Annotated in this window: 43 protein-coding genes, 1 tRNA gene and 1 riboswitch (2 of these 45 cut by a window edge); of the genes, 23 read left to right on the top strand and 21 right to left on the bottom strand. The window is 67.7% G+C overall.

The genetic code is table 11. The features are described from left to right. On the bottom strand, positions 1-48 hold the beginning of the coding sequence (locus tag ACFWZ4_RS14315; protein WP_439705343.1) for a right-handed parallel beta-helix repeat-containing protein. 1,104 nt of this gene lie to the left of the window's left edge; the window shows 48 of its 1,152 coding nt (coding positions 1-48); the start codon lies at positions 46-48; its stop codon lies beyond the left edge, outside the window. A gap of 403 nt (positions 49-451) precedes the next feature. Further along, entirely contained in the window at positions 452-1,546 is a 1,095-nt protein-coding gene (locus tag ACFWZ4_RS14310; RefSeq protein ID WP_439705342.1) for a right-handed parallel beta-helix repeat-containing protein, read from the bottom strand. Positions 1,547-2,086: 540 nt separating this feature from the next. On the opposite strand from ACFWZ4_RS14310, the gene ACFWZ4_RS14305 reads away from it, so the two are divergent. The 8 genes from ACFWZ4_RS14305 (at position 2,087) to ACFWZ4_RS14270 (ending at position 11,689) form a co-directional block, all read left to right on the top strand. Further along, entirely contained in the window at positions 2,087-3,538 is a 1,452-nt protein-coding gene (locus tag ACFWZ4_RS14305) for a tyrosinase family protein (RefSeq protein ID WP_439705341.1), read from the top strand. Positions 3,539-3,910: 372 nt separating this feature from the next. Next, entirely contained in the window at positions 3,911-5,095 is a 1,185-nt protein-coding gene (locus tag ACFWZ4_RS14300; RefSeq protein WP_439705340.1) for a right-handed parallel beta-helix repeat-containing protein, read from the top strand. Between the two features lie 226 nt (positions 5,096-5,321). Next, positions 5,322-6,122, top strand: coding sequence for a glycosyltransferase family 2 protein (locus ACFWZ4_RS14295; RefSeq protein WP_439705339.1), 801 nt, complete (start codon positions 5,322-5,324; stop codon positions 6,120-6,122). Positions 6,123-6,359: 237 nt separating this feature from the next. After that, positions 6,360-7,052 (top strand): sulfotransferase family 2 domain-containing protein, encoded by a 693-nt coding sequence (locus ACFWZ4_RS14290; RefSeq protein ID WP_439705338.1) that lies wholly within the window; start codon positions 6,360-6,362, stop codon positions 7,050-7,052. Positions 7,053-7,301: 249 nt separating this feature from the next. Beyond that, the gene (locus ACFWZ4_RS14285) at positions 7,302-8,294 is read left to right on the top strand and encodes a glycosyltransferase family 2 protein (RefSeq protein ID WP_439705337.1); all 993 of its coding nucleotides are present in this window, start codon (positions 7,302-7,304) and stop codon (positions 8,292-8,294) included. Between the two features lie 125 nt (positions 8,295-8,419). Next, entirely contained in the window at positions 8,420-9,931 is a 1,512-nt protein-coding gene (locus ACFWZ4_RS14280) for a lipopolysaccharide biosynthesis protein (protein WP_439705336.1), read from the top strand. A gap of 52 nt (positions 9,932-9,983) precedes the next feature. Continuing rightward, entirely contained in the window at positions 9,984-10,826 is an 843-nt protein-coding gene (locus ACFWZ4_RS14275) for a hypothetical protein (RefSeq protein WP_439705335.1), read from the top strand. A 251-nt stretch (positions 10,827-11,077) separates the two neighbouring features. Further along, positions 11,078-11,689 carry a sulfotransferase family protein gene (locus ACFWZ4_RS14270; protein ID WP_439705334.1) on the top strand — a complete coding sequence of 204 codons (612 nt, stop codon included), beginning with the start codon at positions 11,078-11,080 and terminating at the stop codon, positions 11,687-11,689. Between the two features lie 153 nt (positions 11,690-11,842). Here the strand turns inward: ACFWZ4_RS14270 and ACFWZ4_RS14265 are convergent, their stop codons facing one another. Both ACFWZ4_RS14265 and ACFWZ4_RS14260 read right to left on the bottom strand, forming a co-directional pair. Further along, a complete protein-coding gene (locus tag ACFWZ4_RS14265) occupies positions 11,843-12,736 on the bottom strand; it encodes an ATP-grasp fold amidoligase family protein (protein WP_439705333.1) in 894 nt (297 codons plus the stop codon). A 286-nt stretch (positions 12,737-13,022) separates the two neighbouring features. After that, positions 13,023-13,886 (bottom strand): hypothetical protein, encoded by an 864-nt coding sequence (locus ACFWZ4_RS14260; RefSeq protein ID WP_439705332.1) that lies wholly within the window; start codon positions 13,884-13,886, stop codon positions 13,023-13,025. Between the two features lie 322 nt (positions 13,887-14,208). Between ACFWZ4_RS14260 and ACFWZ4_RS14255 the strand changes: the two genes are divergently transcribed. The 3 genes from ACFWZ4_RS14255 (at position 14,209) to cysN (ending at position 18,285) form a co-directional block, all read left to right on the top strand. Continuing rightward, complete coding sequence (locus ACFWZ4_RS14255; protein ID WP_439705331.1) at positions 14,209-15,063, top strand: hypothetical protein; 855 nt, start codon at positions 14,209-14,211, stop codon at positions 15,061-15,063. Positions 15,064-15,403: 340 nt separating this feature from the next. Continuing rightward, entirely contained in the window at positions 15,404-16,381 is a 978-nt protein-coding gene (cysD, locus tag ACFWZ4_RS14250; protein ID WP_439705330.1) for a sulfate adenylyltransferase subunit CysD, read from the top strand. Next, on the top strand, positions 16,381-18,285 hold the full coding sequence (gene cysN / locus ACFWZ4_RS14245) for a sulfate adenylyltransferase subunit CysN (RefSeq protein WP_439705329.1): 1,905 nt from the start codon (positions 16,381-16,383) through the stop codon (positions 18,283-18,285). Before cysD ends, cysN begins: the two co-directional genes overlap by 1 nt. Before the next feature lie 334 nt (positions 18,286-18,619). Here cysN and ACFWZ4_RS14240 read toward each other — a convergent pair whose 3' ends face one another. From ACFWZ4_RS14240 to ACFWZ4_RS14220, 5 genes are all read right to left on the bottom strand, one after another. Next, a complete protein-coding gene (locus tag ACFWZ4_RS14240) occupies positions 18,620-19,582 on the bottom strand; it encodes an ATP-grasp fold amidoligase family protein (protein WP_439705328.1) in 963 nt (320 codons plus the stop codon). 370 nt (positions 19,583-19,952) lie between these two features. Beyond that, entirely contained in the window at positions 19,953-21,134 is a 1,182-nt protein-coding gene (locus ACFWZ4_RS14235; RefSeq protein ID WP_439705327.1) for an MraY family glycosyltransferase, read from the bottom strand. A gap of 229 nt (positions 21,135-21,363) precedes the next feature. Beyond that, positions 21,364-23,181, bottom strand: coding sequence for an SLC13 family permease (locus ACFWZ4_RS14230; RefSeq protein WP_439705359.1), 1,818 nt, complete (start codon positions 23,179-23,181; stop codon positions 21,364-21,366). A gap of 373 nt (positions 23,182-23,554) precedes the next feature. Continuing rightward, the gene (gene trmB / locus ACFWZ4_RS14225) at positions 23,555-24,262 is read right to left on the bottom strand and encodes a tRNA (guanosine(46)-N7)-methyltransferase TrmB (RefSeq protein ID WP_439705326.1); all 708 of its coding nucleotides are present in this window, start codon (positions 24,260-24,262) and stop codon (positions 23,555-23,557) included. A 92-nt stretch (positions 24,263-24,354) separates the two neighbouring features. Beyond that, a complete protein-coding gene (locus ACFWZ4_RS14220) occupies positions 24,355-26,583 on the bottom strand; it encodes a DUF6600 domain-containing protein (RefSeq protein WP_439705325.1) in 2,229 nt (742 codons plus the stop codon). Between the two features lie 217 nt (positions 26,584-26,800). On the opposite strand from ACFWZ4_RS14220, the gene ACFWZ4_RS14215 reads away from it, so the two are divergent. The 5 genes from ACFWZ4_RS14215 (at position 26,801) to ACFWZ4_RS14195 (ending at position 30,599) form a co-directional block, all read left to right on the top strand. Beyond that, positions 26,801-26,874, top strand: a tRNA-Gly gene (locus ACFWZ4_RS14215). A 101-nt stretch (positions 26,875-26,975) separates the two neighbouring features. Next, positions 26,976-27,467: an ATP-dependent zinc protease family protein gene (locus tag ACFWZ4_RS14210; protein ID WP_439705324.1), complete on the top strand. Its 492-nt coding sequence runs from the start codon at positions 26,976-26,978 to the stop codon at positions 27,465-27,467. Next, entirely contained in the window at positions 27,464-28,342 is an 879-nt protein-coding gene (gene rimK, locus ACFWZ4_RS14205; RefSeq protein WP_439705323.1) for a 30S ribosomal protein S6--L-glutamate ligase, read from the top strand. Before ACFWZ4_RS14210 ends, rimK begins: the two co-directional genes overlap by 4 nt. Positions 28,343-28,639: 297 nt before the next feature. Then, positions 28,640-29,326 carry a response regulator transcription factor gene (locus ACFWZ4_RS14200; RefSeq protein ID WP_091340102.1) on the top strand — a complete coding sequence of 229 codons (687 nt, stop codon included), beginning with the start codon at positions 28,640-28,642 and terminating at the stop codon, positions 29,324-29,326. Continuing rightward, entirely contained in the window at positions 29,310-30,599 is a 1,290-nt protein-coding gene (locus ACFWZ4_RS14195; RefSeq protein ID WP_439705322.1) for a sensor histidine kinase, read from the top strand. Before ACFWZ4_RS14200 ends, ACFWZ4_RS14195 begins: the two co-directional genes overlap by 17 nt. A gap of 109 nt (positions 30,600-30,708) precedes the next feature. Here the strand turns inward: ACFWZ4_RS14195 and ACFWZ4_RS14190 are convergent, their stop codons facing one another. The 3 genes from ACFWZ4_RS14190 to metF all read right to left on the bottom strand — a co-directional run bounded on the left by ACFWZ4_RS14190 (position 30,709) and on the right by metF (position 33,047). Then, positions 30,709-31,626 carry a branched-chain amino acid transaminase gene (locus ACFWZ4_RS14190; protein ID WP_439705321.1) on the bottom strand — a complete coding sequence of 306 codons (918 nt, stop codon included), beginning with the start codon at positions 31,624-31,626 and terminating at the stop codon, positions 30,709-30,711. A 61-nt stretch (positions 31,627-31,687) separates the two neighbouring features. Then, positions 31,688-32,185 (bottom strand): DUF4124 domain-containing protein, encoded by a 498-nt coding sequence (locus tag ACFWZ4_RS14185; RefSeq protein WP_439705320.1) that lies wholly within the window; start codon positions 32,183-32,185, stop codon positions 31,688-31,690. 37 nt (positions 32,186-32,222) lie between these two features. Then, on the bottom strand, positions 32,223-33,047 hold the full coding sequence (metF, locus tag ACFWZ4_RS14180; RefSeq protein ID WP_439705319.1) for a methylenetetrahydrofolate reductase [NAD(P)H]: 825 nt from the start codon (positions 33,045-33,047) through the stop codon (positions 32,223-32,225). 328 nt (positions 33,048-33,375) lie between these two features. On the opposite strand from metF, the gene ACFWZ4_RS14175 reads away from it, so the two are divergent. Both ACFWZ4_RS14175 and ACFWZ4_RS14170 read left to right on the top strand, forming a co-directional pair. Beyond that, the gene (locus ACFWZ4_RS14175) at positions 33,376-34,968 is read left to right on the top strand and encodes a sensor histidine kinase (RefSeq protein ID WP_439705318.1); all 1,593 of its coding nucleotides are present in this window, start codon (positions 33,376-33,378) and stop codon (positions 34,966-34,968) included. A 184-nt stretch (positions 34,969-35,152) separates the two neighbouring features. Beyond that, entirely contained in the window at positions 35,153-35,575 is a 423-nt protein-coding gene (locus ACFWZ4_RS14170) for a YciI family protein (RefSeq protein ID WP_439705317.1), read from the top strand. Positions 35,576-35,736: 161 nt separating this feature from the next. On the opposite strand, the gene ahcY is transcribed toward ACFWZ4_RS14170, so the two are convergent. Next, positions 35,737-37,176 (bottom strand): adenosylhomocysteinase, encoded by a 1,440-nt coding sequence (gene ahcY / locus ACFWZ4_RS14165; protein WP_439705316.1) that lies wholly within the window; start codon positions 37,174-37,176, stop codon positions 35,737-35,739. A gap of 50 nt (positions 37,177-37,226) precedes the next feature. Next, positions 37,227-37,301, bottom strand: a riboswitch (S-adenosyl-L-homocysteine riboswitch). A gap of 151 nt (positions 37,302-37,452) precedes the next feature. Between ahcY and ppc the strand changes: the two genes are divergently transcribed. Then, positions 37,453-40,191: a phosphoenolpyruvate carboxylase gene (ppc, locus tag ACFWZ4_RS14160; protein WP_439705315.1), complete on the top strand. Its 2,739-nt coding sequence runs from the start codon at positions 37,453-37,455 to the stop codon at positions 40,189-40,191. Positions 40,192-40,335: 144 nt separating this feature from the next. Here the strand turns inward: ppc and ACFWZ4_RS14155 are convergent, their stop codons facing one another. Further along, positions 40,336-42,207 carry an ATP-binding cassette domain-containing protein gene (locus ACFWZ4_RS14155; protein ID WP_439705314.1) on the bottom strand — a complete coding sequence of 624 codons (1,872 nt, stop codon included), beginning with the start codon at positions 42,205-42,207 and terminating at the stop codon, positions 40,336-40,338. Between the two features lie 150 nt (positions 42,208-42,357). Between ACFWZ4_RS14155 and ACFWZ4_RS14150 the strand changes: the two genes are divergently transcribed. The 4 genes from ACFWZ4_RS14150 to ACFWZ4_RS14135 all read left to right on the top strand — a co-directional run bounded on the left by ACFWZ4_RS14150 (position 42,358) and on the right by ACFWZ4_RS14135 (position 49,950). After that, a complete protein-coding gene (locus ACFWZ4_RS14150) occupies positions 42,358-43,434 on the top strand; it encodes a glycosyltransferase family 4 protein (RefSeq protein WP_439705313.1) in 1,077 nt (358 codons plus the stop codon). Next, positions 43,431-45,563, top strand: a complete 2,133-nt coding sequence (locus ACFWZ4_RS14145) for an amylo-alpha-1,6-glucosidase (protein WP_439705312.1) — start codon at positions 43,431-43,433, stop codon at positions 45,561-45,563. Before ACFWZ4_RS14150 ends, ACFWZ4_RS14145 begins: the two co-directional genes overlap by 4 nt. A gap of 211 nt (positions 45,564-45,774) precedes the next feature. After that, complete coding sequence (locus ACFWZ4_RS14140) at positions 45,775-48,633, top strand: protein kinase domain-containing protein (RefSeq protein ID WP_439705311.1); 2,859 nt, start codon at positions 45,775-45,777, stop codon at positions 48,631-48,633. A gap of 261 nt (positions 48,634-48,894) precedes the next feature. Further along, positions 48,895-49,950: a D-alanyl-D-alanine carboxypeptidase family protein gene (locus tag ACFWZ4_RS14135; RefSeq protein ID WP_439705310.1), complete on the top strand. Its 1,056-nt coding sequence runs from the start codon at positions 48,895-48,897 to the stop codon at positions 49,948-49,950. A 75-nt stretch (positions 49,951-50,025) separates the two neighbouring features. Here ACFWZ4_RS14135 and metK read toward each other — a convergent pair whose 3' ends face one another. From metK to ACFWZ4_RS14100, 7 genes are all read right to left on the bottom strand, one after another. After that, on the bottom strand, positions 50,026-51,237 hold the full coding sequence (gene metK / locus ACFWZ4_RS14130) for a methionine adenosyltransferase (protein ID WP_439705309.1): 1,212 nt from the start codon (positions 51,235-51,237) through the stop codon (positions 50,026-50,028). Between the two features lie 195 nt (positions 51,238-51,432). After that, positions 51,433-52,419, bottom strand: a complete 987-nt coding sequence (gene dusB / locus ACFWZ4_RS14125) for a tRNA dihydrouridine synthase DusB (RefSeq protein WP_439705308.1) — start codon at positions 52,417-52,419, stop codon at positions 51,433-51,435. Between the two features lie 93 nt (positions 52,420-52,512). After that, positions 52,513-53,454 carry a phosphatidate cytidylyltransferase gene (locus ACFWZ4_RS14120; RefSeq protein ID WP_439705307.1) on the bottom strand — a complete coding sequence of 314 codons (942 nt, stop codon included), beginning with the start codon at positions 53,452-53,454 and terminating at the stop codon, positions 52,513-52,515. Further along, positions 53,451-54,050, bottom strand: coding sequence for a lysophospholipid acyltransferase family protein (locus ACFWZ4_RS14115; protein ID WP_439705306.1), 600 nt, complete (start codon positions 54,048-54,050; stop codon positions 53,451-53,453). The genes ACFWZ4_RS14120 and ACFWZ4_RS14115 overlap by 4 nt, the downstream gene beginning before the upstream one ends. After that, positions 54,047-54,667, bottom strand: coding sequence for a CDP-alcohol phosphatidyltransferase family protein (locus ACFWZ4_RS14110; protein ID WP_439705305.1), 621 nt, complete (start codon positions 54,665-54,667; stop codon positions 54,047-54,049). The genes ACFWZ4_RS14115 and ACFWZ4_RS14110 overlap by 4 nt, the downstream gene beginning before the upstream one ends. Before the next feature lie 61 nt (positions 54,668-54,728). Then, positions 54,729-55,832: a PepSY-associated TM helix domain-containing protein gene (locus ACFWZ4_RS14105; protein ID WP_439705304.1), complete on the bottom strand. Its 1,104-nt coding sequence runs from the start codon at positions 55,830-55,832 to the stop codon at positions 54,729-54,731. Next, positions 55,832-57,671, bottom strand: the 3' portion of a protein-coding gene (locus ACFWZ4_RS14100; protein WP_439705303.1) for a TonB-dependent receptor. Its footprint extends 281 nt past the window's final position; only the last 1,840 of its 2,121 coding nucleotides appear in the window; the start codon falls outside the window, past its right edge — the gene reads right to left on this strand; its stop codon occupies positions 55,832-55,834. Before ACFWZ4_RS14100 ends, ACFWZ4_RS14105 begins: the two co-directional genes overlap by 1 nt.

The raw sequence follows: 57,671 nt of genomic DNA, 5'->3' as shown, positions 1-57,671 counted from the left end.
CTTGGCGGTCTTCTTCGCGGAGGACTGGGTGTCGTGCAAATTCATCATCAGGAGTTGACCCTCTCGTCACGTGAAAGTGACGTGCACCATGCATGACCTTCACGGACCCTAACAAGCTCGACCATTGGGTGCTGTTCATGAAAATTGCACCGGCTCGGAAGGGGTCAGTGACGCTCTCGTAATCATTTCGTTTTACTTATGCAATCAATGCGTTAAAGGCGATGGCGGGAGCAGGAGGCGATCCTTCGGGGCGAACCCTGTGCACGTGCCCTTGATGGTGTTCCAGCCCTGCCGCGCCACCTGCTCGTTCACCCGGTGCGGAAGGCAAGCGAAGCTGCGGGTAACACCGCACCTGCGGTTCCGAGGGGCTCCCCCCCCTCAAGGCAAAAAAAAGCGCCGGGCATCGCTGCCCGGCGCTTTCTCTGCAAAGGCCATCCCGGCCGGCTGGCCCTTACTTGTTGGGCGTGAGCTGGTTGCCGGAAACGGAGATCGAGGAGGTCTTCTTGCCGATCTGGATGTCACGGCTGTCCGAACCGCCGGAACTGCTCGGCGACATGTAGTGCGTGCTGTTGTACTGGAGCTTGTTGCCGCTCACGGACGAGTTGTGCGTCTGGCCGCTCATGCCCACGCCGGCCAGGCCGTTCTTGGTGGCGTAGTTGTTGTTGATGTTCAATTGCCCCGGGCCGATGGCCAGCGAGCCGAAGCCATCGTTGCCGCTGAGCGTGTTGCCCGTGATGGTCACGTTCGAGACGTTGTAGTGCAGCTCGATGCCGTTGCCGGCGTTGCCGGAGAAGGTGTTGTTCTCCAGGCGGACGGTGTCCACCGGGCCCTGGTCCTGCGGCTCGAGATCCATGCCCGCTTCGGGCAGCGTGCCCTGGGTGTTCTTGAAGGTGCTGTTGACGATGTAGACGTGCTGGGACGGACCGATCGACAGGCCCTGGCGGCGGTTATGCGAGGAAGTGACGTTGTTGACCGTCACGTAGTTGGAGCGGGTCAGCTTGCCGCCGGACTTGACCGCGCCGATCCACATGCCATCGCCCCAGAACTCGGAGATGTTCACATTGCGCACCAGCACGTTGCTGGACCCGGAAATGTTGATGCCGTAGCCCCATTCGCCGGTATTGCCCTTGTGGTTGGCCCGGTCGCCGGTGATCTTGCCGCCGACGATCTCGACGTTGTTGACCTCGAACACCTTGACCACCCAGTAGCGGCTGGCGCCGTTGGGGATCACCTTGAGCTCCGCACCGGAGTCCAGCTGCAGGCGCGTGTGCGAGTGCAGGGTGAGCGGCTTGAGCGCGTTGATCATGTAGCGGCCAGCCGGGACGACGACGGTGCCGCCGCTGCTCGGCAGCGAGTTGATGGCGGACTGGATCGCGGCGGTGTCGTCATGCGAACCGTTGCCCAGCGCGCCCTTGTTCTTGACGTTGACGGAGGACGAGCCGATCGAAATGTTCGGCGTCGCGTCCCACCAGTTGGAAGCGGCAGCAGGAAGTGCCACGGCAGACAGCGTCAGCGAAGCGATAGCGATCATCAAGTTCTTTTTCATGGAGAAATTCCGCTTGGTGGTGCCCGGCTTGGCCGAGGACTGGGTGTCGTGTTGATTCATCATCAGGAGGTTGACTCGCTCGTCACATGGAAGCGACGCGGAAGATGCAAGTCCTTCACGGGACTAACAAGCTCGACCATTGGGTTCGGTTCATGGAAGTGGAGCGGGCTGGTGCACGCCGGATCGTTGGTGCATGGGGCCTCGCGACCGATGAGGCTGGATCGGCGCGCTCGTGCAATTAGATCGGGAACGACCGCGATGACCGGCCCTGCGAGGGTTTTCCGTCGGTGAAAATGGCAGGCACACGGGTGCCTGCGCGCGCGCGTATGCAGGAACGCGGCGCTTCCTATACCTCCGGTTGACGTGCCCCGCTATTCACTGAATAGGTGCCTAGGACGGCACCTTCAAAAAGCGGCCGCCGGAACAGCCCCGCCGCGCCGAAAGTCTGTAATCCCGCTTGAGGTCTCGTCCCCACTTCCGTGCCGGGCAATCCGGGCGCGTTGATCCCTCGAGACCCGCTAGCCCCATGGAGGACCCACCATGATTTCAAGAAGGCGCTTTCTTCAGTCGTCCGCTTCCCTTGCCCTGTTGCCGCTCCTGCCGAGCGTGGTCAGGTCCGCCGACACGGTCGTGCGCACCCGGCCCAGTTGGGACACGTTCTGCACCGGCCCCCTGTACGAACCTTTCGTCGCCGCGATCGGCGCCATGCGGGACAACCGCGGCACCACCACGCCCGCGAACTGGGGTTACTGGGTGGACGTCCACGTCAATTTCTGTCCCCACCGCAGCCCGTACTTCCTCGCCTGGCACCGTGGATTGCTGTATCGCTTCGAGGAAAACCTGCGCGCCGTTTCGGGCATTCCCGACATGGTGCTTCCGTACTGGGACTACTACACCCATCCGCAGGTCCCGCCGGAGTTCCTGGACACCACCTCGCCGCTGTGGCGCAAAGAGCGGACGGGCGACGATGTCACCGAGGCGCTGAGCCTGGATCCGTTCGCCGACGATGTGGTCAATTTCCAGCGCGGCAGCGGCAACGCATTCGAGGCGAAACTGGAAACCGCACCGCACAACCCGGTGCACAACCTCATCGGCGGGGCGATGGGCGACATCATCATTTCACCCCGGGACCCGCTGTTCTGGGTCCACCACGCCAACATCGACCGGTTGTGGCTGGCCTGGTTCGAGGCCGGCAACGGACGCCACATGCCCAGGGCCTACCAGAACTACTGGCAGGGCTCGCTCCAGTACGGCGACGCGGTGGACGAGGTGCCCCGCGTGTGGGCAAGGAACCCGTCCCGGTACATGTTCTACGTGTACGAAAACGAGACCATGCCCGCCGCGCTGCCGCCCGCCGAGCCGCCGCCGAGCACCTCCACGTCGACGGTACGCGCCACCTCGCTGTCGTCGTTCTCGTCCCCGCGTACGGCGCCGCTGCGGCCGGCGAGCGTGCGGACGACGTCGCTGGGCGCATCGGAGCCACTGGTGCTGGACGAACACTCCGTCACCGTGGACGTGGCGCTCACGGCCCAGGACGCCGGCCAGGTGCGTTCGCTGCTGCTGCAATCGACCGGTACGCAGGCCGCGGCCAAGGCCGATCCGCTGCGGCTGGTGCTCGATGGCGTGCAGCTCACCGGGCTGGGCGCCAAGGGCGGGTATTTCTACAAGGTGTTCGTCAACCTTCCGGAGCAGGCGGGCGTGAACCAGCCCGAGCGCAAGTACCTGCTCGGCATGCTGGGCTCCTTCGAGATCGGCGTGGCGCAGATGCAGGCGGCCATGCAGGGCAAGGGAATGCAAGGCATGCAGGACATGCATGGGGCCGGCAAGCCGGAAGTGCGCTTCGTCTTCCCGTTGAGCGAGGCGCTCCGCGGCATCTGGCCCGCCGACCTGGACAAGCTCAGCATCTCCTTCGTGCGGGCGAACGGCCGAGCCCATCCGGCCAAGGGCCACACGATCCACCTCAAGTCGTTGAGGGTGGAGGCCGATAACTAGCCATCGGATGTGACGCATCGGCCGGTTCGTGCCGGCCTGCCAAGGGCGCCGTAGCGATACGGCGCCCTTGTCGTGTGTGGCGGACGCCTCGTGCCACGAGGTTTCCGGTGGCGTGCAACGCGCGACCGGAGGGATTTTCACCAAAGCTGGCAGGCGCCTGTCTGTGTGCCCTGCAGCCCTTGTGTGTGATGCGGGTCTCGCCTGTCGCGACAGGCTTTTGGGCCGTCCGGGCATGTTTTGCCAACGTGATCATGTTTTGTTCACTTGGGGTCCTCTGTCGAGCTTGCTTAGGTACGTGACGATCGCGCATTTTTTGCGTGAGCTTCGCGTGACGAAGTGCTACCCGACAAAAGACCCGAGATCCCGTTGAACATGAACACTTCCGTTAAGAATCAGCAGCTTGCCGTCGCCGGCCGCACCTCCGTCACCGCGAAGAACTTCGTGAAGAAGCCGTTGATGCTGGCGTTCGCCGCGCTGGCCCTCTCCGCGGTCGCCGCGCCCTCGTTCGCCGCCGACTGGTGGACCGCGATGCCCAAGCCGGTCATCGGCAAGACCATGACCGTCGACGTGCGCACCAAGGGCGCCCTGGGCGACGGCGTGCATGACGACACCGCCGCCATCCAGGCCGCCGTCGACTCGTTGCCGATCAGCGGCGGCACCGTTTTCGTGCCGGCTGGCCACTACATGGTCAACGCCACCAAGCCGATCAAGCTGCGTTCGCACACCCGCCTGAAGATGGACCCGGCCGCCACCCTGGAAGTGATCCCGACCAGCGCCAGCCGCTACATGGTGATCCAGGTCTACAACGCCACCGACGTGCGCGTGGTCGGCGGCAACCTGATCGGCGACCGCACCAAGCATCTGGGCGACACCGGTGAGTGGGGTTACGGCATCAACGTCACCGCCTCGACCAACGTCGTGCTGAAGAACGTCAACATCTCCAACTTCTGGGGCGACGGCGTGTGGATCGGCGCCAAGGACGTCAACAAGGTGCACGTGCGTTCGGACTACGTGACCGTCGACGGCATCGTGTCGAGCAACAACCGCCGCCAGGGCCTGTCGATCGGCCCGTCGCAGCACGTCTACATCGTCAACAGCACCTTCCAGGGCACCAACGGCACGCTGCCGGAGGCGGGCATCGACATCGAGCCGATGACCGAGGGCGAGACCAACGCGATCCGCCTGGAAAACAACACCTTCGCCGACAACCACGGCAACGGTATCGAGCTGCACGCCAACATCGCCGACATCGCCATCGTCGGCAACACGATGAAGGGCAACTACGGTTTCGGCGTGATGGGCATCGGTGCCCCTTACGTCACCGTCACCGGCAACTTCATGACCGAGAACGGCCTGGCGGGCGTGCGCCCGAGCGGCAAGTCGCACGACTGGCTGATCACCGGCAACACGCTCAAGTACAACAGCACCCGCTACATGTCCGCGACCAAGGAAGGCGGTTCGCTGAGCCGCGACATCCAGTTCAGCGCGGGCTCGTACAACATCACGGTCCACGACAACATTTACTCGAACGCCAAGTACAACACCTACACCCGCTAAGCATTACCAGCTGGGTACTCTCCGGGGCAGCCTCATGGCTGCCCCTTTTTTTTCGCCGGTCGATCGCCCGCCAGGGCATTGACGATGCATTGATCCGGTCCGGTCAATCCTAGGTCGTTAAATTTCCGAACGGTCGAGGTCGGTCATGAATAATGGGCATGAAGCTCAAGCCGTCCTGGAAGGGGGCGCACGGAGCCGGGTCACTCCTTCGAGGGCGCTGGCACCGGTGAGCGTGGTGGTTCCCTGCTTCCGCTGCACGGCGACCATCGACGACGCCGTCGCCTCGATCGCCGCCCAGACGTTGCGTCCGGCCGAGGTGCTGCTGGTGGAGGACGCCAGCGGCGACGATACGCTCGAGGCGTTGCACCGCGTCGCATCCGCCTACGGCACCGACTGGGTCAAGGTGATCGCGCTTCCCGCCAACCGCGGGCCCTCACACGCGCGCAACACCGGCTGGCAACAGGCCGAGCAACCCTACATCGCCTTCCTCGACGCCGACGACACCTGGGGTCCGCGCAAGCTGGAGCTGCAGATGGCCGCGCTGGAAGCCGATCCGGAGATCGCGCTCATCGCGCACCAGATGCTGGTGCGCCCGCGCGGAACGGTGCTGCCGACGCCGCAGACGCCGGTAGGCGTGGACATCGTGGGGCGTGGAACCCTGCTGGTGCGCAATCCTTTCCCGACCGCCTCGGTCGTCCTGCGACGGGATCTCCCGTTCCGCTTCGACGAGGAATTCCGCCGCTCGGAAGACTACCTGCTGTGGTCGCAGATCGTGCTGTCCGGCTACCGCTGCGCCAAGATCGACCAGGTGCTGGCCATCTGGAACCGCCGCGAAGACGGCGAGGTGGGCTTGAGCGACGACTTCGACGCGATCCACCGCGGCCGGCGCGACTTGCGCCGCAAGCTGGTGCGGCAGGGCCTGCTCAGCAGGCATGAGTATGTCTTCGCCAGCACCGTCGGCCTGGTCAACAAGATGCGCCGCACCGTCGCGCGCACCCTGCGCGGCCGCACTCACGCCCCCGCCTGAACGCGTTCCATGCAGCGCCCCCCGTGGGGGCGACGCCTTGCCGGCGCGGTGAAGCGCATCGCCACGCGTGGGCTCCGGCAAGGGCGCAGTGCACGTCGGGCGAGCCCGGGCGACTCCGCCTCGCGCGCCACGCAGACACTTCGTCCACGTTCCTGTCGAAAGAATGTCCGGGCATTGCCGCGCGCCTGCGCCGCCGCGCGGCCACTCGGTTCCTGCGGGCAAGTTAGGAAGACTGCCATGATCGTTTCCCACAAGCACAAGTTCATTTTCCTCAAGACCAACAAGACGGCCGGCACGTCGATCGAGATCGCGTTGTCGAAGTTCTGCGGTCCGGAGGACATCATCACGCCGATCTCGCCGGTCGACGAGGAAACCCGCCGCTCGCTGGGCTACCGCGGTGCGCAGAACTACCTGGCGCCCTGGTACGAGTACGGCGTGCGCGATGTGGCGAAGCTGGCGCTCAAGGGCAAGCGCAAGCTGCGCTTCTACAACCACATGACCGGGCGCGAAGTGCGCGAGTACATCGGTCGGGATGCGTGGAACGGCTATTTCAAGTTCTGCTTCGAGCGCAATCCCTACGACCGGCTCATCTCGCACTACTACTGGTGCAACCGCTCCGAGCCGCGCCCGCCGATGTCCAGCTTCATCCGCACCCCCCGGGCAATGATGCTCAAGCACCGCGGCTTCGATGTGTACACGCTCGGCGGCAAGGTGGCGGTCGATCGCATCTGCCGCTTCGAGTCGATCGCCGACGAGCTGGAAGAGGTCCGCCGGATCATCGGCCTGCCCGAGCCGCTGCAATTGCCGCACGCCAAGGCCAAGCACCGCAGCGACAACCGCGGCTACCGCGAAGTGCTGGGCGAGGAGGAGCGCAGCTGGGTGGACAAGACCTTCGGCGATGAACTGCGGTTGCTGGGCTATCACTACTGAAATCGCCGCGAAACGGCCTCGCCAGAAAGCCCGTGCGGCCTCTCCCCGAGGGGGAGAGGGCGCATGCCTGTACGCCGGAACTCCGCGTGCTTGCGGTTCTTGAACGGCGATTTCACGGCAAAACCTCAATCATCCGGCAGGCAAAACAGGTCGCGCGGGCGCCCTCGCGCAGGGCGACCGCGGGCGTCGCCTGCCGCTTGCGACAGCGCGGCCGGCCTGCAATCCGAACGACTTGAAGGGCTTGGCCAGATGGATCCGATCGACCGCAAACACGGCAACCGGCAAGAGGCGAGCATGAACCTCAGCGTGGTGGTGCCCGCGTACCGTTCCGAGCGCTGGGTCGAGCGGACGATACGTTCGGCGATCGCCGAGGGCGTTGCCGAGCGCAACGTCATCGTGGTCGAGGACGGCGTGCTCGACGGCACGGGCAAGGTCGTGCAGGCCACCGGGGCGCGGCTTTTCTCGCTGCAGCAGAACGGCGGCGCGCCGCGTGCGCGCAACCTGGGCCTGGCCCAGGTGGACACCGATTACGTGATGTTCCTGGACTCGGACGACTATGTGGAGAACGGCCTGCTGGCCGGACTGGTCGACGCGATGGAGCGCGAGCACGCGGACGTGGCGATCGGCCCGTGGGTGTACGACGGCGAAGGTCGCGAGCGCGGGATGCTGCGCCAGCCGCCCGCGCTGGACAACGGCGAGCGGATCTTCCATTGGGTCATGCACGCGTTCTTCCCGCCCTGCTGCATCGCCTGGCGCACCGACGCCATTCGCTCGATCGGCGCGTGGGACGAGCGGCTGCGCAAGGACCAGGACGGCGAGCTGATGATCCGCGCGCTCATCCGCGGCCTGAAGGTGGCGATCTCCAGCCAGGGCAACGGTGTCTACTGGCAGCACGACTCGCCCCACCGCGTGACCAAGGCGCAGATCAAGGACGTGATGTACGCGGCCGACGTGGTGTTCGAGCAGATCGAGGGCTGGGTGCGGTCCCGGCTCTCCGGCGGCAACGGACAGGACGAGCGGTTCGCCCTCGGTCGCCTCTGCTGCAAGACCGCGTGGGTGGCCTACGCCTACGGCGACAGCGCGTCGGGCGCGAAGTGGAGCGCCAAGGCGCGCGAGTTCGGCTTCCACAACCGCGGCTACAACGCCCGCAGCGCGCTGCTGGCCTCGTTCCTCGGCATCCGGATTTCCTCGCGCATCAAGGCCGGCACCAGTTCGGTGTATCGACGCATCGCGCAACGATAGGACTTTCGATGCGGCGCAACGGCGATCAGTCGTCCCGGTACCGTCGCTATACGGCCGATTCACGCCGTCCCCTCCAACGTTCGCGACCCCGGCCTACGGTCGAGCCCGCCTCTGATTCACCACCCATGACAGACACGAACGTAAGCGCCGCCCACCACGCCCTGTTCGAAACGGAACACCTGCACCAGGACCTGCGCAAGCGCAGCGTGCGGGGTGCGGCGGTGACCGTTTCCAGCCAGGCGGCCCGTCTGTTGCTGCAGGTCGGCGGCATGGCGGTGCTCGCGCGGCTGCTGTTGCCGGAGGATTTCGGCGTCTACGGCAAGACCATCGCGCTCACCGGCTTCATCACGACCATCCAGACCGGTGGACTGTCGCTGGCGACCGTGCAGCAGGCCGAGATCAACCATGGCCAGGTCAGCACGCTGTTCTGGCTCAATGCGCTGCTGGGACTCACCGCCGCCGCGCTCGTTGCCGGACTCAGTCCCGCGATGGCGTGGTTCTACAAGGATCCGCGCGTGCTGGCCCTCGGCCTGGCCATGGCCGGCGTGGTGCTGATCAGCAGTCTGGGCGTGCAACACCGCGCGTTGCTGCAACGGCAGATGCGCTTCACGCAGAAGGTGAGCGGCGACCTGGTGGCGCTGGTGGCCGGCTTCGCCGCCGCCGTCTTCGCCGCCTGGCTGGGCGCCGGCTACTGGGCATTCGTCGTGCAGCAATACACCATGGCGCTGGTCACGCTGGCGATGCTCTACGGCTTCTGCCGCTGGGTGCCGGGGTTGCCGCGACGCCGCAGCGGCGTGCGGCCGATGGTCAAGCTCGGCGCGAACCAGAGCGCATCGAGCATCCTCAACTTCGCCAACCGCAACGTCGACAACGTGCTCATCGGCCGCTACATCTCCGATGCCGCGCTGGGTTTCTACACGCTGGCCTACCGCATGCTGCTGCTGCCGATCCAGCAGATCAACGCGCCGCTCTCCTCGGTCATGCTGCCGGCGCTGAGCCGCCTGCAGCACCAGCCCAAGCGATTCTGCCGGTTCTACTACCGGGCGCTGGGCGCGATCGTATTCGTCGGCATGCCGATCGTGTGCTTCCTGCAGGTGGATGCGCGCCAGGTCATCGAGCTTGCGCTGGGACCGAAGTGGTTACCCACCGTGCCGCTGTTCCAGGCGCTGGGCATCGCCGCGTTCATCGGCACCTTCAACATCGCAGGCAACTGGGTCTATACCTCGCTGGGCCGCACCGATCGCCGGCTGTTCTGGCAGGGCATCTCCACGCCGATCACCGTGGCGGCGTTCTTCATCGGCCTGCCCTGGGGCGCGCTGGGCATCGCGCTGTCCTTCAGCGCCACCCGCGTGCTGCTGGTCGTTCCCTGGCTGAACAACGCCTACCGCGGCACGCCGGTGGACCTGTGGACCACGGCCAAGACGCTGGCGCGGCCGGCCGCCACGTCCATCGGCGCCGCACTCGTGCTGTGGGGCATCCATTCGGCGACCGGCGAGTTGCCGGCGCGCTGGGTGTTCCTCGACGCGCTGATCTACGGCGGCCTCTACTTCGGTGCGTGGCTCGCTGATGCGTCCGGGCGGGCGCACATGCGGGATCTGATGTCGGTGCTGGAGGAGTTGCGCTCGCGCAAGCGTTGAGGGCGTTTCGCGGCATGCCGCGAGCCCCGGATCCAAGGGCAAGGAGGGCACCATGCAGGGAACATGGCTTCGCGTGTCGCGACCGTTGCGTCAGGCAGGGGCGGACCTCGTCCGCTACTGCCGCCACCGCACCGCGGCGGTTTTCCCCAGTCCCGTCATCTTCGGCGGAAGCCCCAAGTCGGGCACCACCGCCATCGCGGCGCTGCTGGCCGAGGCGACCGGCCTTTCGCTCAGCAACGATCCATTCTGGCGCGTGCTGCGCAGCGACGGCGACGGCTTCCTGCTGCCGGACGTGCTGGAGGGAAACCTGCGGCTGGATGCCTTCGTGCGCAAGTACCCGGCCTACTTCTCCGCGCAGATCGTGAAGGATCCCGACTTCGCCTTCCTCTACCGGGAGCTGCAGCAGGTGTTCCCGGAGTCGCCGCAGGTGTTCATCGTGCGCGATCCGCGGGAGAACATCCGCAGCATCCTCGACCGGCTGCACATGCGCGGCGACCTCGAGCACCTGGGCCCGGCCGAGAAACGCACGCTCGCCCGCGAAGGCGGCTGGCGCGCGATCCTTGACGGTCGCGGGCTCGGCCTGGACGGGCGCGCGAACTACATCGGCCGCCTGGCGCAGCGCTGGACCCGCGGGGTCGACGCGTACTTCGCCGCGGGCACGCCGGTGCATCTGGTGCGCTACGAGGATTTCCTCGAAGACCGGGCGGCCTTCATCGCGGACCTGGCCGACCTGCTCGGCCTCGAGCTCCGGGCCGATGTCAGCAAAAGGCTGGCCCGGCGGCCGGCCCACCACGGCTACCGCTCCCTTTCCACCGAGGCATTCTTCGGCAAGCGGAACCTGTCGATCATCGAGCGCACCTGCGGCGAGCACATGGCGAAGTTCGGCTACGCCTGACCGAAGCCGGCCGGGCATCCGGGCGTCACCAGGGAGCCCGACCATTCACCCGGTTGCGACGGCACGGATGGCAACGTCTGCAGCGTTGCGGCCGAAGACCAGGCAACTGCAACCCATTGGGAGTGCCGGCATCCTCGCATCCGTTGCGAAGGCGGCCGGGACACCCGAACACCCGCAACGACGTGCATGACGCGTAGCCGTCGCACATAACAACGCGCGTACCCGGTACCGCACACAAGGAGGATCCCAAGGTGACGGCCAAAGTTTTCTGCATCGGTTTCCACAAGACCGGTACCACCAGTCTCGCCGAGGCGCTGCAAGTGCTTGGCTACCGGGTGACCGGGCCGAACGGGGTGAGGGATCCGGACATCGCCAACCGGGTGCGTCCGATGGCCTGGGAACTGGTCGAGAAGTACGACGCGTTCCAGGACAACCCCTGGCCGATCCTCTACAAGGAGCTGGACGCGCGCTACCCGGGCAGCAAGTTCGTGCTGACCGTGCGCAGCACCGAGTCGTGGATGCGCAGCCAGCTCAAGCATTTCGGCGAGCGCGAGACGGCGATGCGCAAGTGGATCTACGGCGACACCCACGGCTGCCCGCAGGGCAACGAGGAGGTCTACGTCCGCCGCTACGAGACGCACAACCGCGAGGTGCTGGAATACTTCCGCGATCGTCCGGACGACCTGCTGGTGATGGAGCTGGCCAAGGGTGACGGTTGGGAAAAGCTGGCCCCGTTCCTGGGCAAGCCCATCCCCGCCATCGCGTTCCCGCACGCCAACAAGGCCGGCGATCGCGCCCTGGTCGCGAAGCTCCTGAAGAAGGGCAAGGCGCAACTCGCGCACATGGGCGTGCACCTCGCCTGACCCTCATCCGTCGCGCGCGGCAGGGCCGCGCGGCGGCTGGAAGCCGTGTCGATCCAGGTCGCGCCGCAGACAGGCAAAACGCCCCGGTGGGGCGTTTTGCCTTTGCTGGGTCAGGCCATCTGCGGCACCCGCGCGGCCGCGCGGGCGACGGCGTCAGGCTTGCGCCAGATGCTCCGGCCAGCCGAACCGTTCCCCCAGCGACCGGTCCCAGTCCTTCGGGGTGAACACGTAGGTTCCGGCGCCCGGCGTGACCGTCAGCTCGCCGACGTACACCTTGCCCTGGTGCACATAGAAATCCACGCGCAGGTAGCCGAACGGCTGCGCGAGCTTTTTCGCCAGCGCCAGCATCTCGGGCAGCGCCTGGGGTTTCTCGGTCGTGCCGGTGCTCGGCCGCAGCAGCGGAAGATCCATCTGGAAGGGCGCCGGCGACCAGTCCTCCAGGTACAGCTGCTGCTCGAGGTCGCGGAAGCGGCCGTGCATGTGCTGGATGAAAACGAACGGCTCCTGCCCCGACGCGTTGAACACGTTGAACTTGTAGTCGTCGGGCGCGTCGTCGCCGTCCAGCAGCGCCTTCTCGAAAAGGATCTTCGGCGGGATCGACAGGTAGTGCTTTTCGCGGCTGCGCGAGGCTGCGCCGTCGGCGAGCCAGCCGTTGGCCAAAGCGGCCAGCTGCGCCAGGTCTTCCTGGTGCTTGTCGCGGATGATCTTCACCTGTCCGAAGCCGTTGCTCGTCTTCATCACGAATGCCTGGGGCAAGGCATCGAAGGTCTCGGGCGTGACCGCGTCGCAGGAAAGATAGGCCGGCACCACGTAATCCGAGCCGATCGTCCGGGCGACGTAGTCCCTGGCCGCGACCTTGTCCGCCAGCATGGTGAACACCGGTTCCGGATAGCGCATCCGGTAGAAGATCTTTTCGGAGAAGCGCTTCGGGTTGCGGAAGTTGCAGAACCGGCCGTGCACCTGCAGCGACTTGTACTGGTAGAACCCAGCGTCGGGGAGCGAATTGAACAGGCGCTTGATGGCCTTCTTGGGCGCGAGGATCTTCATGACGCTCTCTCTTCCTGTCCTTCCGGCAACACGTCCATGGAAGGTACGCAAGGCTGGTTTCGTGCAATCCATGACGCGCCTGGTCGGGCTCCCACCACCGCCCGAAGGCAGCGGGGCGACTCTACTTCAAGGTCCCGGATTCGTCATCACGGCGCATGCCTGCCGGTGAGTGCCTCCAGTGCGACGACGCGTTGCGTTCCGGTAGCTGCATCGTGTGTTCGTGGACGCATGCGAAAAACACCGCGTTTCGAGGGCGGCGGCCGGGTGGCGTGACCGGCCGCAGGATTCAGATCGGCTGCCGCGCCCGTTGCGCCTGGTCGCAGGCAGCCCGGGCGCTCGGCGCGAGGTACCCGAACTTCTCCACGATGAACCGGTCGCGGTCGCCGACAAGCTTTTCCGTCTCCGCGTCGTAGTAGTAGGCCGGGCCGCGCTTTTTGGAAGAGGTGTTGGTCTTGGGCCGTTCCATCAGTTCGGCAGCCTTTTGCTTCGGTACCTCGACGTTCGCGGCCCGCAGCGCCTCCAGCAGGTCGGTCTCCAGGTGCTCGTTCCTGATGAAGCGATCGACGAAGCAGTGTTGCCGCTCGTGCTCGATCAACTGCTTCGGCGTGGTGACGGTCCTGAGCGTGCCGAACTGGTTCTTGCGGCAGGTGAACAGGCGCATGTAGCGGTAGGTCAGCAAGCCCGCGAAGCGGTTCAGCGGACAGCTCCAGTAGCCCTCGCCGATGTCGCGCCAATAGCCCGGGTCGTGGAGCATGTGCACCCACTCGCGGAAGGCGGCCGGGTCGTTGACGTCGCGGAAGGTGCGCTTCCACTCCTTCGCATGCCAGTTCGGTCGCATGCCCATGACCAGGCGCAGCACGGAGAAGAAGTCCCGCTTCCAGCCGTGGTCGCGCCACCGGATGCCGGGCGTGCTCAGGTTGCTGTAAAGGTCGCCCCGCCCGTCGCAGCAGTAGGCCCAGAGCGAGACGTGCCAGTCCCAGGGATCGCGCACCGAACCGAGGAAGAACCGGTCGCCGGCGAACAGGTCCGCGGGCGCCTGGTTGTGCCGCATGACCAGGCGGCCACCGACGATCTCCTTGAGCAGGTTGCGGATGTGCGTGCATCCGGTCTTCTGCAGTTCGAGAAAGACGATCCTGTCGGAAACGAACATAGGGACTCCAGGTTTCTTGAGCCGACGCGCCACGCCAGCCGACCGACCCGCGCGCGCCCGCGCCGTGGCGCGGGCAGGCATCGAGGCCGACAGCGTGTGGCGTCCGCAGGGGGCGATCACCGCAGGTGGGACGTTGCCATCCGGACTGTCGTAGAGGGGTGAACTGCTGACCTCGCTTGCGCCGCGCGGCGACCGCCGATTCACCCGCCTACGACAAACGCGATGGCAACGTCCCGGCGTTTCGTGGCGCCGACGGGTGCCCCGCGCCGACCGCATGCACGGATGCCACCGCCTGCGGGCAACAACCACCGATGGAGCCGCTATGTTTGTTTCCGACAGGGTCGTTTTCGTGGAGTTGCAGAAGACCGGATGCACGCACATCCGCAAGCTGCTCAAGGAGATCGTCGGCGGCGAGCTCATCGACAAGCACAACCAGGCCGGATCGCACCTGTTCACCGGCGACCGGTTCTTCCTCGGCTCGATCCGGAACCCGTGGGACTGGTACGTCTCGCACTGGGCCTACGGTTGCGACGGCAAGGGCACGGTCTATTTCAACGTCACCACCGAGGGCTGGCGCGGTCGCGGCCGTGGCTGGAAGAAGCACCCGATGCAGACGCTGGCCGAGTTCCTGCAGAGCCGTCCCAACCGGCACGCCCACGAGTGGCGGCGTACCTATCGCGATGCCAACGACCCGGGGGCGTTCCGGCAGTGGCTGCACATGCTGCACGATCCGACCTACTGGCCCGACGTCGGCGAGGGCTACTGGAAGTGGCCGGCCAGCCGCGTTGCCGGCCTGCTGACCTGGCGCTACATGAAGCTGTTCACCTGCCGGGAAGGCGGGCTGGGCGCGTTGATGTCCGTCGCCACGCCGGAGCAGCTGGCCGCGCACGAGAGCAGGGATTGCTTCATCGACTGCTTCGTCCGCAACGAGCGGCTGGAATCGGACCTGCTCGACGCCCTTGCGCGCGCCAACATCGCCGTGCCGCCGGCGACGGTGGAGGAAATCCGGCAGCGCCCGAAGACCAATGCGTCTTCCAAGAAGCACGGCGCGCAGTACTACTACGACGCGGCGGCCGAGCGGCTCGTCGCAGAGCGCGAAAAGCTGATCGTTGAGAAATTCGGCTACCTCGCGCCGGGGGCCGGGGCATGCGATCGGCGCGCGACCGCGCCGGTCTAGCGGCTGCGTTCACGCATCGGTCATCCAGACAACCAAATGCGTGCGGTGCGCCAGACCTTGTCATTGGACGTTCCGCCACCGCCGTTTCATCTATCGAGCACGCGGTGCTGACAGCACATCGACGCCGCCGTTGAAAGAATTGCCCAGTCCGCCGGTATTCGTTCACAAGGCGTGTGCCGGCGGTGAAGCGGAGCCGTCCCGGCCTGGAGGAAGGCACTCCCCTGACGGGTCCTTGTTCCGGAATCGCATAACGCATAGCTACCGATTTCTTTCACAAACGCTTGCCCAAGATGCAACGTCACGGTTGCCTTCTTGGCGCCTCCCCGCAACAGGACTGCCCATGACCCTGGCCGCCACGCCCCAAGACCACGCCCTCCCGCGCCCCGAACAGGCGCCGGACAACGACCTCCAGCGCCTTGCCGCTTCATCGCACTTGAAGCGACTGGAGGCCGAAGCGATCCACATCATGCGCGAGGTGGCTGCCGAGTTCGCCAACCCGGTGATGCTCTACTCGGTCGGCAAGGATTCGTCGGTACTGCTGCACCTGCTGCAGAAGGCGTTCTACCCGGCGCCGCCGCCGATCCCGATGATGCACGTGGACACCACCTGGAAGTTCCGCGAGATGATCGCCTTCCGCGACCGCCGCGCGAAGGAAACCGGTTGCCGGCTGATCGTGCACACCAACCAGGAAGGCGTGGCGCAGGGCGTGAACCCGTTCAGCCACGGCGCCAGCGTGCACACCGACATCATGAAGACCCAGGCGCTGAAGCAGGCGCTGGACAAGTACAAGTTCGACGCGGCCATCGGCGGCGCGCGCCGCGACGAGGAGAAATCCCGCGCCAAGGAGCGCGTGTTCTCCTTCCGCAACGCGCAGCACCGCTGGGACCCGAAGAGCCAGCGTCCGGAACTTTGGAGCCTCTACAACACGCGCATCCACAAGGGCGAGAGCGTGCGCGTGTTCCCGCTGTCGAACTGGACGGAGCTGGACATCTGGCTCTACATCTACCGCGAGAACATCGAGGTGCCCTCGCTGTACCTGGCCAAGGAGCGCCCGATCGTCGAGCGCGACGGCCAGCTGATCATGGTCGACGACGACCGCATGCCGCTGGAGCCGGGCGAAGTGCCGCAGATGCGCAAGGTGCGCTTCCGCACGCTCGGCTGCTACCCGCTCACCGCGGCGATCGAGTCCGACGCCGACACGCTGCCGGCGGTGATCCAGGAAATGCTCATCGCGCGTACGTCCGAACGCCAGGGTCGCATCATCGACCAGGACGCCTCGGCCTCCATGGAAAAGAAGAAGCAGGAAGGGTATTTCTGATGGATCTGCAAATCACCGACAGCCAGCCGGACAACGCCGTCACCGCGATCAACGATTACCTGCAGCGGCACGAGACCAAGAGCCTGCTGCGTTTCATCACCTGCGGCAGCGTGGACGACGGCAAGAGCACCCTGCTTGGTCGCCTGCTGTACGACACCAAGCTGCTGTTCGACGACCAGCTGGCCGCGCTCGAGGGCGACAGCCTGCGCCATGGCACGCAGAACGGCGAACTGGATTTCGCGCTGCTGGTCGATGGCCTGTCCGCCGAGCGCGAGCAGGGCATCACGATCGACGTGGCCTACCGCTTCTTCAGCACCGACAAGCGCAAGTTCATCGTCGCGGACTGCCCCGGGCATGAGCAGTACACGCGCAACATGGCCACCGGCGCCTCCACCGCGGACCTTGCCGTGGTGCTGGTCGACGCGCGCAAGGGGCTGATGACCCAGACCCGCCGCCATACCTACATCTGCAGCCTGCTCGGCATCCGCAACGTGCTGCTGGCGGTCAACAAGATGGACCTGGTCGACTACGCGCAGAGCACCTTCAAGCGCATCGAGAGCGACTACCGCCTGGTCGCGGCGCAGATGGGTATCGAGAACGTCACCGCGATCCCGCTGTCGGCGCTGGCGGGCGAGAACGTCTCCAGCCGCTCGCAGGTGATGGGCTGGTACAACGGCCCCAGCCTGCTCGAGCACCTGGAGACGGTGCAGGTCGAGCGCGTCGCCAGCAAGCTCGGTTTCCGGATGCCGGTGCAGTGGGTGTGCCGCCCCAACCAGAACTTCCGCGGTTACGCGGGCCAGGTGGTGGCCGGCTCCATCGCGCCGGGCGACGAAGTGGTCGCGCTGCCCAGCGGCGTCCGCTCGCGCGTGGCGCGCCTGGTCACCGCCGACGGCGACCTGCCGCGCGCGGTCGCCGGCGATGCGGTCGCCATCCAGCTCGAGGACGAGCGTGACATCAGCCGCGGCGACGTGATCGCGGCCACCTCCTCGCCGCCGCAGGTGGCCGACCAGTTCGCCGCGCACCTGCTGTGGATGGACAGCGCCGCGCTGCTTCCCGGGCGCCCGTACTGGATGAAGATCGGCGCGCGCATGGTCACGGCGCAGGTCACCGAGATCAAGCACCGCGTCGACGTGAACACGCAGGAGAAGCGTCCGGCCAAGCGCCTGGAACTCAACGAAGTCGGTTACTGCAACCTCGGTCTCGACCACGCGATCGCGTTCGAGTCCTACGAGGACTGCCGCGAGCTCGGCGCGTTCATCCTCATCGACCGCCAGACCAACGCCACCGTGGCCGCCGGCACGCTCAACTTCGCGTTGCGCCGCGCGGACAACATCCACTGGCAGCACACGGACGTCGATCGTACGGCGCGCGCCCGCATCAAGGGCCAGCTGCCGGCCTGCCTGTGGTTCACCGGCCTGTCCGGTTCGGGCAAGTCGACCATCGCCAACGTGGTGGAGAAGCGCTTGCACGCGATGGGCTATCACACGTACATGCTCGATGGCGACAACGTGCGCCATGGCCTGAACCGCGATCTCGGCTTCACCGACGAGGATCGCGTGGAGAACATCCGCCGCGTGGCGGAGGTGTCCAAGCTGATGGTCGACGCGGGCCTGATCGTGATGGTGTCGTTCATCAGTCCGTTCCGCAGCGAGCGTGGCATGGCGCGCAGCCTGTTCGAGAACGGCGAATTCCGCGAGGTGTTCGTCGACACGCCGCTCGAAGTGTGCGCGCAACGCGACCCCAAAGGCCTGTATGCCAAGGCGAAGGCCGGACAGATCCGCAACTTCACCGGCATCGACTCGCCCTACGAGCGTCCGGAGAACCCGGAGATGCATCTGGACACGATGGGCGCTTCGGTGGACGAACTGGCCCAGCGGATCATCGACGGCCTGCTCGGGCAGTGACTTCGGCCCTGCGGCCCGTATAAACGCCCCGCGTTCCTGAGCCCTCTCCCTCCCAGGGAGAGGGCTTTTTGTTGCGCGTTGCCTGTTTGAATCCGCTCCCTTCGGGGGTGGGGAATCGCGGGGAGGTTGCTGGTGACGGCAACTTTTCACGCGCCTCTGTGCGTGGCCGACGCAGTGCGACACCTCGCCCCGACAACTCTTTACGCGGCTCGATGCGTGAGACAGAGGCCAGTGCGATCCCCAGCTCGAACCCGCTCGAGGGGGAGGGGGAGAAAGCTGCTCGCGTCATCCGAGCCCGTCTGGGGGCCTTTGCCGGAGGCGGCCAGAAATCACCTCAATCGAGGGTGCTGGCCACGTGCGTCGCCGGCGCCGTGGCAGTCCTGCCGCTCGGCGGAAGATCCGCGTACGGGCCGGGTTCGGGCCAGCCGAACTTTGCACCCAGCGCTTCGTCCCACTCCCTGGGCTCGAACACGTACCGGCCAGCCCCAGGCGTGAGCGTGAGTTCGCCCACGTAGACGCGGCCCTGGTGCAGGTAGAGATCCACGCGCATGTAGCCCAGCGGCTCGGCCAGCTTGCGCGCCACGTGCAGCATCTCGTCCAGTTGCTCGGGCCGCGGAGCGACGCAGCCGCTGGTTTTCTGGTGCAGCAACTGGAACGGGGCCGGACGCCAATCCTCCAGGTAGAGGTCCTGGGTCAGGTGTTCGAAGCGTCCTTGCATGTGCTGGATGAAGACGTAGGGCTTCTGGCCAGGGCCCGGATTGAACACGTTGAACTTGAAGTCGGCCGGCGGGCGGCCGTCGGTCAGCAGGGCATGTTCGAAGATGATGCGTGGGCGGATGTAGCGGTAGTGCTTCTCGCGCATCCGCATCGGGAATTCGGAGGTCATCCACTCGTTGGCCAGGCGGGCCAGCGCCACGGGATCCTCGTCGCGCTTGTCCAGCACGATGCGCAACTGGCCAAAGCTGTGGTTGGCCTTCATCACAAAGCAGCCCGGCAAGGTGTCGAAGGTTTCCGGGCCCACCTTTTCGGCGATCAGGTAGGCCGGCACCAGATACTGCGAACCCACCGCGTTGGCCACGTAACCGCGTACTTCGACCTTGTCCGCCAATCGCGAGAACAGCGGCGAGGGATAGCGCATGCGATGGAAGATCTTTTCCGAGAAACGGCGCGGCAACTCGAAGTGGCAGGGCCGCCCGTGGGTCATCAGGTACTTGTATTGATAGAAAGCGCAATCGGGCAGCGCCATCACCAGCGGCGACACCTGTTCCCTGAAGGCTTTGAGTTTCCGCGTCGTCATCGTGTCGCCTGTTGCGAAGCGGGAAGTGCGCGATCGTTCGCGTCCCCGCTCGCCCGGTTTTGTCCGCCGACCCTCTGTTGCAGCCGGGGCGGCAAGCTCTCCTGCATTTTCGGATGGACGGTCAAACTCACGCGCTGGCGGTTTCCATGGAATGGGATGACAGTGATTTTCGGGCGTGCGGGGTCGATTCAACGTGCAATGTCATGGAGAGCCGGACGCACACATGCGGAAGAGGCTGCTGCCGGTCGTACGGCGACTGGGTGGGGCGTCGCCGGCCGGTTTGCCGGACCGGCCGCATGTGTCTTCCTGCGGCCGGCCACGGGGAGCCGAAAGAGGCGCTACGGCCGTGCACGGCGCCCGGCGGAGATGCCTACTTGGCCGCTGAGCCGCGCTTGGGGCCGCGGTTGTTCTTGCCGTAGGTGGACAGCAGGGTGACCGACGAGCGCAGCCGCACCACGTTGCTCGGCAGTGCTGCCGCTTCCAGCGTGGGCCGGGGCTGAGGCACCGAGGGCGCCGACTGCTGCTTCTGCCAGATGCGTCCCGTCGCAGTCACGTAGATCGCCGACAGTGCGCCGAAGGCGATCAGGTTGCTGCCAGGGGCCAGCGAGTGGGTCAGCATGCCGGTCAGCGCAAGCAGGATGGCGAACATCACCAGCGCCACCAGCGTGGTGCGCGGGCCAAGACCTGCACGCAGCATCATGTGGTGGATGTGGCCGCGATCCGGCTTGAACGGGCTCTTGCCTTCGCGGATGCGGCGAACCAGAACCTGCAGCGTGTCGAGCACCGGCAGGGCCACGCACCAGAGCACATCGATGGTGGACAGCTCGGTATTGTTCCCGCTCTGGCTCAGGTGGATCAACGTCCACGCCAGGATGTAACCCACCACCATGCTGCCGGCGTCGCCCAAGAAGATCTTCTTGCCGACGAGGCCCAGGTTCGCCGCCAGGTAGGGCACCAGCGCGCCAGCCAGCAAGACCAGGACGATCACGCCTGGCCACTGGGGCTGGCCCTGGTACAGGATGATGGCAGCGATGCTGACCAGTGCCAGCATGCCGGCGAGGCCGTCGATGCCGTCCATCATGTTGAAGGCGTTGAGCAGGCCGATCACCGCGACCACCGTCAGCGGGATCCCGAACACGCCCAGTTCGAACTCGTGGCCGAAGAGGTGGCCCAGCGTGTGGATCTGCACGCCGGTCACCGCGACCATGGTGAGCACCGCGGCCGTCTGCACCAGCAGGCGGGCTCGCACGCTCAGGTCGAAGCGGTCGTCGAGCGCACCCACCACCGCGAGCACCGCCGCGGTGGCCAGCAACACGCTGGTGAACAGGTGGGCCTGCCCATCGACCACGGCACCGGCGAGGACGCCGATGAAGGCGGCCAGTCCGCCAATCAACGGGATGTGGCCGACGTGATGCTTGCGTTCATCGGGACGATCCACCAGGCCCCAGGAGCCGGCGAACCGATAGAGAATGGCGATCGCCAGCGCAGAAACGCAGGCGGCCGTCAGACAAGCAATAAGTATCCGGGAGTACTGCATAGTGGCTAGTCCCATCGTCCTGATCGGGCCATGCCTGCAGACGTAACTCTCCCGTCGCTGACACGGCACCACCTGCATACGCAGGCAAAAACCGGATATCCCCGTTCCCTGGCCCCGGTGAAGGGGCTTCCGGGGAGAGTAAGCAGGCCCCAGTGCAATTCTCGTCAACAGGAAACAGGCGCGACTGGCCTGCAAGGGCGGGGCCTGCGGACCCGTCGCGTCCGCTTCACGATTCAGTGAAGAATCAGTCGAAAAGCAGGTTGATGACGACCAGCGTGGCCACCAGCATCGACAGCGTCAGCGGCACGCCGACGCGCAGGAAATCCTTGCCGCGGTAGCCGCCCGGGCCGGCCACCATCATCAGCGCCGGGTGGCCCGAGCTGAGCAGAAAGGTGTTGGACGAGGATACCGCCACGATCAGCGCGTAGGCGGAAGGATTGCCGCCGGTGGCGACCGCCACGCTGATCGCGATCGGCACCATCATCACCGTCGCGCCCACGTTGGACATCACCTGCGAGAACAGCAGGGTGAGCACGGCCAGGCACGTCTGCAATACCCACGGCGAGGCGCCGCCCAGCTTGTCGAGCACTTCCTGCGCCAGCCAGGCGGCGGTGCCGGTGGCGTCCATCGACCAGCCCAGCGGGATGAGGCAGGCGGTCACGAAGATCGTCTTCCAGTTGACCGCCTTGTAGGCCTCGTCCATGTTCAGCACGCCGGTGAGCAGCATGCCGATGGCGCCGGTCATCATCGCAACCGAAAGGTCCAGGTGCGTGAACAGCGCCAGGCACTTGGCGAGCAGGAAGAAGCCCACTGCCTGCCAGATCTTGCCCGGGCGCTGCTCTTCCTTGGGGATGTCGGTGACGACGACCAGGTCCTTGTCCTCGGCGGCCAGCGCCAGGTCGCGCCAGCTCGAGTGCAGCACCAGCGTGTCGCCCGCGCGCAGGCTCACGCCGCGTAGGTCATCGCGGAACACCTGCTCGCCGCGGTTCACCGCCAGCACCGAGATGCCGTAGCGCTTGCGCAGGCGCAGGTCACCCACGCTCTGCTTGAGGAAGCGCGAGGAGGGCGGCAGCACCGCTTCGGAAATGCCCGCTCGCGTCGGGTTGAACAGTTCGCCCAGCTGGCGCATGCGCGGCGAAACCTTGCACAGCTGGTTGTTGGCGAAGTGGTTGATCTCCTCGCGCGGCGCAAGCACGCCAAGCACGGAGCCGACCCAGATCACGTAGTCGACCGGCGGGGCCATGCGCGCGTCGTTGCCGCTCTTGATCGCCAGGATCAGCGGCGCGCCATGCAACTGCTCGACCTCGCCGATGCTCATGCCGACCAGCGGGCTTTCGGCGGTGACGGTCAGCTCCGCGGTCTCGCCGCCGATGCCGTAGGTTTCGGCAAAGTAGCTCTCGGTGCGGCCCGGGGTGACCTTGAGGCGCTCGTCCTCACGCTCGGGCAGCAGCTTGCGGGTGAACAGCCAGAAGTAGGTGATGCCCAGCAGCGCCAGCACCAGGCCGACCGGCGTCACGCTGAAGAGGCCGAACTTCGGGATCGTGTGCGCGCCCGGCGGCAGGTTGGCGTTCGCGCTGGCGATCAGGTCGTTGAGGACGATCAGCGGCGAGTTGGCGATCAGCGTGGTGTTGGTCGCGGTCAGGATGCAGAAGCCCATCGGCAGCAGCAGTCGCGACATCGGCACGCCGGTGCGCGCGGACAGGCGGCTGGTCACCGGGATCATCAGCGCGGCCAGCGCCTGGCTCGGGATCACCGCGCTGAACAGGCTGGTGACCGAGTTGATCACCACGCCCAGGCGCGACTCCTTGCCGCGCGCCATGCGCATCACGAAGCTGGCGGTCAGCGAAAGCACGCCGGCGCGATCCAGTCCCGCGCCCATGATCATGATCGCGATGATGGCGATCACCGCGTTGCCGGCGAAGCCATTGAACACGCGGTCGGAGGGGATCAGCCCGGTCAGGCCGATCACCACCACCACCAGCAGCGCCACCATGTCGGCGCGGATCCACTCCAGCACCAGCATCAGCATGGTGAAGCCCACCAGCCCGAGCACCAGGATCATTTCGGGGGTGAGCGCAAGGGCCACTAGCGAGCGTCCAGGTAGGGCTGGTGGTGGAAGCGGATGGGATTGTGCAGTGGAAGCCTCACGCGGTGGCGGCCCGTCCCTGTTTGCCGGCCAGTATAAGCGGGCCATCGCAGCGGCTGGTGAACCTCGGGGCTTGCCTCGCCTGGAACTTCTTTCCGGACGGGGAGGAGCAAAGCCACAGGACCGAGGCCAGTGTGTTTCGGGCCAACCCCGTGCTGGAACGGCGAGGAGTCTTGGCGTGGACGGTCCGGAAGATTTTCCGCAGTGCGCTCCGACCATGGCTCCCAGGGCCTAGCGCCTGCGAGCCGGGGCCGTCCCCCGGCCCTCGCCCGCAGGAGGACGCACAAGCTCAAACCCTGCGGTAAAGCAGATCCCACACGCCGTGCCCGAGCTTCAACCCGCGCCGCTCGAAATGCGTTTCGATGCGCCAGGCCGGCTTCTCGGCATACAGGCCCGGCGCGATGGCATTACGCCAGGCAGGCGCGGCTTCCATCACTTCGAGCATGTGTTCGGCATAGGGCTGCCAGTCAGTGGCCAGGTGCAGCAGGCCGCCGGGCGCCATGCGGGAGGCTAGCAGCGCGACGAATTCCGGCTGCACGATGCGGCGCTTGTTGTGGCGCTTCTTGTGCCACGGATCCGGGAACCAGATGCGTGCCTCGGCCAGGGTCCCCGGTGCGATCTCATGCTCGAGCACCTGCACCGCGTCGTGCTTGTAGAGATGCACATTGGCGGCCTCGCGTGCGGCCAGAGCGTTCATCAGCCGGCCGACGCCGGGTCCATGCACTTCCACACCGATGTAGTCGCGCATTGGATCGTGTTCGCTCGCCCAGGCCAGGGCCTCGCCATTGCCGAAACCGATCTCCAGCACGCGCGGCGCGACATGGCCGAAGCGCGCATCGAAGTCCTGTACCGCCGCGGTGTAGTCGATGCCGAAGCGCGCCCAGTGCGCGTCGAAGGCGCGCTGCTGCGCGGGCGTCATGCGGCCCTCGCGCAGCACGAAGCTGCGGATGCGGCGCAGGTAGGGGGAGCTTTGGGGATGTTCGGACTGGTCGTTCACGGCATGCGCCTGGGTGCGATGGCATGACGACGGGCGCGCCATGCCGCGGGGGCGCATTGTAGCGGCGGCGCCGCGAGGGCGCCGCCTGCAGGTCAGTGTTGCCGGTCGAAGCGGCGTGCCGATTCGCGCCGCGACTGCGTTGCCGGTGCCTGCGAGCGTGGGGCTGGCGCCGGGGCGGACTCGCGTTGCATGGGAACCGCCTGTGGCACGGGCCGCGTCTGGCGGAACTCCGACGGCCGCTGGAAATGCTGCTGCGGCGGCGCGGTGCGGGCACGCAGCTGCCCATCGACGTCCGGCCGGCGCATGTTCGCAGGCTGGCTCGGGCGATCGTTGCCGCGGAAAGCCGGTCCGCCCTGCACGGTCTGCCGGGGCTCGATCCGCGCGTCGGGCGCGCGCTGGAAGCGCGGGCCGGCATCGACATCCGGCCGGCGCACCGGCGCACGCGGCGCGTCGCTGCGCTCGAAGCGCGGCAGCTGCGGCAGCGTCCGCGCGGTGCGTGCCGCCCGTTCGCGATCGGCTTCGGCCGTGGAGATGAAGCTCACTCCGGGGCGCGGCTCGGCGGGTGGTCGGGATGCATGCGGGCGCACGAAGCGGGCCGAGCGCAGTTCGCCCGGCCGCAGCGGCGCTTCGCGCGGCGCCATGCGCGCGGGGACATTCACGCTGCGGACCTCTCGCGCGTCGTTGCTGCGGACGTCCCGTGCGCCGATGCGATCGCCGCGTGCGTCGTTGCGAATCGGCGCGCGGCGGATGTCCGGCGCCGTGTCGGCGCGCCCGGCCGGCGCGATGTGCGCGATCGCAGGCAGCGTGTCGCCACGCGGACGCAGCACACGCACGTGGGAAGGCGTGGCCGTGCGCGGACGGGTGGCCTCGATGCGGTCGGCCACGCGTTCCACGCGCGGCGCATGCCGGGCCACCACCTCGCGCCGGAAACCCTGCGCCGGCAGCGGCCGCGCCTTGGGCCCGCGCGGCGGCGCGAAGCTGTGCGGCGTCGGTTTCGGCGTGGCGTTGCGCGTCAGCAGCCTGGCGCCGGCGAGCTTGTCCGGATCGATCTTCAGCCGATGGCGCTGCACGCGGTCGGCGCCGGCGAAATTGCGCCCCGGCACCGCGGTGAAGCCGCGCGGGCCGCGCCCGTGCAGCGCCCGCACCGGCGGCGCGATGCCGCGGTGCCAGTCGCGGTAGCGGCGGTCGACGATCACCGTGTTGTGCACATGGATGTTGGTCACGTTGACCTGGGTGTAGTAGCGGCGGCTGCCGCGGTACCACGGGTCGTAGACGTCGCCCGGACCTAGCGGGTACCAGCCGACCGGCGCGTCGCCCACCGACACGCGCCAGTGGTTGCCGCCGACGAAGGCGACCAACGCCGGTGCGTATACGGGGCGCCAGCCGACCGGGCCCGGGACCCAGCACCAGCCGCGGCTGCGCCAGGCCCAGCGACCGTAGTGATAGGGCGCGAAGCCCCAGGGCGCGTCATCCACCCAGGTCCAGCCCCACGGGCCGACATAGGCCCAGTGACCGTTGCGGTACGGCGCCCAGCCGGTATCGACCTGGGCCGGGTACCAGACCTGCCCGTATTCGGGGTCGCTGCGCCAGTCGCCATAGCGATCCAGGTCCTGGTAGCCGATCACGTCCTCGGACACATAGCGGCGCGACTCGGAGTCGGCGTAACGGCGGCTTCGTTCGTCGTTCCATGCGTCGAAGTCGTCGCCGCTGGCGGCATCCTCGACGTCCACGTCGGCCAGCGTGGAGTCGGCGAAATGGTAGCTGCGGCCGGCGATCACCAGCCGCTGCGCATCGTTCTCGCCGTACACCGTGGCGCTGCCGTCGAACGCGGTGACGCGGGTGCCCTGACCGTCGCGGTCGACATCCACGCGGTAGCTGCCCGGATGATCGACCACCAGTGCCACGGTCGGGGTGTCGATCTCGTAGCTCTGGCCCTCGCCGAGGCGGCGCACGGTGAGGTTGAGCGTGCCCTGGGTGAGCTCCAGCTGCGCCAGCTGGTCGTCCAGCTGCAGGAAGCCGACGTCGGTGCCGCCGTCCAGGCGCACCGCGGCGCCGTCCAGCTCCAGCTCGGCGCGCGCGCCGTTGCTGCTGGACAGCTTGTCGCCGGTGGTCAGCGGACGGTTGATCCCGGCGTCGCCCCAGTCCTGCGCACCCGAAGGCAGCAGGCCGACGTCGCCCTCCAGGTAGGACAGGCGCGCGACCCGGTCGGGCGGATCGCCGGCGTCGTCGGCCGCCTGCGCGTGCAGGACTCCGGCGCCGCACAGCAGCAGGGTGGCGGCGCAGGAGCGCCAGAACAGCTGCAGTCTCGAGAGTGCACGCATGGGTTTTCCCTCCGTCGTGTACGCGCCATGGAAACGGCTGGCGTCACGAGGCGATGACCGATTATGGGCTGGCGATTGATCTGGCAATGCATTCGGTGGCCAACGGTTCAGCCGGCCGCCATGTGCGGTTCATGCGCCATGCGGGTAGCGCGCCTGCCCCGACGCATCGGCGCCCGTTCCCCAACTCCCGCCTCCCGGGTTACCATCGGCGGCGAACGCGGGTGTAGCTCAATGGTAGAGCTGTAGCTTCCCAAGCTACTGACGAGGGTTCGATTCCCTTCACCCGCTCCAGCCTGCACGCAGCCCGTCCGCCTGGTCGGGCTGTTTTCACTTCCCCTTGAGGGGACGCGCCGCCACGCTTTCCGGCCTTCCCGACACCCATCCGTGCAGCGATGAAAGAAGTGATCACCCTCGGTTGGCGGGAACGACTGGCTCTGCCCCAGCTGGGCGTCGACGTGCTCAAGGCCAAGCTCGATACCGGCGCCCGTTCCAGTTCGCTGCATGTGGACACGCTCGAGACCCTCGATCGCGGCGGCGTTACCTGGCTGCGCTTCTCGCTCACCATCGGTCGGCGTCATCCGCGCGTCGTGCAGTGCGAGGCCCAGGCGCTGGGCCGACGCGTCGTGACCGACACCGGTGGGCACGGCACCGAGCGCTGGTTCGTGCGCACCGACGTGTCGCTGGCGGGCGCGTGTTACCCGATCGAGATCAGCCTCACCGACCGCAGGCACATGCTTTTCCCGATGTTGCTGGGCCGCAGTGCGCTGCTTGGGCGCTTTGCGGTCGACCCGTCGCTTTCCTACACCCAGCCGCGCCCGCAACCGGCCTTCGCCGAACCGGTGGCGCGGTTCGCCCACGAATGTCACCACGGTCAGCTCCCATGAAGATCGCGATCCTCTCGCGCAATACGCGGCTGTACTCGACCCGCCGGCTGGTCGAGGCCGCGCGCGAACGCAACCACGTGGTGCGCGTGCTCGACCCGCTGCGCTGTTACGTGCGCATCGCGCCCGACAACGTGTCGATCCGCTACAAGGGCAAGGCGTTGCGGGACATCGATGCGGTGATCCCGCGCATCGGCACCACCACCACCTTCTACGGCACGGCGGTGCTGCGGCAGCTGGAAATGATGGGCGTATACACGCCCAATTCCTCCGACGCGGTGCTGCGCGCGCGCGACAAGCTGCGTGCCCTGCAGATCCTCGCCTCGCACGGGCTGGACATGCCGGTGACCGTGTTCGGCGACAACCCGGACGACACCAACGACGTGCTGGCGATGCTCGGCGAGCCGCCGCACGTCATCAAGCTCAACGAGGGAAGCCAGGGCACCGGCGTGGTGCTGGCCGAGAAGCGCAGCGCCTCGCAGAGCGTGATCGAGGCCTTCCGCGGCCTGTACGCCAACTTCCTGGTGCAGGAGTTCATCGCCGAGGCCAAGGGCAGCGATCTGCGCTGCTTCGTGGTCGGCAAGAAGGTGATCGCCGCGATGCAGCGCGAGGCGAGCCCGGGTGATTTCCGCGCCAACCTGCATCGCGGCGGCAGTGCGGTGAAGGCCACCTTGAGCGCGGAGGAAAAGCGCATCGCCATCCGCGCCGCCGGCGCGCTGGGCCTGGGGATCGCCGGCGTGGACCTGCTGCGTTCGGATCGCGGCCCGCTGCTGCTGGAGGTCAACGCTTCGCCCGGGCTGGAAGGGATCGAGACGGCCACAGGGGTGGACGTGTCCGGCCACATCATCCGCCACCTGGAAGAACGGGCAGGCGGGTGAGCTTTCCTTCACGTGCGCTGCACTAGAACGGGCGCGCCGGACACGTCCGTTAACGGCCGTGTGAGACGCGGTTAACCGCACCGTAACCGCCCGGGCCCTATAAAGGCTCCACTGCAATGTGCTGGCGGCGACCGCTTGGTCGAAGCCGGCAGATTCGGTATCGGGGCAGTAAGCTTGGGCCCAGGTGCAGCGACGACGAGTCGGGCATCTGGGCCTTTTTATTGGCCGCGGCTCGAAGAGCCGGCTACCCGTAAGGCAAGCTTGTTAAGCTTGTTCCCCTGGCCTCTGGAGTGGCGCATGCGTGTCCTTGTGATCGAAGACAACAGCGATATCGCGACGAATATCGGTGATTACCTCGAGGATCGCGGCCACGTGGTCGACTTCGCCGGCGACGGCGTGACCGGCCTGCACCTGGCCGTGGTGCATGACTTCGACGTGATCGTGCTCGACCTCACGCTGCCGGGCATGGACGGCCTGGACGTGGCGCGCAAGCTGCGCCACGAGGCGCACAAGCAGACGCCCGTGCTGATGCTGACGGCGCGCGACGCGCTGGAGCAGAAGCTCACCGGATTCGAGTCCGGCGCCGACGACTACATGACCAAGCCGTTCGCGCTGCAGGAACTGGCCGCGCGCCTGGAAGTGCTGGCGCGCCGCGGCAAGGGCCCGCAGAGCCGCGTGCTGAAGGTCGCCGACCTCACCTACAACCTGGACACGCTCACCGTCAGTCGCGACGGCAAGTCGATCCAGTTGAACCCGATCGGCCTGAAACTCCTGCAGGCGCTGATGGAGGCCAGCCCGTCGGTGGTCACCCGCCAGGACCTGGAACAGCGCGTGTGGGGCGAGGAGCTGCCCGACAGCGACTCCCTGCGCGTGCACATCCACGGCCTGCGCGCGGCAATCGACAAGCCGTTCGACAAGCCGCTGATCCACACGCGCCACGGCATCGGTTACCGCATGGTCGAGCCGGATGCTGTCCAGGCGTAAGCTGCGGTTCCGCCTGATCGTCTCCTTCGCGCTGTTCGGCTTCGGCCTCAGCGCGTTGTTTGCGTTTTCGGCCCTGAATATCCGCGCGCGCGTCGAAGACCAGCTCGTTACCGCCACGCTGCTCGATGAGGTGGACAACCTCAACCAGCAGGTGCACGAGCATCCCGATCGCCAGCCGAAGTTCGGCATCGTCGAAGCGTGGACCTGGAGCGATCGCACGATCTACAAGGCCCCGCTGGAGTGGCAGCACCTCGAGAACGGGGTCCACGACGTCAGCGACACGGGCGCGGACGGCAGGATCCACCATTACAAGCTCGCGGTCGAGCACAAGAACGGCATCTACAGTTTCCTGCGCTACGACATCTCGCGCGACGAGCTGGGCAAGCAGCAACTGCTGATCAGCGTGATCGGCGCGGTGTTCCTGTTCGGCCTGCTCTCGCTGGTGCTGGGTCTGTGGCTGTCGCGCAAGGTGCTCAAGCCGGTCAGCGAGCTGGCCACGCGGTTGCGCGATTTCCGCAAAGCCGGCAAGGCCGATCCGCTGGCGCCGCATTTTGCCGATGACGAAGTCGGTGAGCTCGCACTGGCGCTGGACGAATACGCCGCGCGGCTGACCGCGATGGTCGAGCGTGACCGCGAGTTCAACTCCGACGTCAGCCACGAGCTGCGCACGCCGCTGGCGGTGATCGCCAGCACCACCGAGCTGCTGCAGGGTTCGCCCGACCTGACCGACAAGCTGCGCGAACGGTTGAAGCGCATCGAACGCGCCTCGCGCCAGGCCACTGAGCTGATCGAGGCGCTGCTGCTGCTCTCGCGCGCGGAGCGGCGTGGTCCCACGCGCGGGGAAACCACGGAGGTGGCCAGGGTGGCCGCCGACGTGATCGAGAGCCAGCGCCCGCAGATGCGCGACAAGCCGCTCGGCATCGAGCTGGCCGTGCGCGAGCCGGTAAGCGTGAACGCGCCGGCCTCGGTGTTGTCGGTCGCACTCACCAATCTGATCGGCAACGCCATCAAGTACACGCTCGAAGGCCAGGTGCGGGTCGAAGTCGGCGGCGGCCGCATCGAGGTGATCGACACCGGTCCGGGCATCAAGCCCGAGGATGCCGAGCGCCTGTTCCAGCGCGGCGTGCGTGGTGAAGGCGCCGGCGGCAGCGGCGCCGGCCTCGGCCTGGCGATCGTGCGCCGGCTGTGCGACCTGTACGGCTGGCAGGTATCGATGCGTCCCCGCAGCGACGCCAACGGCGCCATCGCCAGCCTGGTCTTCGACCCCGCCTAGATCTGCTGCCTCTGCCTCCGTGCGAAGACTGGGATGAGGACTCGGACTGGCGGGAAGTCAAAAAAAAGGGCCGCTTTGCGGCCCTTTTTTTCGCGTCCCCTTTCGTCGATCAGACCGGTTCCAGCCAGCCCCACTGGTCGTTGGTGCGGCCGTCGAACAGGCCGAAGTACAGCTCCTGCAACCGGCGTGTCACGCGTCCGGCCGTGCCGTTGCCGACCTGCTTGCCGTCGATGGAGCGGATCGGGGTGACCTCGGCGGCGGTGCCGCACATCAGCACTTCGTCGGCCAGGTACAGGTACTCACGCGGCAGGTCGCGCTCGACCACCTCGATGCCGTCCTCGTGCGCCAGCGTCTTGAGCGTGTCGCGGGTGATGCCGGTGAGGATGGAGGCGCTGGCAGGCGTGGTGTGCAGCACGCCGTCGAAGACCAGGAACAGGTTCTCGCCCGCGCCTTCGCTGAGCAGGCCGGTGTTGGCCAGCGCGATGCCTTCGCCGAAGCCCAGGCGGCGCGCCTCGCGGGCGATCAGCTGGCCGGAGAGGTAATTGCCGCCGGCCTTGGCGCCGGCAGGAATGGTGTTCGGCGCGAACCGCTGCCAGCTCGATACGCAGGCGGTGATGCCCTGTTCCAGCGCCTCCGGCCCGAGGTACGGGCCCATCGGCCATGCAGCCACCGCCACGTCGATCGGCGTCTCGGCCGAAAGGCCGAAACCGCCCAGGCCACGGTACGCCACCGGGCGCAGATAGGCGGCGGTCAGGCCGTTCTTCTTGATCACGTCGCGACAGGCGGCGGCCAGATCGTCCTGCGAGTACGGCAGCACCATGTCGTAGATGCGCGCGGATTGATAAAGGCGCTTCAGATGGTCGGTCAGCCGGAAGATCGCCGCGCCATCGGGCGTGGCATAGCTGCGGATGCCTTCGAACACGGAAGAGCCGTAATGCAGCGCATGCGACATCACGTGGGTGGTGGCCTCGCGCCACGGCTTGATCGTGCCGTTCTGCCAGATCCACTCGGGGTATTGCTGCGCCATGGCGATTCTCCTTGCAGGGGACCGCCCATGATAACCGCTGGGCACCGCCGCCCGCGCGTGCCTACTCCTGGCGCAACCACAGGCAGCCGGCGCGGGGCTCGATGGCAAATCGCGTTTCGCCGCTTTCCGTGCTGCCCTCGTCCGGCACCGTGCTTACCACCAGTTCCGAACCGCTTCCGTCCGGCGACAGGTCGATGCCCACCAGCGGTCGCCGCATCAGTGCAGCCAGCGCGCCGATGTCGGTCACCGCGGCATGTTCCCCATAACCGCCCCAGAGCATGAGTCCGGCCAGACGGTTGGCATCGGCGTTGGCGAACGCATCGATCACCGCGCCACGCAGCTGGTCGACATCGGCGGCGCAGGTGACCGCGGGCGGTCGCAGCGAGGGTGCTTCGGCGGCAGCCGACGAGGCCGGTGCGAGCGTGGCCTGCAGATTGGCGCAGGGCTGGTCGGTGAAGACCGGGTGCCCATCGGCGGCGATACAGTGGTAGATCGGCGACTGCGCGCGGGCGGGCAGGGCGGCCAGGACCAGCAACAGCATCAGGGCGAGGCGCAGCATGGGCATTGCCCGAGCATAGCTGCCCGGCCTGGACGCATCAGTGCAGTTGCGCAAGAACCGCCTGCGTCGCCCTGGCACGGTTCAGCGTGTAAAAGTGCAGCCCTGGCGCACCACCGTCGAGCAGGCGCCGGCACAGCTGCGCCACCACCTCGGCGCCGAGCGTGCGGATCGATTCGGCGTTGTCGCCGTGGGCCTGCATGCGCTTGACGATCCAGCGCGGGATCTCCGCACCGCAGGCATCGGAGAAGCGCTTGAGCTGGCTGAAGTTGGTGATCGGCATGATGCCCGGCACGATCGGCACGCCGACGCCCAGCCGCCGCACATCGTCGACAAAGCGGAAATACGCATCGGGGTTGAAGAAGTACTGCGTGATGGCGCCGTTCGCGCCCGCATCGACCTTTGCCTTGAAATGGGCGAGGTCGCGCAGCGCATCCTCGGCTTGCGGGTGGGTTTCCGGATACGCGGCCACCTCGATCTGGAAATGATCGCCCGAGTGCTCGCGGATGAAGGCGACCAGTTCCGCGGCGTAACGGAAGTCGCCCGGCGAGGCCATGCCCGAGGGCAGGTCGCCACGCAGCGCCACGATGCGCCGGTAGCCGGCGGCGCGATAGCCGTCGAGCAGCGCGGCGATCTCCGCTTTGGTGCCGCCCATGCACGACAGATGCGGTGCCACCGGCAGGCCGTGCCCCCGATGCAGCCGCGCCACCGTGTCGCCGGTGTAGCTGAGCGTCGAGCCCCCCGCGCCGAAGGTCACCGACACGTAGTCGGGCGCGTGTGCCTTCAACATCTGTGCCGCGCGGTCGAGCTGGGCGCGCTGCTCGTCGGTCTTGGGGGGAAAGAATTCGAAACTGATGGCCGGCATCGGAGCATTCCTGCGGTGCGTGGTCGGCATTATACGTTCATCGCGATGAAGCGATAGATGGATTGGGCCGCTCTGTTCCAGAGGCCAGGATCTGCAGTGCACCGTCCAAATCGGTCCGTTCAGCCCTCCGGAGGCCGCGAGCGACACGGCAACGCGGGCATCGCCCGGATGCTAGTCTTCCCCGTCCGGCCTGCCCCCGTCCGCTGCCGGAAGATGCCGCGCGGCGCACCCACTGCCATCGCGGCCGACCGCTGGGTCACTGGAGACGAGTCGAATGACGAGCGCAAGCGGCGATCAATCGCCGATCGCGGCCCCGCCACGCGGGCATATGCGCATGGCCCCGGGCGGGGACTGCGGTCTGGCACCGCTGGACGCCATCCTGAGGACCGACGAGCTCTGGCGTCGCCCGAACCGCGCCCCCGACTACGAGAACGAAAACCGCGCGCTCGCCAGGCTCACCCAGGCGCTGGGTGAAGCGCCGCAGTCGATCCTCCAGACGCTCGCGGACACGATGCTGGATGCATTGAATGCCGACTCCGCCGGCATGAGCCTGCTCACCGACGACGGCGACGCCTTCTACTGGGCCGCGATCGCCGGAGGCTGGAGTCCGCACCTGGGAGGCGGCACGCCACGCGACTTCGGGCCTTGTGGCGACGTGCTCGACCACGATGCGCCACTGCTCTTCAGCCGTTGGGAAAAGCGCTATCCCTATCTTGCCGAGGCGGTTCCGCTCGCGGAGGAGGGGCTGCTGGTGCCGTTCCGCGTAGACGGCAAGGCGGTCGGTACGATCTGGGTGATCGCCCACAGTGAATATCGCCGGTTCGACGCCGAGGATCTGCGTCAGCTCGAGAGCATGGGCCGCTTCGCCTCGGCCGCCTATCGGACGGTCAAGCTGCTCGACGCGCGCGAAGCCGGTCGCGCCGCGCTGGAAAGCCTCGCTCGGGCGCGCGAATCGGAGCACCGCTTCCACCAGCTGCTGCAAGCGCTTCCCGCCGCCGTCTACACCACCGACGCGGACGGCAGGATCGACTTCTACAACGAAGCTGCCGTCGAATTCGCCGGACGTCGCCCGGAGAGCGGCAAGCTCTGGTGCGTCACCTGGCGCCTGCTCAATCCGGATGGGTCGCCACTGCCGCACGAGGCATGCCCAATGGCGGTCGCGCTGAAGGAAGGCCGGCCGGTTCGCGGCGCCGAAGCGATCGCCGAACGCCCCGACGGTACGCGGCGCTGGTTCATGCCCTATCCGACACCCCTGCGGGACCCGTCGGGGAGGCTGACGGGAGCGATCAACATGCTGGTGGACATCACCGGGCGGAAGGAGGCCGAGCAGCGGCAGAAGCTGCTGCTGGACGAGCTCAACCACCGCGTGAAGAACACCCTCGCTTCGGTGCAGTCGGTGGTGATACAGGCGGCGAAGAGCGCGCGGAACGTGGAGGAGTTCCGGCATGCCGTGGAAGGCCGGATCCTGGCGATGAGCCGGGCCCACGACCAGCTCAGCCGGCGCAGCTGGGCGGATGCCGAACTCCAGGAGCTGCTGGAAGCCTGCATCGCGCCTTACCTCAGCAAGGCCAACGTCGTGCTCGACGGGAGTCACACGATCGTCGCGCCGCGGGTCGGCCTGATGCTCAGCATGGCAATACACGAGCTTGCCACCAACGCAGCCAAGTACGGTGCCTTGTCCACGCCCTCCGGGCGGGTGGAGCTGGGCTGGAGCGTCGAACAGACTAAGGACCGGCGCACGCTCCACCTGCGCTGGCTGGAGCGGGACGGCCCGCAGATCACGCCGCCGACGCGCCAGGGCTTCGGCACGCGCCTGCTGGAGCGCGGCATCCAGGTGGAACTGCACGGCAGAACCTCGATCCGCTATCCCATGGCCGGGGTGGAATGCGATATCGAGATCCCGCTTACGCCCGAGGAGTGATCCAGCGCCGGTCGGTCCCATCGGTCGTTGCCCCAGGCTAGCCTGTCCTGCTCGGGATGCACCCACGCCAGTGGGTGATCACGCCTAGCTCTGGTCGTGCCAGGCGATCGCGCACGTCGAATTCCGATGCCCCCGTTCGTCGTTCCCCCATAGGCCGGACGATCCGGTGCGGAGGAGACAGACCATGCGCGTGATGGTGATAGGGAAGGCGACCGATGGCACCGAAAATGGCGCGGGTATCGATCCGGAGGCGCTCGAGGCGATGAGCCGGTTCAACGAGGAGCTGATCGACGCCGGCGTCCTGGTCGCCCTCGGTGGCCTTACGCCCTCCGCGAGCGGCAAGCGTGTCGTGTCCGATGGCGGGAGCCGTACCGTCATCGACGGCCCGTTCGCCGAAACCAAGGAGCTGGTCGCCGGTTTCATGATCCTGGAGGTCGAGGACATGGACGAGGCGATGGCCTGGGTGATGCGTGCGCCCCATTGCGCGGCGGGACGAAGCGAGACCGAGATCCGGCCGCTGATGGGCATGGCGGAGTTCGAGGCGGTGCAGACGCCGGAAACCCGGGTCATCCGCGAACGCATCCGGGCCAGGCTCACCGGCAGCTGAGCCTGTTCAACTCAGACTCGGGCCTACCCCGGCGCTGCGGGTCCGGTGTCCGCGTCCGATCTTCTCGCACTGGCGGGGGCGTAGCGGGCGGCAAGATTGGATGGGGGAAAGAAAAAGGGCCGCATCGCTGCGGCCCTTTCCTCTGCAGAACTGCCGATCGCTCAATAGCGGTAGTGGTCGGCCTTGTAGGGCCCTTCCACCGGCACGCCCAGGTACGCGGCCTGCTCGTTGGTCAGCGTGGTCAGCTTCACGCCGATCTTCTCCAGGTGCAGGCGCGCCACTTCCTCATCCAGCTTCTTGGGCAGGATGTAGACCTTCGGCCCGTAGAGGTCCTTGTTCGCCCACAGGTCGATCTGTGCCAGCGTCTGGTTCGAGAACGAGTTGGACATCACGAAGCTCGGATGACCGGTGGCGCAGCCGAGGTTCACCAGGCGGCCTTCGGCCAGCAGGAAGATGCTGGTGCCGTTGGCGAAGGTGTACTTGTCCACCTGCGGCTTGATGTTCAGGCGCTCGGCGCCCGAGGCGTTCAGCGCGTCGACCTGGATCTCGTTGTCGAAGTGGCCGATGTTGCAGACGATCGCCTGGTCCTTCATGCCTTGCATGTGGGCAAGCGTAAGCACGTCCTTGTTGCCGGTGGTGGTGACGTAGATGTCGCCGCGGCCCAGGGTCGACTCGACCGTGTTGACCTCGAAGCCTTCCATCGCCGCCTGCAGGGCGTTGATCGGGTCGATCTCGGTGACCACCACGCGCGCGCCGTAGGCACGCAAGCTGTGCGCGCAGCCCTTGCCGACGTCGCCGTAGCCGCACACCACCGCGACCTTGCCGGCCAGCATCACGTCCATCGCGCGCTTGAGGCCATCGGCCAGCGACTCGCGGCAGCCGTACAGGTTGTCGAACTTGCTCTTGGTGACCGAGTCGTTGACGTTGATCGCCGGGATCAGCAGCTTGCCTTCCTGGGCCAGCTGGTAGAGGCGATGCACGCCGGTGGTGGTCTCCTCGGAGACACCCTTCCAGTCCTTGACCACGGTGTGCCAGTAGCCCGGGCGCTCCTTGTGCACGCGCTTGAGCAGGTTCTTGATGACCTGCTCCTCATGGCTGCCCGAGGCGGTGTTCACCCAGTCGCTGCCGTTCTCCAGCTCGTAGCCCTTGTGGATCAGCAGCGTGACGTCGCCGCCGTCGTCCACCACCAGCTGCGGGCCGAGGAAACCGCCCTTGCCGTCGGGGAAGGAGAGCGCGTCGAGCGTGCAGTCCCAGTACTCCTCCAGCGTCTCGCCCTTCCAGGCGAACACCGGCGTGCCGGAGGCGGCGATCGCCGCGGCGGCGTGGTCCTGCGTCGAGAAGATGTTGCACGAGGCCCAGCGCACGTCGGCGCCGATGTCCTTGAGCGTCTCGATCAGCACCGCGGTCTGGATCGTCATGTGCAGCGAGCCCGTCACGCGCACGCCCTTGAGCGGGGCCTGCGGTGCGTACTTGCGGCGGATCGACATCAGGCCGGGCATCTCGTGCTCGGCGATGTCCAGTTCCTTGCGGCCGAACTCGGCCAGGGAAATGTCGCGGATCTTGTAGTCGTGGTTGGGGTGGGCCTGGATGGCGGCGTTCATGCTTGTCTCCGGTTCTTTGGGGAACCTTTGCCACTGCGGGCGAAGGTCCGCATGGGTGAGCGCCGTTGCTGCACATGTCCGCCGAGCCTGGCCGTCCCACGACGGTCGCAGCGCCCCTCGGTGGGCACGAAAGGCGACCATTATACCGTCCGCACGATCTCTCTGTAGAAGCGCGCCTGTGCGCGGCCGGAAGGCATGGCGGTCGCGCTCAGGTGCACTCCGACAAGAGCTTGGCGGCCGATTCGCTAGTCTTGGGGAACCCTCGAGGAGCCGCCCATGGAAGCCAGCCGCGACACCGACTACCTGCCGCCCGACGCCCCTCTGCGCGAGGACGTCGGCCGGCTCGGCCACCTGGTCGGCCTGATGCTTGCCGAGCAGGGAGGCGAGGGCTTCTTCGGGCGGGTGGAAGCCGTGCGCCAGGCTGCCATCCATCGCCGTCGCGAAGGTGACCCGGTAGGCACGCTGGCGCACGCGCTCGAGGGCCTGGACACCGACCAGGCCGAAGCGCTGGCGCGCGCCTTCGCCACCTACTTCCAGGCAGTCAACATCGCCGAGCGCGTGCACCGCATCCGCCGCCGTCGCGACTACCAGCGCGAGGGCGGCGCGGCGCAACCCGAATCGCTGCTGGACGTGCTGGGCCGCCTCAAGCGCGAAGGCGTCACCGCGGAGGAATTGCTGGGCTGGCTCGAGCGGCTGTGGATCGAGCCGGTGTTCACGGCGCATCCGACCGAGGCGATGCGCCGCTCGCTGCTGGAGAAAGAACAGGCGATCGTTCGCGCGCTGGTCGACGGATTCGACCCGGGCCGCACGCCGCAGGAGCGCGCCGAGGACCAGGACCGCATCTACATGGCGCTGTCCACCGGCTGGCAGACGGCCGAAGCGTCGCCGGTGCGTCCCACCGTGCAGGACGAACACGACCACGTGGGCTTTTACCTCTCCAACCCGATCTATCGCATCGTGCCGGCGCTGTACGAATCGCTGGCGGGCGCCCTGCAGGCGGTCTATGGCGTGACCATGCCGCTGCCGCGGCTGCTGGGCTTCGCCAGCTGGGTCGGCGGCGACATGGACGGCAACCCGAACGTGGGCGCCGACACCATCGCGGCGGCGCTGGCGACCCAGCGCGCGCATGTGCTGGAGCGCTACGTCGCCGACGTCGCGAGCCTGGCGCGGTTGCTCAGCCAGACCGCCGGGCGGGTGGTGGTCGACCCCGCGCTCACCGCGCGCCTGGACGATTACCGTGGCCGCTTTCCGCAGGCCGCCGCCCGCATCCGCCCGCGCCATGCGGACATGCCTTACCGCTGTCTGCTCACGCTGATCGGTGCCCGGCTGGAAGCGACCGGCGACAACGGCGCGGAGGGTTATGCATCCGCGGCCGAGTTGCTGGACGACCTGCAATTGATCGACCACAGCCTGCTCGACCACTGCGGCCTGCATGCCGGCGCCTATGCCGTGCGCCGGTTGATCTGGCGCGTGCGTACCTTCGGCTTCCACCTCGCGCGGCTCGATGTGCGGCAGGACTCGCGCGTACACGACGACGCGCTGGCCGCGTTGCTCGACGATGCCGACTGGGCGAGTCGGTCGGCGGCGGATCGAGCGCGCGAGCTGAGCGCCCATGCCGCCGGCCAGGAACGCTTCGCCCTCAGCCATGCCGGGACGGTGACCACGCTGTACGACGTGTTCGCCACGCTGGGCGACGCCCGCCGCCGCTACGGCAGCGAGGCGATCGGGCTATACATCATAAGCATGGCGCGCTCCGCGGCCGATGTCCTGGCGGTGCTCGCGCTGGCGCGCTACGGCGGCCTGATCGAACCTGCCCGCGCGCAGCCGGTGTCCGGCGGGCAAAACGATACGGCGGTACCGCTGGACATCGCGCCGCTGTTCGAAACCGTCGACGACCTCAAGCACGCCCCCGCCACGCTGCGCGCGCTGCTCGCCGATCCCGTCTACCGCGCCCACCTGCGCGCCCGCGGCGATCGCCAGTGGGTCATGCTCGGCTATTCCGACAGCGGCAAGGACGGCGGCACGCTCGCCTCGCGCTGGGCCCTGCAACGCGCGCAAGCCGAATTGCTCGAAGTGGCGAAGGAAGCCGGCATCCACCTGGCCTTCTTCCACGGCCGCGGCGGCTCGGCCAGCCGCGGCGGCTCGCGTATCGCGCCCGCGCTGATGTCCTCGCCGCGCGGCTCGGTCGCCGGAGTGCTGCGGGTGACCGAACAGGGCGAAGTGATCCATCGCAAGTACGGCATCCGCGCGCTGGCGCTGCGCAACCTGGAGCAGACCGTCAGCGCCGTGTTGCGGGCCTCGTTGCGCCCGCGCGCGCAGGAGTCGCGCGAGGCGGACTGGCGCGAGCGGATGGAAGCGCTTGCCGCGCACAGCCGCCGGCACTACCGGGCACTGGTGGAGCGCGAGGGCTTCGTCGACTACTTCCGTACCGCCACGCCGATCGACGTCGTCGAGCGCATGACCCTGGGTTCGCGTCCGGCCAGCCGCCGCAGCATGCGTGGCGTGCAGGACCTGCGCGCGATCCCCTGGGTGTTCGCCTGGACCCAGTGCCGCTCGATCATCACCGGCTGGTACGGGCTGGGCACCGCACTGGAGCAGGGCGCCGCCGCGTTCGGCGAGCAGGCGATGGCGGAGATGGCGCGCGACTGGCCGTTCTTCGCCAACGCGCTGGACGACGTGGCGATGGTGCTGGCCAAGTGCGACCTCGACATCGCCGAGGCGTTCTCGCGGCTGGCCGGCGACCTGCACGCGCCGTTCTTCGCGATGATCGGCGAGGAATTCGAGCGCACCCGTCAGTGGCTGCTCAAGCTCAAGGGCGGCGATGGGCTGCTGTCCGACAACCCGCGCCTGGCGGTCTCGATCCGCCTGCGCAATCCGTACGTCGACCCCATGAGCCTGCTCACCGTCGACCTGCTCGCGCGCTGGCGCGCCGGCGGCAGCGAAGACGACGCTGTGCTGCGCGCGCTGGTCGCCTGCGTCAACGGCGTCTCGCAGGGGCTGCAGAACACCGGCTGATCCGCCGACGCAAGGCGCACTGTTGCGCGTCCGCCGTGCATCCGGTCACACAGGTGCGCGCTTGTGCCTTCTTCCTTGCGGGCCGCAAGCGCGGCCCTTCACCCAGCCCGCTGCCCGGAGGGGAGATGGTGCCAAAGCGAAACCTCAGCCTTCGAGCTCGCTCCAGCGGGCGTAGGCGGTGTCGAGCTCGGTCTGAAGTTTCGCGAGGGCTTCGTTGGCCTGCACGATGGCGGCGCTGTCCTGCTGGAAGAACGCCGGTTCGTTCATGGCAGCCGAGCGCTCGGCGACTTCGTTTTCGAGTTGCTCGATGCGCACCGGCAACAGCTCCAGCTCACGCTGGTCCTTGAAGCTCAGCTTGCGCCGGCCGGCTGCCGGCGCGGGCGCGGCGGCGGGAGTGGCCGCGGGCGCCGCTGCGTTTTTGGCCAAAGAAGGTGCCGGGGTCGCGGGACGCTGGCGCAGCCAGTCGCTGTAGCCGCCCACGTATTCGCCGACCTGGCCCTCGCCCTCGAGCACCAGCGTGCTGGAGACCACGTTGTCCAGGAACGCGCGATCGTGCGAGACCAGCAGCAGCGTACCTGTGTATTCGGTCAGCAACTCTTCGAGCAGCTCCAGCGTTTCGACGTCCAGGTCGTTGGTCGGTTCGTCCATCACCAGCAGGTTGGACGGCTGGGCGAACAGCTTGGCCAGCAGCAGGCGGTTGCGCTCGCCGCCGGAGAGGCGGGTGATCGGAGCGCGCGCGCGTTCGGGGGAAAACAGGAAATCCTGCAGGTAGCCGATCACGTGCTTGCGCTGTCCGCCGAGCTCGATGTACTCGCGGCCCTGGGCCACGTTGTCCAGCGCGTTGAGCCGCTCGTCCAGCTGCACGCGATGCTGGTCGAAGTACGCGATCTGGATGCCGGTGCCGAGCTCCACCGTGCCGCCCTGGGGCTTCAGTTCGCCGAGCATGATCTTCAGCAGCGTGCTCTTGCCCGCGCCATTGGGGCCGATGATGCCGATGCGGTCGCCGCGCATGACGGTGGTCGAGAGATCGTCGATCAGCACGCGACCGCCGTAGGCCTGGTGCACGTGGTCGAGCTCGATCACCTTCTTGCCCGAGGCCTGCGCGCTGGCCAGCGTCATCTTCGCGTTGCCCGAGAGCTCGCGCCGCTCGGCGCGCTCGCGACGCATCGCCTTGAGCGCGCGCACGCGACCTTCGTTGCGGGTGCGCCGGGCCTTGATGCCCTGGCGGATCCACACTTCCTCCTGCGCCAGCTTGCGGTCGAAGTGTGCGTTGGCCTGGGCCTCGGCGTGCAGGCGTTCCTCGCGCCGCCGCAGGTAGTTGTCGTAGTCGCCGGGCCAGTCGGTGAGCTGGCCGCGGTCGATCTCCACGATGCGCGTGGCCAGCGCACGCAGGAAGCTGCGGTCGTGGGTGACGAACACGATCGAGCCGTCGAAGGATTTGAGGAACCCTTCGAGCCAGTCGATCGCCTCGATGTCCAGGTGGTTGGTCGGCTCATCCAGCAACAGCACGTCGGGCTTCTGCACCAGCGCCTGCGCCAGCAGCACGCGGCGCTTCATGCCGCCGGAGAGCGCGGCGAAGTCGGTTTCGCCCGGCAATTCCAGCCGCGCGAGTACTTCGTTCACCCGGCGGTCAAGATCCCAGCTCTGGCGCGCTTCGATCTCGTGCTGCACCTCGCCGAGCGCATCGAGGTCGCCCGTGGCCAGCAGATGGTGGTAACGCGCCAGCAGCAGGCCCAGGTCGCCCAGGCCTTCAGCCACCACGTCGAACACCGAGCCGGCGGTGGATTGCGGCACCTCCTGCGCCATCCGCGCCACGACGATGCCGTTCTGCACCCTCACTTCACCGTCGTCGGGGTGCAATTCCCCGGCGATCAACTTCATCAGAGTGGACTTCCCCTCGCCATTGCGGCCGACGACGCAAACTCGTTCGCCGCGCTCGATCGACAGGTCGACATCGGCAAGCAGGAGGGGGCCGCCGATGCTGAAATCGACGCGCTGCAATTGGATCAGGGACATCCGCCGATTCTAATCGATATGGCCTGGGCGATAGGGCCCGATCGACAGGGTCTGGACGCTTCGGCCCAGGAATGACGGCCCGGCGGATGCGGCGTGCACGAGGCCCGTTGATGGCGCCTTCGGCCTGGAGGCCGGACGCCGAGGATTCCCATGCGCATCGCCCAGATCACTCCACTCTGCGAATCGGTCCCGCCCCGCCTCTACGGCGGCACCGAACGCATCGTCTCCTGGCTCACCGACACGCTGGTCGAACTGGGCCACGACGTCACCCTGTTCGCCAGCGCCGATGCCTGTACCCGCGCGGAACTGGTGGCGGTGCGCGACCAGGCGATCCGGCTCGATCCCACCATGCTCAAGTCGGAACTGGCCGCGCACCTGTCGATGCTGCAGGAGGTGCGCCGGCGGGCCGACGAATTCGACGTGCTGCACTTCCACGTCGACATGCTGCATTTTCCCATGTTCGAGGATTGCGCCGGGCGCACGCTGACCACGCTGCACGGCCGGCTGGACCTGAAGGACCTGGCCGAGGTGTACCGTCGCTGGCCGCGGTACCCGCTGGTGTCGATCTCGCACCACCAGCGCCAGCCGCTGCACTTCGCCAACTGGGCCGGCACCGTGCCGCACGGCATGCCCGAACACCTGCATCGCCCGCACCCGAATCCGACGGGCGGCTATCTTGCCTTCCTCGGCCGCATCTCGCCGGAGAAGCGGCCCGACCGCGCCATCGCGATCGCCCGCGCCAGCGGCATGCCGCTGAAGATCGCGGCCAAGGTCGACCTGGCCGACCGCGCCTATTTCCACGAGGAAATCCAGCCGCTGCTGGACGATCCGCTGGTGGAGTTCATCGGGGAAATCGGCGATGGCGACAAGGAAGCTTTCCTGGGCAACGCCGCCGCGCTGCTGTTCCCGATCGATTGGCCCGAGCCGTTCGGCCTGGTGATGATCGAGGCGATGGCCTGCAGCACGCCGGTGATCGCGTGGAATTGCGGTTCGGTGCCCGAGGTGATCGACGAGGGCGTCAACGGCTTCATCGTCGACAGCGAATGCGAAGCCGTGGACGCCGTGCGCCGGTTGCAGCAGATCGACCGGCGGCAGGTGCGCGCCAGCTTCGAGCGGCGTTTCTCCGCCGAGATCATGGCAAGCAACTACGTGGACCTTTACGAACGACGCTGCCGTGTCGCCCCGGCGCTGCCGGCGTGGCCGGTGGCCTGGGAGGCGGCACGATGAGTGAAGCGACGCAAGACGACGAAACCCCTTCGGCCGGCACCTCGCGCGGGCAATACTCGCTCAAGTCCGGCGACACCTTCGTCGTCTGCGATGCCTATGGCGACATCCGCGGCGACTCCAGCGGACTTTTCCACAACGACACCCGCATGCTGTCCGCCTTCACGCTGGACCTGGGCGGCAAGCCGCCCTCGCTGCTCAGCGCGGCGATCGCCCACGACAACGTGCTGTTCACCGCCAACCTTTCCAACAAGCCGCTGCCGCCGATGGGCGAGCGCGCCACGCCGCAGGGGGTGATCCATCTGCAGCGCACGCGCTTCCTGTGGGGCGCGCGCATGTACGAGCGCATCTCCTGCGTCAACTACGACGACACCGAGGTGCAGGTGACCCTGACGCTGCACTTCGCGGCGGACTTCCGCGACATCTTCGAAGTGCGCGGAACGCCCCGCAGGAAGCGGGGCGTGCTGCATGCGCCCAAGGTGGGGGACGCTTCGGTGGCGCTGCGCTACGACGGCCTCGATGGCGTCACGCGTTGCTCGGTGATTTGCTTTTCGGCCACGCCCGATCGCATGGATGGCGAGTCGGCCGAACTCTCCCTGACGCTGCCGCGGCTGAGCAACACCGAGCTCTACGTGGAGATAGGCCCGGAGGACGCCGAACCCAGCCGCCAGCGCTTTCGCGCCGCCGCCGCGAAGGCGCGCCGCGCCATGCGCCGGCGCCTCAACCACGGCGCGCGCCCACGCAGCAATGCGCGCCTGTTCAACGCATGGCTCGAGCGCTCGCGCGCGGACATCGCGCTGCTGGTCAGCGAATTTTCCACCGGCCCGTATCCCTGCGCCGGCATCCCGTGGTTCGCCACGCCGTTCGGGCGCGACGGCATCATCACCGCGCTGCAGCTGCTGTGGCTGGATGCCGGCCTCGCCCGCGGCGTGCTCGGCTACCTGGCCGAGCACCAGGCGCACGAGACGTCGGCCTTCCGCGATTCGGCGCCGGGCAAGATCATGCACGAGACGCGCAAGAGCGAGATGGCCGACCTGGGCGAGGTGCCGTTCGGCCGCTACTACGGTGGGGTCGACACCACGCCGCTGTACGTGATGCTCGCCGGTGCGTATGCCGAGCGCACCGGCGACGACGTCTTCGTCGACAAGCTGTGGCCTGCGCTCACCGCCGCGATGGGCTGGATCGAGCGCACCTGCGATCGCGACCCGCACGGCTTCCTTACCTACGCGCAGGGTGAGAAGGGCGGCCTGCTCAACCAGGGCTGGAAGGACAGCGAGGACTCGGTGTTCCACGCCGACGGGCGCATCCCGCCGGCGCCGATCGCGCTGGTGGAAGTGCAGGGCTACGTGTACGCCGCGCTGACCGCCATGGCCCGCCTGGCCGAGCGGCGGGGCGACGACGATTCGGCGGCCGGCTGGCGCCACCGCGCGCTCGTCATGCGCAAAAAGGTCGAAGAGCTGTTCTGGGACGAGGAGCTGGGCACCTATGGCATCGCGCGCGACGGCGACGGCCAGCTGTGCTGCGTGCGCTCGTCCAACGTCGGGCATCTGCTCTACGTCGGCCTGCCCAAGCTGTGGCGGGCGAAGAAGGTGATCCGCCAGTTCCGCACCGCGCCCTTCGACAGCGGCTGGGGCGTGCGGACCCTGGCCATGCAGCAGGCGCGCTTCAATCCGATGTCCTACCACGACGGCTCGGTCTGGCCGCACGATGTGGCGATGTGCGCCGCCGGCATGGCGCACTACGGCGAGCGCGAGGACGCCGTGCGCCTGCTCGGCGAAACCTTCGAGGCGGCGGTGCACTTCGGCATGCGCCTGCCCGAACTGTTCTGCGGCTTCCCGCGCGCCACGGGCGAGCCGCCGATCGCCTACCCGGTCGCCTGCCTGCCGCAGGCCTGGGCCGCCGGTTCGGTGTTCATGATGCTGCAGGCCTGCCTGGGCGTGACCGTCGACGGCCGCCGCGGCGAGGTGCGCATCGATCGCCCGCAACTGCCCGATGGCGTCGACCGGCTGACCCTGCATCGGCTGGACGTGGGTGGCGACGCCATCGACCTGGGCTTCGAGCGGATCGGCTCGCGCACGGTTGCGTTCCGTGCCGGCGGCTCGGTCGACGTGCGCATCCTCGCCAAGGTCTGACGGCGCCGCGAAGCCTTCACCAGTCGCCCTTCGATCACCTTTCCCCGTGAGCCTTTCTCCGGTTACGGGGGAGAATGCCGGCAGGCGGCTGGAGGCGCCTTTGCGCAGAGGCCCGCGGGACCAATCGCCCCACGCCGCAGCCTACGTGCCGCGACATGTGATTTCCACGTGAAATCGGCGCCATAATCCCCGTCCGGGACCGGGGGATCGCATGGCAGGGCAGCTGACCGATCGCTACGTCGAAGCGAAGCGCATCGCCATGGCCGCGATGGACGTGGATGCGTCCGCGCGCGACGCGCTGATCGGTGGGCACGTGGGCGAGGACGCCGAACTCGAGCGCGAAGTGCGCTGGATGCTCGAGGCGATCGAACGCACGCACACCGCCACCCTTCCGTTTTCCCCCGCCGCCGTCGCGCCCGACCTCAGCGGTCAGCAGACGCAGGCCACCGCGCCGCGCAACTACCGCATCCTGCGCCTGCTCGGCGAGGGCGGCATGGGCATGGTCTACCTGGCCGAGCGTTGCGACGAGGGGTTCACCCAGCAGGTCGCCTTGAAGTTCCTGCATGCGTCCGCGCAGGGGTCGCCGATCCTGCACGAGCGCTTCAGCCAGGAGCGCCGGCTGCTGGCGCGGCTGGAACATCCCGGCATCGCGCGCCTCCTCGATGGCGGCGTGATGGACGGCGGCCAACCGTTCCTGGCGATGGAATACGTCGAAGGGCGGCGCATCGACGAGTGGTGCGACGCGCATGCGCTCCCGCTCAACGAGCGCATCGCGCTGTTCCTGAAGGTGTGCGACGCGGTCGAGTTCGCCCATCGCAACCTGGTGATCCACCGCGACATCAAGCCGGCCAACATCCTGGTCACCGCCAACGGCACGCCCAAGCTGCTGGATTTCGGCATCGCCCGCATCATCGAGGAGGGCGGGCAGGTGCTCGCCACCGCCACCGCGGCGCACGCATTGACGCTGGCCTACGCAAGCCCCGAACAGATCGAGCAGCAGCCGTTGACCACTGGCGCGGACGTCTATTCGCTGGGCGTGGTGCTTTACCAGCTGATCGCAGGGCGCCGACCGTATCAGCATCTGGTCACGCCGCACCTTCTGTCCAACGCCATCGTCGGCGGCCAGGTCGAGGCGCCCAGCCGCAGCCTGCGCGCGGCGCCGGCCGAGCAGCGCCGGTCGCGGCGGTCGATTCCCGCCGATGTCGATGCGATCGTGCTCAAGGCATTGCGCCGGCAGGTGAGCCAGCGCTATGCCAGCGTGGCCGAATTCGCGCAGGACCTGCGCCACTACCTGGCGCAGCGACCGGTCAAGGCGCGCCGCGGTCGCCAGTGGTATCGCCTGCGCCGCTACGTGCAGCGCAACCGCTGGCCGCTGGCCGCCGCCAGCATGGTGCTGGCGACCATGCTGGCCGGCCTCGCCGCCTCGCTGATGGCGCTGGGCCAGACACGCGCGGCACAGCGGCTGGCCGAGCAGCGCCAGCACGACCTCGAGCGCATGGTCGACTTCCAGCAATCGATGCTGCAGAGCGTCGACATCGACGCCATGGGCCACGCGTTGACCCACGACGCCAACTCGCTGGTGCTCGCGCGCTTCGACGCACTGGGCCGCAAGGCCATCGACCGCCGCCAGCTGGAACAGGCCTTCGCCGGGATCGATGCCGCGGGACCGGCGAGCGATGCGCTGGACACCTATGTGGTCAGCCACGCCTTGGCGCGGCTGGACAGCGATTTCGCGGATGCGCCGCTGCTGGCGGCGGACATGCGCCAGTCGCTGGCTCGCGTGCTGCTGACCATCGGCAGCTATGCGCACGCGGCCGTGGAGTTGCGCACCGTGGTCCAGGTGCGCGGGCAGCGCCTGCCCACGGGCGACCCGGCGCTGGTGTCGGCGCGCGCAGACCTCGCCGAGGCGCTGTACCGTGGCGGTCAACTCGACCAGGCGGCGCAGGTCTATGACACCGCATTGCCGGCCGCCGCGGCCCTGCCCCCGGCCGATCCCTTGCAGGTCGCCGTGCTCTCCGGACGGGCCCGCGTGCTGGCCGCGCAGGGTCACCTCGGGCAGGCGCTCAACCGGCAGGAAGCACTCTACGCCGGGCTGGCGCCGCGCCTGCCCGCCACCGACGAAGGCCTGCTGCGGCTGCGGCGCGATCGCGTCGAAACGCTCACCCAGCTGGGCGAGCGCGATCGCGCGCGGGCGGAGCTGGAATACCTGGTGCCGCTGTACCGCCAGGCTTTCGGCGCCGAGCACCCGGAGGCCCTGGCCACCACCCTCACGCTGGCCACGCTGCTTTATTCGCAGGACAACGAGTACGAGCGCTCGCTCGTGCTTGCGCAGGACGTGGCGGCGATCCGCCAGCGCCGGCTCGGCGCCGACCACCCGCTGACCCTGCAGGCACGCGCGCTGGCGGCGTCGAACGAGGTTCGGCTGGCGCTCGATCCGGCGACCATGGCGCAAGTGCACGAACGCCTGGACGCAATCATCCAGGGCTACCGCCGCGTGCTTGGCCCCGACAACCCGCAGACGCTCGAGGCGATGACCGACATGGTGCGGCTGCTGTCCAAGCAGGACCGCTACCCCGAAGCCATCGCGATGGAACGCGAGATCCTCGACGGGCGCACCCGTACGCTGGGTCCGGATCATTTCAGCACCCTGTACGCCCGCGGCAGCCTGGCCAGCCTGCTGTGCGGGAACGGCCAGTACGCCGAGGCCAGCAAGCAGGGCGAGGAGGTCCTGGCCGCGCTGCGCCGCCAGCTCGGCGAGGATCACCCGATGACGTTGGCGACCTGGGATCTCGTCGGCCGCATCGAGGCCAGCGCCGGCCACTGGGCGCGGGCGCGCGATGCCCATGTGAAAGCGCTGGAGGGCCGCGCGCGCACGCTCGGGAACACCGATGCGCATACCATCGAGAGCGCCTCGCGGCTGTACGTGGTGCTGCGCCAGTTGCACGACGCGTCGGCCGCGCAGCATGTTCTCGCCACCTATCTGCAACCGGTCATTGCCATGAAGCCGGAAACGCTCAACGCCGGCATGCGCAGCGTGCGGGAAGAGGCGATCGCGGCAGTCGACGGCTAGGCAGCGCCGTGCATGCCTTGCCGACAGGGCAGGCCACGGGCCAGGGAATCGCGCCAGGCCGCCGTCCTGCGCTGCCGCCAGCCGCAACAAAAAAGGGCCTTCGCACAAGCGGACTCGACCGGACGTGCTCGACATCCCCGCCACAAAGCGCCGACACAACAGCCATTTGCATGACGAACTTGTGGCTTTTCAGAGCTGCCGTGCGTTAAGGTCTGCTCAACGCTACATGACGTCGTCGGCGGCGGCGGGGACATAACAGGTGTGACTACAGAATCGTTTTCGCCCAGCCGGCTCGGCGCCCTGTGGGTTGTTGCCCTGTTGTGGTTGGTCGCCAGCGTAGCCCACGCAGGACAGGCGGCCATCGTGGTCGATGCCACCACCGGACGCGTGCTGGGCCAGGTCAACGCCGACGAGCAGAACTACCCTGCCTCGCTGACCAAGATGATGACGCTCTACCTCACCTTCCGCGAGCTCAAGGCCGGTCGCCTGACGCTGGAGGACAACCTGCCGGTATCCCGCTGGGCCGCCAACCGCGAGCCGAGCAAGCTGGGCCTGCGCACGGGTCAGAACATCTCGGTGGAGAACTGCATCCTCGCGATGGTGACCAAGTCGGCCAACGATGCGGCCACCGTGGCGGCGGAGAGCATCGGCGGATCCGAAGCGGGTTTCGCCGACATGATGAATGCCCAGGCGGCGCTGCTCGGCATGGCCGGCACGCATTTCGACAACGCCTCGGGCCTGCCCGATCCGAAGAATTATTCGACCGCGCGCGACCTGCTGACACTCGCGATGGCGCTGTATCGCGACTTCCCGCAATACGCGCACTACTTCTCGGCCACGGAGTTCACCTTCGAAGGCCGGGTGGTGCACGGCCACAACCACCTCATGGAACGCTACGAAGGTATGGACGGGTTGAAGACGGGCTACATCGCAGCCTCGGGCTTCAACCTCGCTTCCACCGCCGTGCGTGACGACCACCGCCTGTTCGCCGTGGTGCTGGGCGGGCGCACCGCGGCCAAGCGCGACCGGCTGATGGCGAGCCTGCTCGACGCCGGCTTCGAGCAGGCCGACGCGGCGGCCGCGCTGGCTGCCGCCGGCCAACCGGCCACGGGCGTGGCCCATCGCGTGCTGGCCGCGCTCTCGCCCATCGCGAACGCCGAAGCCGATCCGGCGCCGTCGTCGGTGCCGCGGCATGCGAAACACCATGGCAAGGCGGCGACGGCCCATCGTTCCAGCCATCGCACAAGCCATCACACGGTCAAGCTGGCCGACCGCAAGACGCGGCGCACGGCGAGCGCCAAGAACGGCGACGACTGACGTCGCGTCGAACACCACGTCGGACATGAAAAAACCCGCGGCAAGCCGCGGGTTTTTTTTTGGTGCCGGAAGCGCTTACTTGCGCTTGCCGTTCAGCCCGGCATCGGCGCGCAGCGCCTCGGCCTTGTCCGTCTTCTCCCACGAGAACGCGGTGAAGGTCGAGCCGTCGGCCGCCTTCATCTCGTAGGGCTGGCGGCCGAAGTGGCCGTAGCTGGCGGTCTGCTGGTACATCGGGTGGATCAGGTCGAGCATCTTGATGATGCCGTACGGGCGCAGGTCGAAGTGCTTGCGGATCAGCTTCTCGATCTTCTCGTCGCCGATCTTGCCGGTGCCGAAGGTGGTCACCGAGATCGAGGTGGGCTCGGCCACGCCGATGGCGTAGGACACCTGCACCTCGCAGCGGTCGGCCAGCCCGGCGGCCACCACGTTCTTGGCGACATAACGCGCCGCATAGGCCGCGGAACGGTCGACCTTGGACGGATCCTTGCCGGAGAACGCGCCGCCGCCGTGACGGGCCCAGCCGCCGTAGGTGTCGACGATGATCTTGCGGCCGGTCAGGCCGCAGTCGCCCACCGGGCCGCCGATCACGAACTTGCCGGTCGGGTTGATGTGGAACTTGGTGCCCTTGTGCAGCAGCTTCGCCGGCAGCACGGGCTTCAAGATCTCCTCGCGCACGGCCTCGACGAGGTCCTTCTGCTTGATGCCCGGATCGTGCTGGGTCGAGAGCACGACGGCGTCGATGGCGACGGCCACGTCGTTCTCGTAGCGCAGCGTCACCTGGCTCTTGGCGTCCGGGCGCAGCCACGGCAGCGGCGAGTTCTTCTTCTTGCGGATCTTGGCCTGCTGCTCGACCAGCCGGTGCGAGTAGTAGATCGCCGCCGGCATGAAGTCCTTCGTCTCGTTGGTGGCGTAGCCGAACATCAGGCCCTGGTCGCCGGCGCCCTGTTCCTCCGGCTTCTTGCGGTCCACGCCCTGGTTGATGTCGGGGGACTGCTTGCCGATCAGGTTGAGCACGCCGCAGGTGGCGCCGTCGAAGCCGACTTCGGACGAGTCGTAACCGATGTCCAGGATCACCTTGCGGGTCAGGCCTTCCAGGTCGATCCAGGCGGAGGTGGTGATCTCGCCGGCGACGATCGCCACGCCGGTCTTCACCATCGTCTCGCACGCCACGCGCGCACGCGGGTCCTGCGCGAGGATCGCGTCGAGGACGGCGTCGGAGATCTGGTCGGCGACCTTGTCGGGATGGCCTTCGGAGACCGACTCGGAGGTGAAGAGGTAGTTGCTCATCGCGGGTTATATCCTTCCTTTCGGATACAGAGATAAAGAAGCCGCGCATGATACACGCGAGCGCGGCGGATTGCAGGCCAGCGTACTACCCGGGGGTGAAGGTTTCATACCTGTTCAGGCGGCGGACGGCTGGATGGCCAAACGCACGCTTGGCTCCCCTCCCTGTCCGGGGAGAGGGCTCCTGTCGGCGGGAGGTCAGGCCGCGGCGCGGCGGAGCTCGCCGAGACCGGCGAAATATTCGGTGGTCAGGCGCAACTGCTCGGTTGCACTTTCGGCACGGTTGACCACGTGCCGGAACGCGGCATTCTCCGGCCGATCCTTCGCATACCAGCCCAGGTGCTTGCGTGCGATGCGCACGCCGGCGTGCTCGCCGTAGAACGCGTAGAGGTGTTCCAGGTGGCCCAGCAGGATCGCGGCGACCTCGGCTGGCGTGGGCTCCGGCAGCTTTTCCCCGCTGGCCAGGTAATGTGCCACCTCGCGGAAGATCCATGGCCGGCCTTGCGCGCCGCGGCCGATCATCACCGCGTCGGCGCCGGTGACGTCGAGCACGTGGCGGGCACGCTCGGGACAAGTGATGTCGCCGTTGGCGAGTACCGGAATGCGCACGGCGGCCTTCACCGCGGCGATCGTCGCGTACTCGGCCTCGCCTTCGTACTTGTCCGCGCGGGTGCGTCCGTGCACCGAGAGGGCGGCGATGCCACTGTCCTCGGCGATCCGCGCGATGCTCAGCGCGTTCCGATGCTCGCGGTCCCAGCCGGTGCGGATCTTCAACGTCACCGGCACCTCGACCGCGTCGGCCACTGCCTTGCAGATGCGCGCCACCAGCGGCTCGTCCTGCAGCAGCGCCGAGCCCGACCACACGTTGCAGACCTTCTTGGCCGGGCAGCCCATGTTGATGTCGACGATCTGCGCGCCGTTGGCCACGTTGAAGCGCGCCGCCTCGGCCAGCATGCCTGGGTCGTAGCCCGCGATCTGCACGCTGACCGGCTCCGGCTCGCCCGCGTGGTCCATGCGATGCAGCGACTTGCGGGTGTGCCAGAGCTTCGGATCGGCGGTCGTCATTTCCGACACGGCCAGCCCCGCGCCCAGCCGTTTGCACAGCAGGCGGAAAGGCTTGTCGGTGACCCCGGCCATGGGCGCGAGTACCACGGGCGGGTCGATGCGGTAGGGACCGATCTGCATCCGGCCATTGTACGAGGTCCGGTAGGCTGGGGCTTTGGCCCACCGCTTTTCCGCGACCTGGGACAGCGGGCTGAAGCCCGCCCGGCAAAGGCACTACATCAATGCGTAATGCACCACGTGGAAGAACACCGGCGCGGCGAAGCTGACCGAATCGAGCCGATCCAGCATGCCGCCGTGGCCATCGATCATGTGTCCCCAATCCTTGGCGCCCAGGCTGCGCTTGACCGCCGACAGCGCCAGCCCGCCCAGGAACCCCGCGATCACGATGATCAGCGACATCCCGGCCGAGACCCAGAGCGAGAACGGCGTGATCCACCACAGGCACGCGCCCACCGCCACCGCGCAGAACCCGCCGCCGACCAGCCCCTCGACCGTCTTGGACGGGCTCACCGACGGCGCCAGCTTGCGCCGCCCGAACAGCTTGCCGACCACGTACTGGAACACGTCGCTGATCTGCACCACCAGCAACAGGTACAGGAGCAGCAACAGGTTCTGTCCCTCGTAACCGGGCACGTGCAGCAGCAGGACCGCAGGCGCGTAGCTGATGCAGTAGACGGTGAGCATCAGGCCCCACTGGATCTTGGTGGTGCGCTCCAGGAACGCCTCGGTATCGCCGCCCAGCGCGGTGATCGCAGGCAGCAGCAGGAAGCCGTAGACCGGGATGCAGATCGCGAACAGCCCGTACCAGTCGATGCCGATCAGCCAGTACTGCAGCGGGATCGCCAGGTAGAAGCACAGCACCATCGGCAGGTGGTCGCCGCGACGGGTCGGCGTCAGCGTGAGGAACTCGCGCAGTGCGAAGAACGAGGCCAGCGCGAACAGCACCAGCGTGGCAATGCGCCCGAGCAGGAAGCACACGCAAAGGATCGCCACCATCCACCACCAGGCGCCGATGCGGGCGTTCAAGTTGGCGATGACCTCGCGCGAGCCGTCGCTGCGCGCGCGCCGCGCCAGCGCCCAGCCGACCACGCTCGCCACCACCAGCAGCGCCAGCACGGCGCCCATCACGGTCCAGAATTTCTGTTGCGGGCTCATGCCAGTTCCACCACCGCCGCGTGGGCGCGTTGCAGGAAGCTTTCCTTGTCCTCGCCCTCGGCCAGGCGCAGCGCGCGGCCGAAGCGCACCATGCAGGTCAGCGGCACCGGCAGCAGGCTGCCCTTGGGCATCGCGCGGTGCAGCGTGTCCAGGTAGACCGCCACCAGTTCGGCCTGCGGATGGCGCTGGGCCAAGTGATAGAGGCCGGCCTTGAACGGCTGCGGGAGGGGATCGGGACTGCGTGTGCCTTCGGGAAAGATGATCAGCGAGTCGCCGGCGGCCAGCGCTTCGCACAGGGGGGCGAGCGGGTCTCCTTCGCGGCGCTCGCGATCGCGCTCGATGTACACGGCGCGGAAGCCGTGCTCGGCGACGAAGCCGCGCAGCCCGCCCTTGCCCCAGTAGTCGCGCGCGGCGACCGGGCGCGTGCGTTGGCGCAGCAGTGGCGGCAGTGCCGCCCACAGCGCCAGCGTGTCCAGGTGGCTGCTGTGGTTGGCGAAGTAGATGCGCTGCGCCGGCTTGGGTTGGCAGCCGAGCCAGCGGCCGTGCGCGCCGACCAGCAGGCGCACCAGGCCGACCAGGATGCGAGAGGTGATCATGCGCCGGCGTCCTTGAGCCGCGCGGCGATGGCGCGGGTGCGCGTCACGCAGGTCAGCGCCGAGCCGGCCGCGATGATCGCCGCGGTCGCCAGCAGGATCGGCTGGCGCCACGCCGGCAGCAGCGACGCCAGCACCAGCGCGATGCCGAGCAACCACATGCGATGCGGCTTGGCCATCGGTCCGCGAAAATCCTGCCCCTGGCCCAGCGCGCCGCCCAGCGCGCGGATGTAGGCGGTGAGCGCGGCCAGCAGGGCGGCCAGCCAGCCGAGCCAGGGCAGGGCGTTCGCGTAGCCCAACGCGACGAGGAACAACGAATCGGCCAGCCGATCCGGCAGCTCGTTGTACAGGGCGCCGGTGACGGTGCCCTTGCCGCCTTCGACGGCGACCATGCCGTCAAACAGGTTGCACAACAGCCGCAACCCGATGGCCAGCGCGCACAGCAGCGCGCCGACCGCGCCGGGCAGGGCGAGCAGTGACCAGGCGCCGGCCAGCGCGAACAACACGCTGAGCACGGAGATCTGGTTGGGCGTCAGCCGGCTGCGTGCCAGTACCGCGGCGATGCGCTGCGCCCAACCGCTGTCGCGCACGGCGATTGGGCGTCGATTGGCGTCCTGCATGGCGTGTCCCCCGTGGCCTGCACGCATGCTAGCGCGTGCACGGGAAACCGGAATGTCGGCCTCAGCCGCGGCGTTTCGTGCGCGCGCGCCAGAACAGGAAGCCGGTTACCAGGAAGAACGGCGGCAGCAGACCGGACATAAGCACCAGCGCGCGCCACAGCGGCCCGGTGGTACCGGCGTGCACCGGATAGATCGCGTTGTTCACCTGCACGCCGGTGTCGGCACGGGTGGCGTCCGACACACCCAGCACGCGTACTTGGTAGGGATCGATCCAGAGCGTGCTGCGGCCGGTGGGATTCCATTCGCCCGGCATCCGCACGCGCAGGGTCACGCGGCCATCCCGCTCGCTCGGGAAGGAGAGTCGACCCAGCGTCGCGCCCGGCAGCGCCTGTCTGGCCGCAGCCAGCACGGCAAGCCAGTCGATCCGGTCCCGGCGCAAAGCGATGGTCGCCGGTGGCGGCGGTTCTGGAGTGTCGCCGAACAATCCCTGCAAGGCCGCACGAGTGCCGCCGTGGTAGCACATCAAGGTGCCGGTCGAGGTCACCAGCAGCACCACCGGCAGGCTCAACGCGCCGAAGCTGCGGTGCCAGGTGAGCCAGCGCCGTACCGGCGGTTGCGCATGGGGCTGGAGGTGAGCGAGGAAGCGTCCGCGCCCAGGCCACCAGAGCACCACGCCCGAAACCAGCAGGAACAGGCTGAACCAACCGACCACGCCGAGCCAGGTCTCGCCTGCGTGGCCGGCGAGCAGGTGCGTGTGCCAGTCGCGCAGGGCGAGCAGCACGTCGTCGCCGGGCGTGCGGGTAAGCAGCAACTCGCCGCTGGCAGGATCGAGGTAGCGACGCACGCCGCCGTTGAAGTAGAGCTGCCACACGGGCAGCTCGGCATCGGGCAGGTCCGCGCTGCGCAGGCCACGCGGCGACCACTCGCGCGCGATGCGCTCCAGCACTGCCGCTTCCTGCGACGGCGTGGAGAGAGCATGTGCCGCCAGTTCCGGATGCGAGGCGCGCAGCAACGGCCCCTGCAGCGCCAGCACGCTGCCGCTCAGGGCGATCAGTGCGAACACCGTGCCCAGGCTCAGGCCCAGCCACAGGTGCAGCTTGCGCAACCAGTGACGCAGCCCGAGCGCGGAGCGGGCCGGCGCGGCTTGGCGGACCGTATCGCGCATCAGAACACCCGCTGCCAGGCGAGCGAGACGGTGCGGCCCCGGCCGGCGAAGTACGAGTCGTCGTCGCCGACCGTCTGCGAGACGTAGTTGATGTACTGCTTGTTGGCGAGGTTCTGCACGCCCAGCGTCCAGTCGCCCGCGGTGCCGGCGTGCCACTTCAGGTAAGCGTCGGCGGTGACGTAGCCGTCGAAATGCGCGGTGCGCTCGCCCAGCGTGGCGAAGTCGCGGCTGGCCAGGCGCGAGAGCTGCAGATAGCTCGAGAGTGCACCGTTCCAGCGCTGGGTCCACGAAAGGTTCAAGCGGTTCGGCGCGATGTTGGCACCGTCGAGGTCCGAATCCACCTGGCCGTCGCCGTCGCGGTCGGAGCGGCCGTGGTTGATCGCGTAGGAGGCGTCCAGCCGCGTTCCTTCGCGCGGCGTCCAGCCGGCTCGCGCTTCCCAGCCGCTGATCTCGGTGCGCTGGCGGGCCACGTTGTAGACCTGGTTGGGCGCATCGAACACCAATAGCGCGCCCAGCTTCGAGGTCGAGGTCCAGTAGCTGAGGCGCGCGTTGAAGGCAGTGCCCGCATATTCGGCGCCCACCTCTCGGTTGTCCGACACCACCGGCTTGAGGTCCAGGAACTGGCCGACGCTCTGGCCTGGCACATTGATCGCGCGCAGCACGCGGCCGACGTCGGGCAGGGTGTAGCCCTCGGCATAGCTGGCGAACAGGTTGAACGCGTCGGTCAGGTACCAGACCGCGCCGATGTTCGGCAGCGTCTTCTTGAAACTGCGCGAGCCGCCCTCGACGGTCACGCCGCCGTAGGAAGCCAGCGTGCGGAAGGTCGGCACTTCCAGCCGGCCGTGTTCCTGGCGCAGGCCGGCATTGACCGACAGCGCCTGCAGCGGCCAGTACTCGGCCTGCAGGAACGGCGCCCAGCCGGTGTAGGTGCTCCGCGGGACCCAGTTGCGGTTCGTTTGCACCAGCGACTGGTGGGTGCGGTCGCGGTAGCCGTCGGCGCCGGCCAGCAGGGTGAGCGTGTCGTCGAGCAGGCCGCGGCGAGACCACGACAGCCGCGCGCCGTCCTTGACCGATTCGTTCTGCGACTGGTCGAACACCAGCGGGCCGTAGCCCGGGTCCTGGAAGGTGCCGAAGGTGCCACCGCCGAACAGCTCGCGGTTGCGCTGGTGGTAGAGCTGCGCCCGCAGTTCGCCCTCGGCGAGATGCGGGTCGCGGTAGTCCAGGCTCGTGGTCAGCACGCGATTGCGCGGCGCCTCCCCCGGCTGCTTTTCACGGATGGAAGTGGTGGGAACGCCCGCGTCCATGTCGCCGGAAACGGCGGTGTAGCTACCGTTGCCCTGCAGGTCGAAGCGGTTGGCGGTCAGCTGCAGGCGGCGGTCGCCGGCGAAGGTGTAGCCGAGCTTGGCGAAGCCGTCCCAGCTTTTCGAATCCATCAGGTCGCCCTGGGTGCCGTCCACGCCGATCAGCCGGCCGCGCGCATCGGAGTACATGCCGCGCTTGCGCCAGGAAGCGCCGGCGACCAGGTCGAACGCGCCCGATCGCGCGCCGACCAGCAAGGCCGCGCCGTAGCCCAGGCCATCGGCGCCTTGGGTCGGCGCACTCGCGTCCAGCGTGACTTCCTGGCGGATGCCGTCCTGCGCCGGGGCATGCTTGGTGATGATGTTGATGATGCCGCCGGCAGCGCCCAGGCCCTGCAGCGAGTTGGAGCCTTCCACGATCTCGATCCGCTCGATCATCGCCGGGTCGATCGTGTAGCCGTCGCGCGAACCATTGCGCAGCGGGCTGGACTGCGGCACGCCGTCGATCATGTAGAGCGGGTTGCGCCCGCGCAGGGTCTGG

The sequence above is a fragment of the Frateuria sp. GZRe12 genome, from assembly GCF_051900535.1.
Classification (GTDB): Bacteria; Pseudomonadota; Gammaproteobacteria; order Xanthomonadales; family Rhodanobacteraceae; genus Frateuria_A.
This window is presented reverse-complemented; position numbering and strand designations above follow the sequence as displayed.

Excerpts from the sequence above, each read along its gene's own strand:
- ACFWZ4_RS14290 (WP_439705338.1), top strand. The coding sequence starts at position 6,360 with ATGATCGTTTCCCACAAGCACAAGTTCATTTTCCTCAAGACCAACAAG.
- ACFWZ4_RS14200 (WP_091340102.1), top strand. The coding sequence starts at position 28,640 with ATGCGTGTCCTTGTGATCGAAGACAACAGCGATATCGCGACGAATATC.
- ACFWZ4_RS14110 (WP_439705305.1), bottom strand. The coding sequence starts at position 54,667 with ATGCAGGACGCCAATCGACGCCCAATCGCCGTGCGCGACAGCGGTTGG.
- ACFWZ4_RS14235 (WP_439705327.1), bottom strand. The coding sequence starts at position 21,134 with ATGGGACTAGCCACTATGCAGTACTCCCGGATACTTATTGCTTGTCTG.
- ACFWZ4_RS14145 (WP_439705312.1), top strand. The coding sequence starts at position 43,431 with ATGAGTGAAGCGACGCAAGACGACGAAACCCCTTCGGCCGGCACCTCG.
- ACFWZ4_RS14255 (WP_439705331.1), top strand. The coding sequence starts at position 14,209 with ATGTTTGTTTCCGACAGGGTCGTTTTCGTGGAGTTGCAGAAGACCGGA.
- ACFWZ4_RS14140 (WP_439705311.1), top strand. The coding sequence starts at position 45,775 with ATGGCAGGGCAGCTGACCGATCGCTACGTCGAAGCGAAGCGCATCGCC.
- ACFWZ4_RS14285 (WP_439705337.1), top strand. The coding sequence starts at position 7,302 with ATGGATCCGATCGACCGCAAACACGGCAACCGGCAAGAGGCGAGCATG.
- ACFWZ4_RS14120 (WP_439705307.1), bottom strand. The coding sequence starts at position 53,454 with ATGAGCCCGCAACAGAAATTCTGGACCGTGATGGGCGCCGTGCTGGCG.
- ACFWZ4_RS14280 (WP_439705336.1), top strand. The coding sequence starts at position 8,420 with ATGACAGACACGAACGTAAGCGCCGCCCACCACGCCCTGTTCGAAACG.
- ACFWZ4_RS14305 (WP_439705341.1), top strand. The coding sequence starts at position 2,087 with ATGATTTCAAGAAGGCGCTTTCTTCAGTCGTCCGCTTCCCTTGCCCTG.
- ACFWZ4_RS14185 (WP_439705320.1), bottom strand. The coding sequence starts at position 32,185 with ATGCTGCGCCTCGCCCTGATGCTGTTGCTGGTCCTGGCCGCCCTGCCC.
- ACFWZ4_RS14260 (WP_439705332.1), bottom strand. The coding sequence starts at position 13,886 with ATGTTCGTTTCCGACAGGATCGTCTTTCTCGAACTGCAGAAGACCGGA.
- ACFWZ4_RS14115 (WP_439705306.1), bottom strand. The coding sequence starts at position 54,050 with ATGATCACCTCTCGCATCCTGGTCGGCCTGGTGCGCCTGCTGGTCGGC.
- ACFWZ4_RS14175 (WP_439705318.1), top strand. The coding sequence starts at position 33,376 with ATGCGCATGGCCCCGGGCGGGGACTGCGGTCTGGCACCGCTGGACGCC.
- ACFWZ4_RS14155 (WP_439705314.1), bottom strand. The coding sequence starts at position 42,207 with ATGTCCCTGATCCAATTGCAGCGCGTCGATTTCAGCATCGGCGGCCCC.
- ppc (WP_439705315.1), top strand. The coding sequence starts at position 37,453 with ATGGAAGCCAGCCGCGACACCGACTACCTGCCGCCCGACGCCCCTCTG.
- metF (WP_439705319.1), bottom strand. The coding sequence starts at position 33,047 with ATGCCGGCCATCAGTTTCGAATTCTTTCCCCCCAAGACCGACGAGCAG.
- ACFWZ4_RS14210 (WP_439705324.1), top strand. The coding sequence starts at position 26,976 with ATGAAAGAAGTGATCACCCTCGGTTGGCGGGAACGACTGGCTCTGCCC.
- rimK (WP_439705323.1), top strand. The coding sequence starts at position 27,464 with ATGAAGATCGCGATCCTCTCGCGCAATACGCGGCTGTACTCGACCCGC.
- ACFWZ4_RS14240 (WP_439705328.1), bottom strand. The coding sequence starts at position 19,582 with ATGACGACGCGGAAACTCAAAGCCTTCAGGGAACAGGTGTCGCCGCTG.
- ACFWZ4_RS14300 (WP_439705340.1), top strand. The coding sequence starts at position 3,911 with ATGAACACTTCCGTTAAGAATCAGCAGCTTGCCGTCGCCGGCCGCACC.
- ACFWZ4_RS14265 (WP_439705333.1), bottom strand. The coding sequence starts at position 12,736 with ATGAAGATCCTCGCGCCCAAGAAGGCCATCAAGCGCCTGTTCAATTCG.
- ACFWZ4_RS14150 (WP_439705313.1), top strand. The coding sequence starts at position 42,358 with ATGCGCATCGCCCAGATCACTCCACTCTGCGAATCGGTCCCGCCCCGC.
- cysN (WP_439705329.1), top strand. The coding sequence starts at position 16,381 with ATGGATCTGCAAATCACCGACAGCCAGCCGGACAACGCCGTCACCGCG.
- ACFWZ4_RS14105 (WP_439705304.1), bottom strand. The coding sequence starts at position 55,832 with ATGCGCGATACGGTCCGCCAAGCCGCGCCGGCCCGCTCCGCGCTCGGG.
- ACFWZ4_RS14190 (WP_439705321.1), bottom strand. The coding sequence starts at position 31,626 with ATGGCGCAGCAATACCCCGAGTGGATCTGGCAGAACGGCACGATCAAG.
- ACFWZ4_RS14220 (WP_439705325.1), bottom strand. The coding sequence starts at position 26,583 with ATGCGTGCACTCTCGAGACTGCAGCTGTTCTGGCGCTCCTGCGCCGCC.
- metK (WP_439705309.1), bottom strand. The coding sequence starts at position 51,237 with ATGAGCAACTACCTCTTCACCTCCGAGTCGGTCTCCGAAGGCCATCCC.
- ACFWZ4_RS14170 (WP_439705317.1), top strand. The coding sequence starts at position 35,153 with ATGCGCGTGATGGTGATAGGGAAGGCGACCGATGGCACCGAAAATGGC.
- ACFWZ4_RS14195 (WP_439705322.1), top strand. The coding sequence starts at position 29,310 with ATGCTGTCCAGGCGTAAGCTGCGGTTCCGCCTGATCGTCTCCTTCGCG.
- dusB (WP_439705308.1), bottom strand. The coding sequence starts at position 52,419 with ATGCAGATCGGTCCCTACCGCATCGACCCGCCCGTGGTACTCGCGCCC.
- ACFWZ4_RS14310 (WP_439705342.1), bottom strand. The coding sequence starts at position 1,546 with ATGAAAAAGAACTTGATGATCGCTATCGCTTCGCTGACGCTGTCTGCC.
- ahcY (WP_439705316.1), bottom strand. The coding sequence starts at position 37,176 with ATGAACGCCGCCATCCAGGCCCACCCCAACCACGACTACAAGATCCGC.
- ACFWZ4_RS14275 (WP_439705335.1), top strand. The coding sequence starts at position 9,984 with ATGCAGGGAACATGGCTTCGCGTGTCGCGACCGTTGCGTCAGGCAGGG.
- ACFWZ4_RS14230 (WP_439705359.1), bottom strand. The coding sequence starts at position 23,181 with ATGATCCTGGTGCTCGGGCTGGTGGGCTTCACCATGCTGATGCTGGTG.
- cysD (WP_439705330.1), top strand. The coding sequence starts at position 15,404 with ATGACCCTGGCCGCCACGCCCCAAGACCACGCCCTCCCGCGCCCCGAA.